This is a genomic window from Pseudomonas sp. MWU12-3088, assembly GCF_023242405.1.
GTDB classification, from domain to species: Bacteria; Pseudomonadota; Gammaproteobacteria; order Pseudomonadales; family Pseudomonadaceae; genus Aquipseudomonas; species Aquipseudomonas kribbensis.
In genome coordinates, this window is sequence record NZ_JALJEA010000008.1 from 53,699 (window position 1) to 110,899 (window position 57,201).

49 protein-coding genes (2 of these 49 only partly in view) are annotated in these 57,201 nt (G+C 61.8%); 28 read left to right on the forward strand and 21 right to left on the reverse strand.

Annotated elements, in window-relative coordinates; translation table 11 throughout:
- The 9 genes from ribBA to M5B98_RS19090 form a co-directional block, all read left to right on the forward strand.
- Positions 1–592 carry the 3' portion of a bifunctional 3,4-dihydroxy-2-butanone-4-phosphate synthase/GTP cyclohydrolase II gene (gene ribBA, locus M5B98_RS19050; protein ID WP_065259547.1) on the forward strand. It extends 500 nt beyond the left edge of the window, so only the last 592 of its 1,092 coding nucleotides appear in the window; its start codon lies beyond the left edge, outside the window; the stop codon is at positions 590–592.
- A 91-nt stretch (positions 593–683) separates the two neighbouring features.
- Positions 684–1,160, forward strand: a complete 477-nt coding sequence (ribE, locus tag M5B98_RS19055) for a 6,7-dimethyl-8-ribityllumazine synthase (protein ID WP_003228649.1) — start codon at positions 684–686, stop codon at positions 1,158–1,160.
- On the forward strand, positions 1,157–1,657 hold the full coding sequence (gene nusB, locus M5B98_RS19060) for a transcription antitermination factor NusB (protein WP_085712321.1): 501 nt from the start codon (positions 1,157–1,159) through the stop codon (positions 1,655–1,657). The genes ribE and nusB overlap by 4 nt, the downstream gene beginning before the upstream one ends.
- Before the next feature lie 17 nt (positions 1,658–1,674).
- Positions 1,675–2,640: a thiamine-phosphate kinase gene (thiL, locus tag M5B98_RS19065; protein ID WP_248743632.1), complete on the forward strand. Its 966-nt coding sequence runs from the start codon at positions 1,675–1,677 to the stop codon at positions 2,638–2,640.
- Positions 2,637–3,140: a phosphatidylglycerophosphatase A gene (locus M5B98_RS19070; RefSeq protein WP_065259550.1), complete on the forward strand. Its 504-nt coding sequence runs from the start codon at positions 2,637–2,639 to the stop codon at positions 3,138–3,140. The genes thiL and M5B98_RS19070 overlap by 4 nt, the downstream gene beginning before the upstream one ends.
- A 28-nt stretch (positions 3,141–3,168) precedes the next feature.
- Entirely contained in the window at positions 3,169–3,903 is a 735-nt protein-coding gene (locus M5B98_RS19075) for a substrate-binding periplasmic protein (protein ID WP_248743633.1), read from the forward strand.
- A 123-nt stretch (positions 3,904–4,026) separates the two neighbouring features.
- Positions 4,027–4,644, forward strand: a complete 618-nt coding sequence (gene ribA / locus M5B98_RS19080; protein WP_248743634.1) for a GTP cyclohydrolase II — start codon at positions 4,027–4,029, stop codon at positions 4,642–4,644.
- Entirely contained in the window at positions 4,641–5,060 is a 420-nt protein-coding gene (locus M5B98_RS19085) for an MFS transporter (protein ID WP_114885795.1), read from the forward strand. Before ribA ends, M5B98_RS19085 begins: the two co-directional genes overlap by 4 nt.
- Positions 5,060–5,860 carry a cobalamin-binding protein gene (locus M5B98_RS19090; RefSeq protein WP_248743635.1) on the forward strand — a complete coding sequence of 267 codons (801 nt, stop codon included), beginning with the start codon at positions 5,060–5,062 and terminating at the stop codon, positions 5,858–5,860. Before M5B98_RS19085 ends, M5B98_RS19090 begins: the two co-directional genes overlap by 1 nt.
- A gap of 3 nt (positions 5,861–5,863) precedes the next feature.
- Here the strand turns inward: M5B98_RS19090 and M5B98_RS19095 are convergent, their stop codons facing one another.
- From M5B98_RS19095 to M5B98_RS19110, 4 genes are all read right to left on the reverse strand, one after another.
- Complete coding sequence (locus M5B98_RS19095; RefSeq protein ID WP_248743636.1) at positions 5,864–7,747, reverse strand: TonB-dependent receptor domain-containing protein; 1,884 nt, start codon at positions 7,745–7,747, stop codon at positions 5,864–5,866.
- 140 nt (positions 7,748–7,887) lie between these two features.
- Entirely contained in the window at positions 7,888–9,786 is a 1,899-nt protein-coding gene (dxs, locus tag M5B98_RS19100) for a 1-deoxy-D-xylulose-5-phosphate synthase (protein WP_248743637.1), read from the reverse strand.
- A gap of 91 nt (positions 9,787–9,877) precedes the next feature.
- A complete protein-coding gene (ispA, locus tag M5B98_RS19105) occupies positions 9,878–10,765 on the reverse strand; it encodes a (2E,6E)-farnesyl diphosphate synthase (protein WP_096820759.1) in 888 nt (295 codons plus the stop codon).
- Positions 10,762–11,004 carry an exodeoxyribonuclease VII small subunit gene (locus M5B98_RS19110; RefSeq protein ID WP_007894317.1) on the reverse strand — a complete coding sequence of 81 codons (243 nt, stop codon included), beginning with the start codon at positions 11,002–11,004 and terminating at the stop codon, positions 10,762–10,764. The genes ispA and M5B98_RS19110 overlap by 4 nt, the downstream gene beginning before the upstream one ends.
- Positions 11,005–11,368: 364 nt before the next feature.
- Here M5B98_RS19110 and M5B98_RS19115 point away from each other — a divergent pair, with 364 nt between their 5' ends.
- From M5B98_RS19115 to M5B98_RS19140, 6 genes are read left to right on the forward strand one after another with little or no spacing between them, the layout of a single operon-like run.
- Positions 11,369–12,172 (forward strand): YfaP family protein, encoded by an 804-nt coding sequence (locus M5B98_RS19115; RefSeq protein ID WP_248743638.1) that lies wholly within the window; start codon positions 11,369–11,371, stop codon positions 12,170–12,172.
- A gap of 51 nt (positions 12,173–12,223) precedes the next feature.
- Entirely contained in the window at positions 12,224–13,936 is a 1,713-nt protein-coding gene (locus M5B98_RS19120) for a DUF2138 domain-containing protein (protein WP_248743639.1), read from the forward strand.
- Entirely contained in the window at positions 13,906–14,571 is a 666-nt protein-coding gene (locus M5B98_RS19125) for a DUF1175 domain-containing protein (RefSeq protein WP_170931650.1), read from the forward strand. Before M5B98_RS19120 ends, M5B98_RS19125 begins: the two co-directional genes overlap by 31 nt.
- Positions 14,568–19,133 (forward strand): alpha-2-macroglobulin family protein, encoded by a 4,566-nt coding sequence (locus tag M5B98_RS19130; RefSeq protein ID WP_248743640.1) that lies wholly within the window; start codon positions 14,568–14,570, stop codon positions 19,131–19,133. Before M5B98_RS19125 ends, M5B98_RS19130 begins: the two co-directional genes overlap by 4 nt.
- A 1-nt stretch (position 19,134) precedes the next feature.
- On the forward strand, positions 19,135–20,754 hold the full coding sequence (locus M5B98_RS19135) for a DUF2300 domain-containing protein (RefSeq protein ID WP_248743641.1): 1,620 nt from the start codon (positions 19,135–19,137) through the stop codon (positions 20,752–20,754).
- A 3-nt stretch (positions 20,755–20,757) separates the two neighbouring features.
- The gene (locus M5B98_RS19140; protein WP_248743642.1) at positions 20,758–21,570 is read left to right on the forward strand and encodes a YfaP family protein; all 813 of its coding nucleotides are present in this window, start codon (positions 20,758–20,760) and stop codon (positions 21,568–21,570) included.
- A gap of 659 nt (positions 21,571–22,229) precedes the next feature.
- Here M5B98_RS19140 and M5B98_RS19145 read toward each other — a convergent pair.
- From M5B98_RS19145 to M5B98_RS19185, 9 genes are all read right to left on the reverse strand, one after another.
- Positions 22,230–22,967, reverse strand: a complete 738-nt coding sequence (locus M5B98_RS19145; RefSeq protein ID WP_248743643.1) for a helix-turn-helix transcriptional regulator — start codon at positions 22,965–22,967, stop codon at positions 22,230–22,232.
- 221 nt (positions 22,968–23,188) lie between these two features.
- Complete coding sequence (ppa, locus tag M5B98_RS19150) at positions 23,189–23,716, reverse strand: inorganic diphosphatase (RefSeq protein ID WP_007933577.1); 528 nt, start codon at positions 23,714–23,716, stop codon at positions 23,189–23,191.
- 112 nt (positions 23,717–23,828) lie between these two features.
- Positions 23,829–24,641: a zinc-dependent peptidase gene (locus M5B98_RS19155; RefSeq protein WP_248743644.1), complete on the reverse strand. Its 813-nt coding sequence runs from the start codon at positions 24,639–24,641 to the stop codon at positions 23,829–23,831.
- A gap of 4 nt (positions 24,642–24,645) precedes the next feature.
- Complete coding sequence (locus M5B98_RS19160; RefSeq protein WP_085712304.1) at positions 24,646–25,302, reverse strand: DedA family protein; 657 nt, start codon at positions 25,300–25,302, stop codon at positions 24,646–24,648.
- 238 nt (positions 25,303–25,540) lie between these two features.
- Positions 25,541–26,002 (reverse strand): GNAT family N-acetyltransferase, encoded by a 462-nt coding sequence (locus M5B98_RS19165; RefSeq protein ID WP_085712303.1) that lies wholly within the window; start codon positions 26,000–26,002, stop codon positions 25,541–25,543.
- A gap of 115 nt (positions 26,003–26,117) precedes the next feature.
- Entirely contained in the window at positions 26,118–26,951 is an 834-nt protein-coding gene (gene eutC / locus M5B98_RS19170) for an ethanolamine ammonia-lyase subunit EutC (protein ID WP_412548546.1), read from the reverse strand.
- Positions 26,948–28,342: an ethanolamine ammonia-lyase subunit EutB gene (locus M5B98_RS19175; protein ID WP_248743646.1), complete on the reverse strand. Its 1,395-nt coding sequence runs from the start codon at positions 28,340–28,342 to the stop codon at positions 26,948–26,950. Before M5B98_RS19175 ends, eutC begins: the two co-directional genes overlap by 4 nt.
- 71 nt (positions 28,343–28,413) lie before the next feature.
- Positions 28,414–29,784 (reverse strand): ethanolamine permease, encoded by a 1,371-nt coding sequence (gene eat / locus M5B98_RS19180; RefSeq protein ID WP_085732968.1) that lies wholly within the window; start codon positions 29,782–29,784, stop codon positions 28,414–28,416.
- Between the two features lie 201 nt (positions 29,785–29,985).
- A complete protein-coding gene (locus tag M5B98_RS19185) occupies positions 29,986–31,506 on the reverse strand; it encodes an aldehyde dehydrogenase family protein (protein ID WP_248743647.1) in 1,521 nt (506 codons plus the stop codon).
- A 301-nt stretch (positions 31,507–31,807) separates the two neighbouring features.
- Here M5B98_RS19185 and M5B98_RS19190 point away from each other — a divergent pair, with 301 nt between their 5' ends.
- The 4 genes from M5B98_RS19190 to M5B98_RS19205 all read left to right on the forward strand — a co-directional run bounded on the left by M5B98_RS19190 (position 31,808) and on the right by M5B98_RS19205 (position 36,064).
- On the forward strand, positions 31,808–33,724 hold the full coding sequence (locus M5B98_RS19190; RefSeq protein WP_248743648.1) for a sigma-54-dependent Fis family transcriptional regulator: 1,917 nt from the start codon (positions 31,808–31,810) through the stop codon (positions 33,722–33,724).
- 69 nt (positions 33,725–33,793) lie between these two features.
- Positions 33,794–35,143 (forward strand): UDP-N-acetylmuramate:L-alanyl-gamma-D-glutamyl-meso-diaminopimelate ligase, encoded by a 1,350-nt coding sequence (gene mpl, locus M5B98_RS19195; RefSeq protein ID WP_248743649.1) that lies wholly within the window; start codon positions 33,794–33,796, stop codon positions 35,141–35,143.
- On the forward strand, positions 35,140–35,787 hold the full coding sequence (ubiX, locus tag M5B98_RS19200; RefSeq protein ID WP_085712297.1) for a flavin prenyltransferase UbiX: 648 nt from the start codon (positions 35,140–35,142) through the stop codon (positions 35,785–35,787). The genes mpl and ubiX overlap by 4 nt, the downstream gene beginning before the upstream one ends.
- The gene (locus M5B98_RS19205) at positions 35,780–36,064 is read left to right on the forward strand and encodes a YceK/YidQ family lipoprotein (RefSeq protein WP_248743650.1); all 285 of its coding nucleotides are present in this window, start codon (positions 35,780–35,782) and stop codon (positions 36,062–36,064) included. Before ubiX ends, M5B98_RS19205 begins: the two co-directional genes overlap by 8 nt.
- A 41-nt stretch (positions 36,065–36,105) precedes the next feature.
- On the opposite strand, the gene M5B98_RS19210 is transcribed toward M5B98_RS19205, so the two are convergent.
- The 4 genes from M5B98_RS19210 to M5B98_RS19225 all read right to left on the reverse strand — a co-directional run bounded on the left by M5B98_RS19210 (position 36,106) and on the right by M5B98_RS19225 (position 41,936).
- A complete protein-coding gene (locus M5B98_RS19210; RefSeq protein WP_248743651.1) occupies positions 36,106–38,727 on the reverse strand; it encodes a hypothetical protein in 2,622 nt (873 codons plus the stop codon).
- Positions 38,728–38,973: 246 nt separating this feature from the next.
- Entirely contained in the window at positions 38,974–39,615 is a 642-nt protein-coding gene (locus tag M5B98_RS19215) for an oxidoreductase (protein WP_085712294.1), read from the reverse strand.
- 27 nt (positions 39,616–39,642) lie between these two features.
- Positions 39,643–41,370 (reverse strand): C13 family peptidase, encoded by a 1,728-nt coding sequence (locus M5B98_RS19220; protein ID WP_248743652.1) that lies wholly within the window; start codon positions 41,368–41,370, stop codon positions 39,643–39,645.
- Between the two features lie 110 nt (positions 41,371–41,480).
- Entirely contained in the window at positions 41,481–41,936 is a 456-nt protein-coding gene (locus M5B98_RS19225; protein WP_007909575.1) for a MaoC family dehydratase, read from the reverse strand.
- Positions 41,937–42,129: 193 nt separating this feature from the next.
- Here M5B98_RS19225 and M5B98_RS19230 point away from each other — a divergent pair, with 193 nt between their 5' ends.
- The 3 genes from M5B98_RS19230 to M5B98_RS19240 are packed head-to-tail and all read left to right on the forward strand — an operon-like array spanning position 42,130 to position 43,809.
- Positions 42,130–42,492, forward strand: coding sequence for a CidA/LrgA family protein (locus M5B98_RS19230; RefSeq protein WP_248743653.1), 363 nt, complete (start codon positions 42,130–42,132; stop codon positions 42,490–42,492).
- Entirely contained in the window at positions 42,492–43,208 is a 717-nt protein-coding gene (locus M5B98_RS19235) for an LrgB family protein (protein WP_096820777.1), read from the forward strand. Before M5B98_RS19230 ends, M5B98_RS19235 begins: the two co-directional genes overlap by 1 nt.
- Before the next feature lie 10 nt (positions 43,209–43,218).
- Positions 43,219–43,809 (forward strand): LON peptidase substrate-binding domain-containing protein, encoded by a 591-nt coding sequence (locus tag M5B98_RS19240; protein ID WP_119428899.1) that lies wholly within the window; start codon positions 43,219–43,221, stop codon positions 43,807–43,809.
- A gap of 6 nt (positions 43,810–43,815) precedes the next feature.
- Here M5B98_RS19240 and M5B98_RS19245 read toward each other — a convergent pair whose 3' ends face one another.
- The 4 genes from M5B98_RS19245 to M5B98_RS19260 form a co-directional block, all read right to left on the reverse strand.
- The gene (locus tag M5B98_RS19245) at positions 43,816–45,345 is read right to left on the reverse strand and encodes a hypothetical protein (RefSeq protein ID WP_248743654.1); all 1,530 of its coding nucleotides are present in this window, start codon (positions 45,343–45,345) and stop codon (positions 43,816–43,818) included.
- A 157-nt stretch (positions 45,346–45,502) separates the two neighbouring features.
- On the reverse strand, positions 45,503–48,934 hold the full coding sequence (locus M5B98_RS19250) for a TcdA/TcdB pore-forming domain-containing protein (RefSeq protein ID WP_248743655.1): 3,432 nt from the start codon (positions 48,932–48,934) through the stop codon (positions 45,503–45,505).
- Positions 48,935–49,082: 148 nt separating this feature from the next.
- Positions 49,083–50,399, reverse strand: coding sequence for a bifunctional DedA family/phosphatase PAP2 family protein (locus M5B98_RS19255; protein WP_248743656.1), 1,317 nt, complete (start codon positions 50,397–50,399; stop codon positions 49,083–49,085).
- 54 nt (positions 50,400–50,453) lie between these two features.
- Positions 50,454–51,149, reverse strand: coding sequence for a DNA-3-methyladenine glycosylase (locus tag M5B98_RS19260; protein ID WP_248743657.1), 696 nt, complete (start codon positions 51,147–51,149; stop codon positions 50,454–50,456).
- A 177-nt stretch (positions 51,150–51,326) separates the two neighbouring features.
- On the opposite strand from M5B98_RS19260, the gene M5B98_RS19265 reads away from it, so the two are divergent.
- The 6 genes from M5B98_RS19265 to rodA all read left to right on the forward strand — a co-directional run.
- A complete protein-coding gene (locus M5B98_RS19265; protein ID WP_248743658.1) occupies positions 51,327–52,598 on the forward strand; it encodes a glutamate-5-semialdehyde dehydrogenase in 1,272 nt (423 codons plus the stop codon).
- Positions 52,567–53,289, forward strand: coding sequence for a nicotinate-nucleotide adenylyltransferase (gene nadD, locus M5B98_RS19270; RefSeq protein ID WP_248743659.1), 723 nt, complete (start codon positions 52,567–52,569; stop codon positions 53,287–53,289). Before M5B98_RS19265 ends, nadD begins: the two co-directional genes overlap by 32 nt.
- A 70-nt stretch (positions 53,290–53,359) precedes the next feature.
- Complete coding sequence (rsfS, locus tag M5B98_RS19275; RefSeq protein WP_085712284.1) at positions 53,360–53,854, forward strand: ribosome silencing factor; 495 nt, start codon at positions 53,360–53,362, stop codon at positions 53,852–53,854.
- A 10-nt stretch (positions 53,855–53,864) separates the two neighbouring features.
- The gene (gene rlmH / locus M5B98_RS19280) at positions 53,865–54,332 is read left to right on the forward strand and encodes a 23S rRNA (pseudouridine(1915)-N(3))-methyltransferase RlmH (protein WP_011063671.1); all 468 of its coding nucleotides are present in this window, start codon (positions 53,865–53,867) and stop codon (positions 54,330–54,332) included.
- A 10-nt stretch (positions 54,333–54,342) separates the two neighbouring features.
- Positions 54,343–56,238, forward strand: a complete 1,896-nt coding sequence (mrdA, locus tag M5B98_RS19285) for a penicillin-binding protein 2 (protein ID WP_248743660.1) — start codon at positions 54,343–54,345, stop codon at positions 56,236–56,238.
- Positions 56,239–56,269: 31 nt separating this feature from the next.
- Positions 56,270–57,201 carry the 5' portion of a rod shape-determining protein RodA gene (gene rodA, locus M5B98_RS19290; RefSeq protein ID WP_085712360.1) on the forward strand. Its footprint extends 172 nt past the window's final position, so 932 of the gene's 1,104 nt are visible here — the first part of the coding sequence; the start codon lies at positions 56,270–56,272; its stop codon lies beyond the right edge, outside the window.

Here is a 57,201-nt window from a genome sequence, read left to right on the forward strand (position 1 = left end):
CGACGACGGCACCATGTCCCGTCGCGCCGAACTGGAAGCTTTCGCGGCTGAGCACAACATCAAGATCGGCACCATCGCCGACCTGATTCACTACCGGATGATCCACGAACGTACCGTTCAGCGGATTGCCGAGCAGCCGCTGGACAGCGAACTGGGCCAATTCAACCTGGTGACCTATCGTGATTCCGTGGAAGGCGACGTGCACATGGCACTGACCCTGGGCACCGTTTGCGCCGAAGAGCCGACCCTGGTTCGCGTGCACAACATGGACCCGCTGCGCGACCTGCTGATGGTCAAGCAGCCGGGCCGCTGGAGCCTGCGTGCCGCCATGGCTGCGGTTGCCGAGGCCGGCAGCGGTGTGGTGCTGTTGCTCGGTCACCCGCTCGACGGCGACGTGTTGCTGGCGCATATCCGCGAAACCGGCGATCAGGCAGCGGTGAAAAAACCGACCACCTACAGCATCGTCGGTGCCGGTTCGCAGATCCTGCGTGACCTCGGTGTACGCAAAATGCGCTTGATGTCGGCACCGATGAAGTTCAATGCGATATCCGGTTTCGATCTGGAAGTTGTAGAATACGTGCCCTCCGAATAATGACCGGTTGTTTCCGGACCCGAATTCGCGGCAAATAAATCACTGAGGGACGCGAAACAGACGCGTCCCGGCTCTTTAAGAGATCTGACGAATGACCCTGAAGACCATCGAAGGTACCTTCATCGCCCCTAAAGGCCGCTACGCTTTGGTAGTGGGCCGTTTCAACAGCTTCGTGGTTGAAAGCCTGGTCAGCGGTGCAGTTGATGCCCTGGTTCGCCACGGCGTGAGCGAAAGCGACATCACCATCATCCGCGCACCTGGCGCCTTCGAAATCCCGCTGGTTGCGCAAAAAGTCGCCCAGAAAGGCGAGTTCGCAGCAATCATCGCCCTGGGCGCGGTCATTCGTGGCGGCACTCCGCACTTCGAATACGTGGCTGGCGAATGCACCAAGGGCCTGGCCCAGGTGTCCATGGAATTCGGCGTACCGGTCGCTTTCGGCGTCCTGACCGTCGATTCCATCGAGCAAGCCATCGAACGTTCCGGCACCAAGGCCGGCAACAAAGGTGCTGAAGCTGCCCTGTCCGCTCTGGAAATGGTCAGCCTGCTGGCGCAGTTGGAGGCCAAGTGATTAGCGACGATAGCGATCGTTTCAACCCGCGCGATCCGAAACCTGCGGATGCCGGCAAGCCATCGAAGAGCGCCAAGCGCCGCGAAGCCCGTCAGCTCGCGACTCAGGCCCTGTATCAATGGCACATGGCCAAGGCTTCGCTGAACGAGATCGAAGCGCAGTTCCGGGTCGATAACGATTTCACCGATGTCGATGGTGCGTACTTCCGCGAAATCCTCCACGGGGTTCCGGCCAACCGCACCGAAATCGACACCGCGCTCAAGCCTTGCCTGGACCTGGCGATCGAAGAGCTGGACCCGGTTGAACTGGCGGTTCTGCGCCTGTCCACCTGGGAACTGCTCAAGCGCGTCGACGTGCCGTACCGCGTTGTGATCAACGAAGGTATCGAACTGGCCAAAGTGTTCGGTTCGACCGACGGCCACAAGTTCGTCAACGGCGTGCTCGACAAGCTGGCCCCACGCCTGCGTGAAGCTGAAGTGAAGGCGTTCAAGCGCTAAAACGCGCTTGAGACCTCATGGGCGAGTTTGAGCTGATCCGCAATTTCTTCGCCGCCGCGCCTTGTGCGCAGGGCGGCGAGGGCGTTGCACTGGGGATCGGCGACGACTGCGCCCTGCTGGCGGTTCCTTCCGGGGAACAGCTGGCGATCTCCACGGATACGCTGGTGGCCGGCGTGCATTTCGCCGATCCCTGCGATCCGTTTCTGCTCGGTCAGCGCTCGTTGGCCGTGGCGGTCAGCGACCTCGCTGCCATGGGCGCCACGCCCGTCGCCTTTACCCTTGCCCTGACCTTGCCGACGGTGACCGCCGATTGGCTGCAAGCCTATGCCCGTGGTTTGAACCGCATGGCGCAAAGCTGCAGTGTGGCGCTGGTCGGCGGTGACACGACGCGCGGGCCGTTGAGCCTCACCGTCACCGTGTTTGGTCGTGTCCCGGCCGGCCTGGCCCTGACCCGTAGCGGCGCGCAGTCCGGCGACTTGCTGTGTGTCGGCGGTGAATTGGGCAATGCCGCTGGCGCCTTGCCGCTGGTGCTTGGCCAGCGTGACGCCGAGCCGCACATCGGCCAGCCGCTGCTCGATCACTATTGGTCGCCGCAACCGCAACTGGCTCTCGGTCAAGCCCTGCGCGGCAAGGCCACCTCGGCGCTGGATATCTCCGATGGCCTGCTCGCCGATTGCGGCCATATCGCTCTGGCTTCGAAGGTTCGCCTCGAAGTCGAGCGCGAGCGTCTCCCGCTGTCGGATGCGCTGGTGGCGTTTCTTGGTCAGCGCGGTGCCGAGCGCGCGGCGTTGAGCGGTGGCGATGATTACGTGCTGGCCTTTACCTTGCCGTCCGTCGAATTGCCGGCGCTGCTGGCCGATGGCTGGCCGATCCATGTGATCGGGCGTGTGGCAGAGGGGCAGGGCGTGCTGCTGCTGGACCGCGAAGGGCATGACATCACCCCGCAAATCCGGGGTTATCAACATTTTCAGGAGTCACCGTGACAGATCACCCGAAACAGGTTCCCGGCGAATTCGTTCCGCCGTCGGTCTGGCGCAACCCCTGGCATTTCATCGCGTTCGGCTTCGGTTCCGGCACCTTGCCGAAAGCACCGGGCACGTGGGGCTCGTTAGTTGCGCTACCCTTTATTCCGTTGTGGCAGATGTTGCCCGACTGGGGCTACTGGCTGATGCTTGGAATCACCATGCTGTTCGGCTTCTGGCTGTGCGGCAAGGTGGCCGACGATCTGCGGGTGCACGACCACGAGGGCATCGTCTGGGACGAGATGGTCGGGATGTGGATCACCCTGTGGCTGGTGCCGGAAGGCTGGTACTGGCTGCTCGCCGGGTTCCTGATGTTCCGCTTCTTCGACATTCTCAAGCCATGGCCGATCCGTTGGATCGACCGGCATGTGCATGGCGGCGTCGGCATCATGCTCGACGACGTGCTGGCGGGCGTGTTCGCCTGGCTGGCAATGCAGGGTCTGGTGTGGATTTTCGCCTGATTTCAAGGCGTGGATGAGGGACACAGGGATGGCTCGACGCGGGTTGGCGATACTGTTTTTTATCCTGCTGGGTGCGGTTGCCCATGCACAGGATGCGCCGCCGTCGGTCATTCACCTGGCCAGCGAAGACTGGGAAGATTACACCGCCGCCGATGGCCACGGCCTGGGCTGGGACGTCCTGCGCAAGGTGTTCGAACCGGCCGGCGTGACCCTGGACATCCGCACCGTGCCGTACACCCGTTCGGTGGGCCTGGTGCAGTTGAAGGAAGTCGACGCGCTGGTCGGCTCCTATCGCGGCGAGGCCGAGCAGGTTCTGTATCCAAAATGGAACTTCGATTCCGACCACATCTACGCACTGGGCCTTGCCAGCAATCCGGCACCGACCGAGGCCACCCTCGGCAAATACCGGCTGGCCTGGGTGCGGGGTTATCGTTATGAGACCTACCTGCCGAACATCAAGCGTTACAACCAGATCGAACGCCGCACCGGGATCCTGTCGATGCTCAAACAGGGGCGGGCGGATTACTACATCGACGCGCTGACGGAAATCGAAGCGGTTGTGAGAAATGCCTCCGACCCTTCGCAATACCGTTACTCGCATCTGGCTGAGTTGCCGCTGTACCTCGGCTTTGCCGACACACCTCAGGCCCGTGCGCTGATGTCGATCTACGACCAGCGCATGGATCAACTGGTGAAAAGCGGCGAATTGAAGCCCATCTTCGAACGCTGGAAACAGCCGTATCCGTTCGACCGGGGGCAATGAAGGCAGGCCAGTCATCAAACTTTTTGATCGTTATGGCCGATAATTCAGCCTAAGCGTCTGCCGGAACCTGCTGTTACAATGCCGCCCAGCGAATCTCGGACTTTTTAGATCAGGAGCACACCGGTGCCTGTCGTTTTTGTCGCCGCTTCCAAGCTGCCAACGCCTTTTGCGCAATTCACCATGCACGGTTTTCTCGATGAAGCCACCGGCCGCGAGCACGTCGTGCTGAGCCTGGGTGAGATTGCCGACGGTGCCCCGGTACTCGGCCGGTTGCACTCCGAATGCCTGACTGGCGATGCCTTGTTCAGCCAGCGTTGCGACTGCGGCTCGCAACTGGAGGCCGCCCTCAAGGCGATCGCCCGTGAAGGCCGTGGCGTGTTGCTGTATCTGCGTCAGGAAGGTCGTGGCATTGGCCTGCTGAACAAGATCCGTGCCTACGAATTGCAGGACGGCGGCGCCGATACCGTTGAAGCCAACGAGCGTCTGGGCTTTGCCGCCGACCAGCGTGACTACGCCATGTGCCTGCCGATGCTCGAGCATCTGGGCGTGAAATCCCTGCGCCTGATGACCAACAACCCGCGCAAGGTCAAAGCCCTGGCCGACATGAACATCGTCGTCGCCGAGCGCGTGCCGCTGCACACCGGCCACAACCCGCACAACAAACTCTACCTGGCGACCAAGGCCAGCAAGCTCGACCATATGATGGGCAACGAACATCAGGGCGAGGTAGACCGGGCGTGACCCGGGGTCAGGTGCGCCGCCGCCTGTCGGTCGCCTGGTGGAAATACCTGGCGCTGGCACTGGTGCCGCTGTTCGTGCTCAACGCCGTATTCGGCGAGAGCGAAGCGATCATGCCGGTGCTGGCGATGCCGTTGTTCATTGCCGGTGTGGCCTCGATGTTTGTCAGCCTGAAGTTCTTCGGCCGCTACAAGCATGCGCTGATCGCCACGCAAAAGGCCCTCGATACCCCGGATGAACCCGCTGCCTGGATTGCCCTCGCGGCTCGTCGTCGCACTGCGTTTCTGGCGGCGGGATTACCGGCGTGGATTGGCGCACTGGCGGTGTTCGTCGGCCTCGAAGCGGTGCCGTTGATGCTGCTGGCGTTGTCCACGGCGGTGCTGTTCTACCTCTACCGTATCCCGCGTCAACTCGGTTGATGCGTCGTCTCTGGCTGGCGGTTCTGCTGCTGGCCGTCAGCAGCGAAACCCTGGCCGCCCTGCGGGTGGTCAGTCTCGCGCCATCCCTGTCTGAAATTGTCGTGGAGCTGAATTCGGCCGATCTGCTGGTGGGCGTGCTGGATGCCGGTGACCGGCCGTCCGCGATCAAGGATGTGCCTTCGGTGGGCCGTTACGGCCAGCTCGACATGGAGCGGCTGCTCAGCCTCAAGCCTGATTTGTTGCTGCTGTGGCCCGGCAGTGTCGGCCCGGCTCAGCGCGATCAGCTCAAGCGCCTGAACATCCCGACCTTCGTTGCCGAACCCCACAGTTTCGAGCAGTTGACCACGCAGATCGAAGCCATCGCGACACAGCTCGGTCGTCCTGAACGCGGGGTTGAGCGGGCGGCCGAGCTGCGACTGAAACTCGATGAGCTGCGCCAGCGCTATCGACGGGAAGCGCCGCTGCGGGTGTTCTATCAAGTCTGGGACAAGCCGCTGTACACCATCGGCGGCGGGCAGATCATCAGCGATGCGCTTGAAGTGTGCGGCACACGCAATGTGTTTGCCGACCTGACGCTGCCGGCGCCGCAGGTGAGCATCGAAGCCGTTTTACAGCGTGATCCCGAAGTGATTCTGGCCGGCGACCAGCCACAACTGAATGCGTGGAATGCCTGGCCGCAGGTGGCGGCGGTGAAGCACAGGCAACTGCTGTTGGTCACCGATAAAGGTCTGGAGCGTCCGAGCGGGCAGATGATCGAGGCGACGGCCAAGCTCTGCCAACTGATCGCGCCAGACCGCTGAGCGCTAGAGCTGTGGTGTCCAGGTCACCCCGAACATGAACGCTCGGCCTTCCTCACGATAGCCATACTGACTGTCGTCATGGCTGTACAGCGCCCGGCTGTAACCCTTGTCCAGCAGGTTATCCACCTTGAAATCCAGTTTGATCTCACGGTCCAGCGCCCAGCTGCTGCGCAGTCCCAGTAACGCATAACCACCCAAAGGCTGCTGATTTTTCAGGTCGTCATAACTGCTGCTGACGGCCTGCCAACTGGCGCCGAGGCCGAGGCGATCGAATTGCCGATCCAGATCCCAGCTCATGGTGCGACGGGCACGGCGCGCCAGGGTGTGGCCGGTGTCGCGGTCGCGAGGATCGATGATTGCCACGCCGAGGTTGCTCTGCCAGCCGAACAGGTCCTGTTTCAGCGCTGCTTCGAAGCCGTTGATCCGTGCCGAGGCGACGTTTTCCGGGCGTGAGTTGCTGCCGAAGATGATCGCGTCTTCCAGATCGGTCCGATACAGCGACGCTTCGAGGCGGCTGCTGTCGCTCAACTGGCTGCGCCATTGCAGCTCGTAGCTTTTCGAAGTTTCCGGTTTCAGGTTCGGGTTGCTGAAATCCGGGTAATACAGGTCATTGAAGGTCGGCGCGCGGAAGCCTTCGCTGTAGCTGAGCAACAGATCGTTGTCCGGGTTGACCGGCAACGTCAGCGTGCCGCTCCAGCTGTTCTGGCCGCCGAACTGCTGGTTGTCGTCACGGCGCAGGCCCAGTTCAGTGGAGAAACTGTCGGCCTGGAAGCGATGCTGGATGAACGCGGCGCGGTTCCAGCGGCTGTCCTCGTCGAACGCGGTGCTGCTGTTGACCCGGTCTTCGTACCAGTCGCCGCCGAGGATCAGGCTGTTGCGTGCATCGAGGGTCAGGTCGTTCTGCCAGGTCACCGAGTCGCGGTAGGTGTTGAATACCGAGCGTTCGTCGCTGAGCTTGTCGAAGGTTTTTTCACGGTTTTCGCTGTGGCCGAGTTCCAGGCGCGATTTCCAGCGCTCGTTGATCCGCGCATCGATGTAGCTGCTGAAACTGCTGACAGCAAAATCGCTGTAGGGCTGTTGCTGGACGGAGTCGAAGGTGACCGGGTCAAAGCGCCCGAACGGGTTGTCGAACTCGCTTTTGCCACGGTTATCCAGCAGGTTGGCGCCGACTTCGATGTCATCGGTCAGCGCATGGCTGAGGCTCAGGCTGATGGATTTGTTGCGGTAGGCATCGTGATCGCTGTCGCTGGGGTACGACTCGTGGGTGCGGTCGATCCCCGCGGTTTCATCGAGGCTGGCGCCGAGGTTGAAGCGGGTTTTCTCATCGCCACCGGACAGGCCGACACTGCGCTCCCAGGTCTGGTTGCTGCCGAAACCGACATGCATTCGCGGCTGCAAGCCTTGCTCAGCGCCGCGCCGGGTGAAGATCTGAATCACTCCGCCAATCGCATCGCTGCCGTAAATCACCGAACGCGAACCGCGCAGCACTTCGACGCGTTCGATCTGCTCGATGTTGAGGTGCTGCAGGTTGCTGTCGCCGGACGTCGAGTTGCCGATGCGCTGGCCATCGACCAGCACCAGGCTCTGCGCCGATTGTGTGCCACGGATGTAGACCCCCGGCAGACTGCCGCGCCCGCCGGTTTGCGCCACTTGCACGCCGGGTACCCGTTGCAGCAGGTCGGTGACGCTGCTTGGTTGCAGGCGCTCGATGTCTTCGCGGGTGAATACAGTGTTGGCGGCGCTGCTGTCGTTGCGCGCTTCCACCTGGCGGTTGGCGCTGATCAGCACGTCCGGCAGCTTCAGGGCCTGATCGCGCTCGAAGGTGTCGGCGAGGGCGTTGGTGGTTGGCAGCAGGAGAAGGGGCAGGGCGAGGCGCGAGAGGTTCATCGGCAGTCCATTGATCTTTCAGGTGTACACAAATCAAATGTGGGAGCGGGCTTGCTCGCGAAGACGGTGTGTCAGTCAACTCGTTATCGACTGATCCGATGCCTTCGCGAGCAAGCCCGCTCCCACATGGGCATTGCGTTTTACTTGTTGAGCAGCTCCAGGCGCTCACGCACCGCCGCTTCGATCCCGGCCTCGTCCAGCCCACACTCGGCCAGCATCTGCGCCGGTTTGGCGTGCTCGACGTAAATGTCCGGCAAGCCCAGGTGCAGCACCGACTTGAGAATGTTCTCGCGGGCGAGGAATTCGCTGACCGCACCACCGGCGCCGCCCATGATCGCGTTCTCTTCGATGGTCACCAGCAGGTCGTGGCTGTTGGCGATTTCACGCACCAGCGCTTCGTCCATCGGTTTGACGAAGCGCATGTCGACCACGGTGGCGTCCAGGGTTTCAGCGACGTTCAGCGCTTCGGCCAGTTGCACGCCGAAGACCAGCAGGGCGACCTTGCTGCCCTGACGTCGAACCACGCCTTTGCCGATCTCGATCGGTTCGAGGTTCTTCTCGATGGTCGCGTTCGGGCCAGTGCCACGTGGGTATCGCACCGCCGCCGGACCGTTGTACAGGTGACCGGTGGTGAGCATCTTGCGCAGTTCGTTTTCATCGCTCGGGGTCATGATCACCATGCCCGGAATGCAACGCAGGAACGACAGATCGAAACTGCCGGCGTGGGTCGGGCCGTCTTCGCCCACCAGACCGGCGCGGTCGATGGCGAACAGCACATCGAGGTTCTGCACCGCAACGTCATGCACCAACTGGTCGTAACCGCGTTGCAGGAACGTCGAGTAGATCGCCACCACCGGTTTCGCGCCTTCGCAGGCCATGCCGGCCGCGAGGGTCACGGCGTGCTGCTCGGCAATTGCCACGTCGAAGTAGCGCAGCGGGAAGCGTTCGCTGAACGCCACCAGGTCCGAGCCTTCCTTCATCGCCGGGGTGATGCCCACCAGACGCGGGTCGGCAGCGGCCATGTCGCACAGCCACTCGCCGAACACACCGGAATACTTCGGCCCGCCGGCCTTCTTCGGCGCAGCGGCCGGGGCGTCCAGCGGTTCGAGCTTGGTGATGGCGTGGTAACCGATCGGATCGACTTCCGCCGGGGCGAAGCCTTTGCCTTTCTTGGTGACGATGTGCAGGAACTGCGGGCCCTTCAGATCGCGCATGTTGCGCAGGGTGGCGATCAGGGTCGGCAGGTCGTGGCCGTCGATCGGGCCGATGTAGTTCCAGCCCAGCTCTTCGAACAGGGTGCCGGGAACCAGCATGCCTTTTGCGTATTCTTCGGTGCGACGGGCGATTTCCCAGGCGCCGGGCAGGCGCGACAGCACTTTCTTGCTGCCTTCACGCATGCTTGCGTAGGTGCGGCTGGAAAGGATCTTCGCCAGATAGTTCGACAGACCGCCGACGTTGCGCGAGATCGACATGTCGTTGTCGTTGAGGATCACCAGCATGTTGGCGTTCACTTCCGGCGCATGGTTCAGCGCCTCGAAGGCCATGCCGGCGGTCAGCGCGCCGTCGCCGATCACGGCAATCGCCTTGCGATCGCTGTTCTGCAGGCGGGCGGCGATGGCCATGCCCAGCGCGGCACTGATCGAGGTGCTGGAGTGGCCGACGCCAAAGGTGTCGTACTCGCTCTCGGAGCGGCGCGGGAAGGCGGCGATGCCGTCCTTCTGGCGCAGGGTTTCCATGCGCTCGCGACGACCGGTGAGGATCTTGTGCGGATAGGCCTGATGACCAACGTCCCACACCAGCCGGTCGTCCGGGGTGTCGAAGACGTAATGCAACGCGATGGTCAGCTCGATGACACCCAGGCCGGCACCGAAATGCCCACCGGTCTGGCCGACCGTGTAGAGCAATTCCAGGCGCAACTCATCAGCCAGGGTTTCCAGCTCGGCTTCGCCTAACCGGCGCAGGCCGTCCGGCGTGTTCGCGCGGTCGAGCAGGGGCGTGGTCGGGCGCTTGCGGGGAATCTCATGGAACGTCGTGGGCATCAGGCGAATCGTTATAGGTATAAAAGATGCGGCAGTTTACCTGATGCATCGTCCCCTGCCCACGCGTTGGTCTTTTTTGGCTGATTAGCCTTTAGTTGCGTCGGTCGACGATATACCGGGCCAGATCGCGCAACGGCTCGGCAGCCGCGTCAAACGGTCGCAGCGCGTGCAGGGCCTGATCGCGCAGTTCCAGGGCATAGGCCTTGGCGGCGTCGAGGCCGAGCAGGGCCGGGTAGGTCGGCTTGTCGCGGGCAATGTCCGCACCCTGGCGCTTGCCGAGGGTTTCGGTATCGCTTTCGACGTCGAGGATGTCGTCCTGCACCTGGAACGCCAGGCCGATGGCCTGTGCATAACTTTGCAGGGCCTTGAGTTCATCCTTCTCGGCGCGGCCGCTGGCCAGGGCGCCGAGCTTGACGCTGACTTCGATCAGCGCGCCGGTCTTGTGCCGGTGCATCTGTTCGAGGGCTTTCTGATCGAGCTTCAGACCAACCGAGCCGAGGTCGATGGCCTGGCCGCCGACCATGCCGGCCGGGCCTGCCGCGTGCGCCAGTGCTGTGACTTGTTGCAGGCGGATATCCGCGCTCAGGTCGCTCAGACGCGGGTCGAGCAGGGCGCTGAACGCCAGGCTTTGCAAACCGTCGCCGGCGAGGATCGCGCAGGCTTCATCGAATTTCTTGTGAGTGGTCGGCTGGCCGCGACGCAGATCGTCGTCGTCCATCGCCGGCAAATCGTCGTGTACCAGCGAGTAGGCGTGGATCAGCTCCACTGCACTCGCCGCGCCGTTGGCCTGCTCGGCCTTGCCGCCAAGGGCTTCGCACGCGGCGTAGGCCAGCAGCGGGCGCACGCGTTTGCCGCCGTTCATCACGCTGTAGCGCATCGCTTCGTAAAGCCGCGCCAGTTCCGGCAGCGGTGCATTGAACAGGGTTTCCAGTGCCGCATTGACCCGCGCCTGACTGGTCGCCGAATACGCCGCGATCATTCTGGCTGATCCGCGTCGAAGGGTTCCTCGGCCAGCTCGCCATCGCGTTCCAGCAACACCTGGACCTTCTGCTCGGCCTGGGCCAGCGCTGCCTGGCAGTCACGGGTCAGACCAATGCCCTGCTCGAAAGCGGTCAGCGAGTCTTCCAGCGACAATTCACCGTTCTCCAGACGCTCGACCAGTGTTTGCAGGTCGGCGAGGGACTGTTCGAAATCCAGTGCAGCTTTTTTGCGGGCCATGGCGGCTAATTCCGGTTGACGTTAAACCGGCGCGACACTAGCAGATAGGGGGTTTATGGGCAAATGAGCGGCGGTTTCACGGCCATCCCGGGCGGATGGGAAACGGGTTTTGAACGTGATGGAAATTATTCGGCTCATTTCGTGAGCCGAATAAGTCCGCTATTCGGCTCACGCCTCGTAAATCTGCGTGATTCCTACCGCATTTCAAGACGTATCCGATTGTTAAAAAACTGCCGAATCGCTAACCTTCGCGCCTTCTACGACCCGACAGTCACGGGTCTTTCAGACGAAACGCAGTTTTCACCGCTGTGAAGTACCGAGGATCGGGTGCAAGGTTTCGTTCAGGCATGGCAGGAGGCATTACATGCGTTCACTTCTTTTGCTGCTGATCGGCCTGGCCTGCGCGCCGGCGCTGTGGGCTGCGCAGACCAACCCGATCAGCGCCGAGATGTCGGAACCGGTGGGCGGCTGGCGCTACAACGGCTTGCTCGACCGCAGTGAAAATCCGCAAGTCGCCTATCCCACGCCGCCCATCGATCGCGGCATCCAGCGCAATCGCACGATGATCCAGGGCCAGCTCAAGGCCATCGGCAATCAGCGTGGGCCGCACACCCTGGCGGTCAACGGCAATCCGCTGAACCTGTACACCGACGACGATGGGCGTTTTGCTCGGCCTTATGCGTTCGGCGCAGGCTCCAACAGCGTCGAAGTGCGCAGTGCCGAAGGCCAGTCGCTCAAGCGCGTTCAATTCTATGAGGCGAACAACCTGCGCACACCGGCGCGAATTCGCGTGGTGCTGGGCTGGGACGATCCCAAGGCCGAACTCGACCTGCACATCATTACCCCGGACGGCCAGCATGCGTTTTTCGCCCACACGGCGTTGACCAACGGCGGCGGTCTGGACCCGGACGGCGTCGACGGCCCCGGTCCGGAAATGTTCACCATGACTGCGCCGCTGCATGGCACCTATCTGGTTTACGTCAACTATTGGGGCAACTTCGGCGACGGCGGCTATAACTTCGAGGAGGCCAGCAACCAGAACGAGGTCATCACCTCGCAGATCACGCTGGTGCTCAACGAAAACACCGTCGACGAAAAACGCGAAACGTTCATCGTGCCCCTGCGGGCCATCGGTGATCTGCTGCTGGTCAAGACTTTCAACTATTAAGCATCCCGCACCACGGATGAACTGCCGAGCTTTGGGAACATGAGCGAGAAGATGAGCGAAAACACTGAGACCCCGGCGACCGCCGCACCCACCGCCAAACCTTCCCGGCGCTGGCCGTTGCTGGTGGCCGGGCTGTGCCTGGTGGCCGGCGTGGCGGGCGGGCTCGGCTGGTTGATGCACAAGCCCAAGCTGCCGGCGGCGGCACTGGCCAGCGACAAGCTCGGCCTGAGCCGCCCGGATGCGTTGCTGGAAACCCGCTCCCTGAGCCAGTTGCCCAAGGACCTGCTGACGGTGCCGTTCCTCAAGGCGACGCTCACCGAGGATTTCGTCTTCTATTACGAAACCCACGCCGACCGTCTCGGGTTGATCGGCAGTCTGCGGCGGATCATCTACGAACATGACCTGAAGCTGCAGGACAGCCTGATCGAGCAACTCTTCGATCAACCGGCAGACGTCGCGCTGTGGCGCGGCGCCGATGGTCGCTTGAAGGATTTTCTGCTGGTGATGGATCGCGGCGGGCTGGCCAAGCTGCTGGAGCCGCTGGCGAAAGTGGCGCTGGATGATTCGCAACTGAGCGTGTTCAGCACCCTGAAAGTCGGTGGCGATGAGGTGTCGCTGTATCAACTGACCTACAACGCGAGCAAATCCCTGTTGTTCGCTTCCCGTGGCGACAAGCTGGTGGTGCTGTCGAATCCGGCCAAGTTCTACGACCCCGAAAGTGGCGCTTCCGAAGAGTCCGGCCACGTCTCGCCGCAAGCATTGGCGGCGCTGCTCAATGGCGAGAAACTGTTCCCCGAAGCGTTCGGGCTGCCGGCCAAGACACCTGAAACCAAGCAGCGTCTGTCGGTCAATTCCAGCGTCCTGGCCATGGGTTATCAGCGTTTCATCCCGAATTTCGCCGGCCTGCGTTTCGACATGGACGACAAGGGCTGGCACAGCTTCCTGGCCATGGATGAGCTGGACAACCAGCCGGACTTCGATTTCAAACCGGTCTGGCAAGCCATGCCGCTGGGCGCCAGTGCCTGCGTGACCTTGCCGGTGGCGGCCGAGCCGCAGAAACCGTTGCTGGTGAAACTCGGCGCCGAAGAAGCGGTAGCGCAAAAACTCATCGAGCACGTGGCCGGCGCGGCAGGCCTGTGCTGGTACGCCGATTCGCGGCTGTACACGCCGTTGCTGGTGGCCAGTCTGAAGGACGAGGACAGCGGCAAGCTCGACGCTGATATCGGCACGCTGTTCGATTCGATGGTCGGCGCCTACGAAAGCAAGGTCGACGACCACGCGTTCCTGGTGGTCGAGAAGCAGGAAGGCCAGAGCCACCTCTGGCAGCGTCAGGTCAGCTCCAACTTCGGCCCGTACGCGGCCAAGGATGCCGAGAATCCGGACGCGATCACCGGCCGTGCCTTCATGAAAGTCAGCCTCGCGCGTCACGGTTCGACGCTGCTGTTTTCCCTCGACGACAAACTGGTCGACAAGGCCCTCGGCACCCTCGACAAGCGCTTCCCGCCAATGGCCGATGTGCTGCCGAAAGACGTGCTGATGCCGATCTACTTCGGCCCGGATTCCATGGCGCAACTGATGCAACAGGAAACCCTCGACAGCCTGCCGCAAGACATGGAGCCGGTGTTCTACAACGCCGCGCAAACCTACCTGATTCCGAAACTGCGCACCCTTGGCGGCATGGGCAAATACGCCCTGACCTTGCCGGAAGGCAGTGAGCCCGACGGCCACTGGCAATGGCTGCCGCTGGAGTGGAAAGCGCTGTGACGGCACTGATCCGCAGCCTCGGCCTGCTCGCGCTGTTACTGAGCGCGGGTGCTCGAGCGGTCGAAGCGCCGGCGCTCGATCCTGCGCAGTCCCAGGTGTTTCGCGCCTGGTTTGTGCGCATCGCCCAGGAGCAGTTGAGCAAGGGCCCGAGCCCGCGCTGGTATCAGCAGGACTGCGCCGGGCTGGTGCGGTTTGCCGCCAATGAAGCGCTGAAAGTCCATGATGACAAATGGCTGCGCAGCAATGGCGTGTCCAACCGCTACCTGCCGCCGGAGCTGGCGCTGAGCGACGAGCAACGCAAGTTCGCCCAGCAATGGCAGCAGGGCGGCGGCAAGGTCGGGCCCTACGTCAACGCGATCAAACTGATTCAGTTCAACAGCCATCTGATCGGCCGCGACGTGTCTCAGGCACGGCCCGGCGATCTGATGTTTTTCGATCAGGGCGACGACCAGCACCTGATGATCTGGATGGGCCGCTACATCGCCTATCACACCGGCACGACTACCCCAACCGACAACGGCATGCGTTCGGCAAGCCTGCAGCAACTCATGACATGGAAGGACACCCGATGGATACCCGACGCAGCCAACCCCAACTTCATCGGCGTCTATCGACTGAACTTTCTCTCCCAATGACCGGTGCCCGCATGTTGCGTTTACTGCCTTTTCTGTTGCTCTTGACCCTGCCGTTTTCGGCGGTGAATGCCGAAGACTCCGTGGAGCCAAGCGGCTACACGCCGGTGTCCGGTGAAAGCTTTTTCCTGCTGGCCGACAGCAGTTTCGCCAGCGACGAGCAGGCGGTGGTACGTCTCGAAGCACCGGGCCGCGACTACCGTCGTTTCCGCATGGAACCGTACGGCGGCGCCGACATCCGTGTGTACAAGATCGACAAGCCGCTGGACTTCCTCAAGCGCCAGAAGAACCTGCACCGTGTGGTCAGCGACGGCCAGTTCAAGGGCGAAGGGCTGTCGAACACCCTCGCGTACCTGTGGGACAACTGGTATCGCAAATCCCGTCGGGTGATGCAGCGTGCGTTCTCCTACGAGTCTCGCCAGCAAGTCACCGAGGAAGTGCCGGAGCTGAAGATGGGCAATGCCATCGCTGCGCCGACGCCTTACGACGCGCAGCCGCAATTCGCTCTGATTCCGGGTCTGCCGGTGGTCAGCCAGTTCCGCTATCCGCTGTGGCAGGCCAAGCCGATCCAGCCGCCGGCCGGGGTCAATCTGGCCGGGTCTTCCAGCGAGTTCGTCAGCGTTGCGCCGGGTAACGTGTACATCCCGTTGGGCAATCTGAAACCGGGCCTGTATCTGGTCGAAGCGCTGATCGGCAAGTACCGCGCGACCACCATGGTTTTCGTTTCCAACACCGTGGCGGTGAGCAAGATTGCCGGTGATGAATTGCTGGTGTGGGCCGCGCGCAAACACGAAGGCAGCTCGGTGCCGAAGGTCAATGTGCTGTGGACCGACGGCCTCGGCGTAATGAGCAGCGGTGCTACCGACACTGATGGTCTGCTGCGCCTGAAACACGTCAGCCCGGAGCGTTCGTTCGTCATTGGCGAGGACGAAGAGGGCGGCGTATTTGTCTCGGAAAACTTCTATTACGACAGCGAAATCTACGACACCAAACTCTACGCCTTCACCGACCGGCCGCTGTATCGCCCGGGTGATTGGGTGTCGCTGAAAATCGTCGGCCGTGAATTCAAGAACGCGCGGGATTCGGTATTGCCGGGAGCGGCGGACGTCAATGTCAGCGTGCTTGATGCGACCGGCACCGAGTTGCAGCGGCTCGATCTGAAACTCGATTCGAAGGCCGGCACCCAGGGCCGTTTCCAGTTGCCGGACAACGCGGTGGCCGGTGGTTACGAGCTGCGTTTCAACTACAAGGATCAGGCCTACAGCAGCGCGTTCCGTGTGGCGGAGTACATCAAGCCGCACTTCGAAATCTCGCTGAACCTGGCCAAGCAGGATTACCGCACTGGCGATCCGGTGAAGGGCAGCCTGGTGCTGCTGTACCCGGACGGCAAACCGGTGGCCAATGCCAAACTGACCCTGAGCCTGCGCGCCCAGCAACTGTCGATGGTCGACAACGAGCTGCAATACCTCGGGCAATTCCCGGTGGAGCTGACCAGCACTGAACTGACCACCGACAGCAAAGGCAACGCGACCCTCGACCTGCCGGCCGCCGACAAGCCGAGCCGCTACATGCTCACCGTGTTCGCCAGCGATGGTGCGGCGTTTCGGGTCAAGACCACCAAGGAAATCCTCATTGATCGCGGCGCCGCAAGCTTCCGCCTGACTGCGCCGCAGCGCTTCAGCGCAGTCGGTGACAAGGTCGCGTTCAGCTACGTCAACGAGGGCGGCAGCGAACAGGCCCAGGCCGTGGTGCCGAGCGGCTACAGCTGGGTGCGTCTGGAAGACCAGACCACCGGCGAAGGCAAACTGGCGGCGAAAGACAAAGGCTTCAGCGTGACGTTCGATCGTCCGGGGACCTACAACCTGTCGCTGAAGGATCAGTTTGGCCGGGTGCTCGGTGGTACCGGTCATTCGGTCACTGGTGACGGCGTCAAGGCTGTGCCGGGCACCGTGGAAATCGTCCTCGATAAACCGGAGTACAAGGCCGGCGACGAAGCTCTGGCGCTGATCACCTTCCCCGAGCCGGTCAGCGATGCACTACTGTCACTGGAGCGCGACAAGGTCGAAGCCACTGCGCTGCTGGCCAAGGGCGGCGACTGGCTGAAATTGGAGAAACTCAGCGACACCCAATACCGCGCACGCATTCCGGTGAAGGACAATTTCGCACCGAACCTGACGTTCTCGGTGCTGTACACCAAGGGCGGTCAGTACAGCTTCCAGAACGCCGGGATCAAGGTCGTCGCGCCGCAGATCGACGTGGCGATCAAGACTGACAAAGAGACGTATCAGCCGGGCGATACCGTGACAGTCGACCTGACCACGCAGTTCGCCGGCAAGGCTGTGCCGGCGCACCTGACGGTCAGCGTGGTTGACGAAATGGTCTACGCGCTGCAACCGGAAGTCGCACCGACCATCGACCAGTTCTTCTATCACCCGCGCCGCAATAACGTGCGCACCAGCGCGAGCCTGTCGTTCATCAGTTATGACGTGGCATTGCCGGGCAGCCCCGGCGCGCCGGGCAAGGCCAATCGCAGCGAGCGAGGGGTGAAAGTGCTGGAGCGGCCGCGTCGCGAAGACGTAGACACCGCTGCGTGGCAGCCGGAGCTGCTGACCGACGCCGACGGCAAGACTCGCTTCACTTTCAAGATGCCGGACTCGCTGACCCGCTGGCGCATCACCGCGCGGGCGATTGCCGATGACGGTCAGGTCGGGCAGAAGAAGCAGTTCGTCCGCTCGGAAAAACCGCTGTACCTGAAGTGGAGCGGGCCGAGTAAATTCCGTAAGGGCGATCAGCCGCAACTCGGCGTGTTCGCCTTCAGCCAGGCCGAGAAACCGGTCAAGGCTGAGCTGGTGACGCACTACGCCGGCGCTGAACAGCGCCTGCCGGTGACCCTCAACAACGGCATCAACTACCTGCCGCTGCCTGCGTTTGCATTGGCTACCGGCGAGTGGACAGCCGAGCTGGTGCAGGATGGCAAGACCGCGGATGCCCTCGCTGTGCGCCTGACCGCCACCGGCGAGGGCTGGCAAGTGACGCAGACCCAGAGCATTGAGGTAGCCAGCGGCGACACGCCGCTGAGCCTGCCGGCGGACGCCACCGACATTCGCCTGCGTCTGGATGACAGCCCGCAAGCGCTTTTCCGTTCGGCCCTCGACGATCTGTTGAGCTATCCGTACGGCGGCGTCGAGCAGACCGCCAGCCGCTTGCTGCCGCTGAGCATCGCTTATCCGTCGCTGGCGTCGAGCCCGCAGATTCGCGATCGCCTGCGCCTGATCATGCAGAACGGCCGTCTGCGTCTGGTGCAAATGGCCGGGCCGTCGGCGAGCTTCACCTGGTGGGGTTTCGACGGCGAGCCGGATGCGTTCCTCACCGCTTACGCCTATTACGCCGACTGGAACGCCAGCCAGGTTCTGGAACTGACCCTGCCGCCGGAACACTGGCAGCGGGTACTGGAGGTCTACGCCAAGCAGGCGCCGAACACCCCATTGCTGCAACGGGCGCTGATCCTGTCGTTCGCCAAACAGATGCATCTGCCGGTCAACACGCTGCTCAGCGGTTTGATGGAGGATCTGGCCAAGGCCGGGGAAGGCAATGCCGCGAACCTGATGGACGACGGTGAAGACAGTCTGGTGATGAGCGATCCGGATTCGGCGCTCGGTCTGGCGGCGGCGCGGGTTCTGACCGCATCGCTGGCAACCCAGTCGAAAGTCGCTCTGCCGGACGCGTTCAACCGTCAGTTGGGCGCTGCGCAACAGCGTCTGGCCGTCAGCTCTCAACCGTTTGTCGAAGCGCTGAACCTGTCTCTGCAACCGTTCGATCAGGCCCGTGCGACAGCGTTGCTGCAACGCCTGTTGCCGCAGCAATCGACCCTCGAACGCGCGCTGGCGCTGACCTGGCTGCAACGCAGCATCGCTCAGGCGTCGCCGACCATCGCGCTGGCACCGGGCGAAGGCTGGAAGAAAAACTACGGCGCGACCGGCGAGATGTACTGGACGTGGCAAGGTGCTGCGCCGGTGCCGAGCGTGTTGTCGGTGTCGGGCACTCAGGAGCGTCCGTTGCGTGCCGCGCTGAGCTTCCAGACCCAACAACCGGCGGTCGATCCGATGGCCGTGACCATCACGCGTCGCCTGTCGCGTCTGGTGCCGGGTGACGAAGCGTTCACCTTCAAACTGGAGCCGGTCGGTACCAAACCGCTGTCCAGCGACAGCCTGTACCTGGACGAAGTGATCCTCACCAGCAAGGCACCGAAACCGCTGCGCTACGGCATGCTCGAAGTGCCACTGCCGCCGGGCGCGGATGTCGAGCGCACCACGTGGGGCATCAAATTGCAGGGCAAGGACGGCACCGAGCCGACTGCGCTGGAAAAAGCACGGTTCGAACAGGGTCAGCTGGCCTACGCGGTGCCTGTAGATGCATTGAGCGGTGAATTGCGTCTGCGGCATCTGGTGCGCTTCTCGCAGAAGGGCCAGTTCAACATGCCGCCGGTGCGCTTCACTCAGGTCTACGCGCCGCAGCATCAGGCCCAGGAAGCGAAAGCCGCCCTCGGTCAGGTCACGGTCAACTGACATGAACCGGCCGCTGCTGTGGCTGCTGATGTGTGTGATTCCTGCGCTGGCGACGGCGCAGGATGAGCCGTTGCGCGTGGCGTACAAGGGCGAGTTGTTGTCACTGAACACCACTCAACTGACCGCTCGCGAGCCGTTGCCGTCGTCGCTGGATACGCCGCTGGGCAGTCTGTGGAAGATGTTCGTTTACGCGTGGCTGGTGGATACCGGCGCGCGGGAACCGGCGTATGAGTGTCGCGGGCAGTCGAAGGAAGAGGTTTATTGCTGCAGTGCGGGCGGGAAGGTCGAGCGTGATCAGGCGCTGGCGAAATCCTGCGGGCTGTATTTCGAGCCGGCGCGGTTGGGCATAACCGCTGGCGACTGGAAAACCTATTGGCAGGCACGACAGGCACCGTCGTGGTTGCTGGACCTGCCATCGGTGCAGCCGGCTACCCGGGTTTCCGTGGCTGACCTGCTGAAGGTTTTGTCTTTGTTGCCGGCTCAGGATCAGCTGCGCCGTGTGCTGCTCGACGTGGTGCTGAACGCGGCGGACGGCAATGTCGTGGGTGAACTGGGCGGCCGCTTGCGGGTGAAAACCTGGAGCTGGCTCGGCGATCAGGACTCTAAGTCACGCCAGGGCGGATTCGCCGGCTGGACGGCGGACGGTTCGCCGATCTGGGCCGGTGGCCGGGGCACCAGTCAGATGGTTCTGCGGCATTACGGTCCGGCGTTGGCGACGGTGTTACCTTCTTCCTGGCCGGCGGAGGCAGGGCGATGTGTCGAGGTCGGTCTGTTTTCGCGTTATCCCGTTACCCGGGTTCTGGCCGGTGATCGGGTGGCGGGTTCGGGCCCGTTGCAGGGCGATTACCGCGTCGAATTCGCCAATGGCAATGCGCTGGATATCCACAGCGACGGCGAACTGTTTCTGCTCAACGACAAGCTTGTGGCGCGGCTGGATCGTGAAGAGTACGTCGCTCGAGTTCTTGAGCGTGAAGCCAAACCGGAACCTGCCGAAGCCGCCAAAGCATTGGCCGTGGCGATCCGCACCTATCTGCTGCAAAACGCCACGCGCAACGGCGAATGCCTGAGCATCGATGACAGCAGCACCCGCCAACGGGTCGCACCGCGTCCAGCCTCTGTCGAGTCGCGCAACATCGCGGCGTGGACGGCGGATCTGGTGTTGGCCGGCAGCACCGTCACCTATCACTCCGATCAACCCGGCCCCGACAAACTGGCCTGGCAACAAGCCGTCGAACAAGCCAACGCCGGCCAGCGCTACGACGCGATCCTGCTGCACGCCTATCCGCGTGCCAGCCTTAGCCGTTGGGACAACCCGGTGGCGTCCTGCGAAGCGCTGCCCGCTGCGCTGGACTGGCTGCAGAAGCAGCGGCGTGGCTGGCGTCCGAAGCTGGAAAGCGAAACCGGCTACAACGAAGTCAGCACTTTCGCCGTCTGCAAACTCGCCTTCGGACGCCCCTTCGTCGACCGCGAACGTAAGCGCATCTACGTGCGCGGCGTGCTGTCGTTGCAGGATCGCCTCGACCTGACTCACGAATACCTGCACCTGGCCTTTGAAGCACACCCCAACGGCCAGGATGAAACCTACATCGAAGGGCTCGCCCGTCACCTTTTGCTGGAATAGACCATGACACTCCGTTATCCACAGGTCTTGCTGTTGCTCTGCGCGTTCAATGCATGGCCGATGGCGATGGCCGCCGACAGCGTCAAACTCGACACCCCGGTCGGCGGCTGGCGCAGCGGCGCGCCCGAGGGTGAAGGCGAAAACTTCCGCCAGACCGTCAACTACCCGGCCTCTTCGGTGAACACCCCGGTCGGCCAGGCCAACACCGCGCGCATCAGCGGTGAAATCAAGGCCACACCGAAAAGCAAAGAGCCCGGCCGGCTGATCGTCAACGGCGTCAGCATGCCGCTGAAAATCGACGACAGCGGCCGTTTCGACCGCCCGTTCTCCTTCCCCAAAGGCAGCAACAGCGTCGAAGTCCGCAGCCCCGACGGCCAGCAACGCCACCGCACCCAGTTCCTCAACGCCAGCGGCGGCGCCACCCCGGCCAAACTGCGCGTGCTGCTGTCCTGGGACAGCGATGGCACCGACCTCGACCTGCACCTCATTACGCCTGACGGCGCGCACATCTGGTACGGCGACCGCGTCGCCCCCAACGGCGCCGCCCTGGACGTCGACGTGACCACCGGTTACGGCCCGGAAATCTTCGCCATGCCGGCGCCGATCAAGGGGCAGTATCTGGTGTATGTGAATTATTTTGGTGGTGGTTATCGCGGGGATGACGAGGGCGGGGAAGAGGCGGTGCAGCCGTTGACCACCGCGCAGGTGACGGTGATTACTGAAGAAGGGACGCCGAGCGAGAAGATGGAGACGTTTGTGGTGCCGATGCGGGCGGTGGGGGAGTTGACGTTGGTGAAGGCGTTTAGTTATCCGTGAGGAGATTGTGCAACGGGCTGTTGCACAATTGAATTGGGCAGCAGCCTGTTGCCCGATTGCGGGATCACTTCTCGCGAAACTACGGCTTGACTGGATTCGCCGTTACAAGTCATCCAGTCTTATCTTGACTCGCTGAGGAGTGACAAGACGTTCGTGGACTGCGGCGATAAGCGCCACATCCTCCTTGTAGCGTAACTGGGCTTTGACCAGTAACTGATCCCGATCAGAGAGTTGCGGCTTCTGACCGTCATCATTATGGATTTTTGAGGAGTCCATGATGGAGCACCGTAATGAGTTTTGCCGTTACGGTAACAAGGAAGATATTGGGACGGTAGATTTGGTTTTCTTGCGGGCATTAAAAAGCCGGCTTGTGGCCGGCTTCTCGGGGACTGGCTTGGTTTATTTTTGGTAAACCGCGCCAGCCTTCAAAACGTACACCCGGATCTTGCGTCCGGCTGTGGGACTTGGTCAGACAGTGGTCTGCCGCGTCAGGCGTCATCTGGGCCGCTGGGCGGGTCGATGCGCGAATGTGGGGCGCAGGATACTGAGTTTTGCTTCTGATTCCCAGCTTGAAGTGCGGTTTAGAGCGATCAAACTGGAGAAAATCCGGGATTTGTACCGACTTTCAGGGCCTCATCGCCAGCAGGCTGGCTCCCGCTTCAGAGAAACGGCACCACCGGCCGCCGTTTGCCCAGCGTCGACCACCAGAATACCCACCCCAATACATGAATCCTCTGCTCCTCGATCTGCGCGGCCCGGAAGATCTCGTCCGGGTATTCGGCGCTGTTGTGGCTGCGCAGGCGCAGGGCGTTGCCGGGCATGCGGTGCAGGTATTTGATGCGCAACATGCCGTCGTGTTCGATGGCGTAGATTTCGCCGTCCACCACTTGGGTGAGGCCGCGGTCGATGGCGAGGGTGGAACCGTCTTCGATCTTCTCGGCCATGCTGTTGCCGATCATATGCGTGCAGATGGCGTCGGTATGGCGGATTTCCAGGGCTTCGAGGTGGCTGCGGGGCAGGCGGATGGTTTGCTCCGGGTCCTTGATGACATGGGTCTTGTCGGAGCCGGGGGAAGTCGGGGCTTCCTTGTAGAGCGGCAGTTCGATGTCGCTGGATTCGAGCACCGTATAGACGCCCTGAATCGCCTGGGCATCCAGCGTGTCGCCGGCGGTGTAGAGGTGCGGTGCTTCTTTCGGGCCTTCGCCGGTCTTCAGCCACTGGCTGTTGACGGAGAGCAGGCGCGCGACTTCTTCCATGCGGTACGCGGGTACGCCCCGGGTGTACCAGTTATGAACGTTTTGGGCTTCCGTGCCCCAGAACTTTGCGAATCCCGTGGTGGTGATGTTCGCAGCTTCCAGGAGTGCCTTGAATCTTGGACCGCTAGTGTTCTTTCTCATAAACACGAGTCTACGGCCGGCCCAGAGCGGTTTGAATAAACCATGCGTTCAAAATCGAGGCAAATTTTGCGACGGGATGTAAGACGTACTTGTGGGAAATTACACACAGCAAAACTTTTCTGTAGGCAGCCATAAACAAGCCGTTTAAGCCTCTGCCAGCCAGGCATAAAAAACCCCGGATCAACCGGGGTTTTCTTCAAGCGGATCGCAGGTCGCGAGGCTTAGCCTTTGTAGGCAGCAACCGACTTGGTGATCGCGGCGCGGGCAGCGTCAGCGCCGTCCCAGCCTTCGATTTTCACCCATTTGCCTTTTTCGAGATCCTTGTAGTTCGCGAAGAAGTGCTCGATCTGCTGGATCAGCAGGGCTGGCAGGTCGGTGTATTCCTTCACGTCCACGTACAGCTGGGACAGCTTGTCGTGCGGGACTGCGATGACTTTGGCATCGCCGCCGCCGTCGTCGGTCATGTTCAGGATGCCGACCGGACGCGCGCGGATCACCGAACCTGGAGCAACCGGGTAAGGGGTTACGACCAGCACGTCCAGGGGATCACCGTCGTCAGCCAGGGTGTTCGGGATGTAACCGTAGTTGGCCGGGTAGAACATCGGGGTGGCCATGAAACGGTCAACGAACAGGCAATCGCTGTCTTTGTCGATTTCGTATTTGATCGGCGCGTGGTTGGCCGGGATCTCGATCGCGACGTAGATGTCGTTCGGCAGGTCTTTGCCAGCCGGAATCTTGCTGTAGCTCATTGGGCGTTGCCCCCGTTAGTAGACCAAAACACTTGGCCGGATTGACCAAAAAGTGGCGGCGATTATAGGCATATTCCACCCGCGATGCCATGCACCGAAGGTCGTCCAGGCCTTACTCGTGTGCCTGATAGACCGGGTCCGTGGCCTGAAGTTGCTTCAGTCGTGCCAGCGGATCCTGTCGGTAGAAAAGCTGCAGCTGCGCATACACCTGTGGATAAGCCTCGTGCAGCAGATCCGGGGCGCTGAAAAAGTACTCGCTGGTGACGGCAAAGAACTCGGCCGGGTTCTCGGCGGCATACGGGTCGATGGCGGTTTCGGCGTCCGGATGGCGGTCGAGCTGGCGGTTGAGGTCGTCATAAGCCTTTTGCATGACCTCGGCCCAGTCGCTGACCCGCATGTCAGCGTGCAGGGGCGGCAGGCCGTTGGCGTTGCCGTTGAGCATGTCGAGTTTGTGTGCCAGCTCGTGGATCACCAGGTTGTAGCCTTCCCAGCCACCACTGGCCATCACTCCGGGCCAGGCGAGGATGATCGGCCCCTGCTGCCAGGCCTCACCGCTGTGTTCACCGTCCCATTCATGCTCGACGCCGCTGGCATCACGATGGCGCTGCGGGCTGAGGAAGTCGTCGGGGTACAGAATGATTTCGTGGAAGCCCTGATACCAGTTCAGATCGCCAAGGTGCAAAAGCGGCAACTGTGCCTGGGCGGCGAGCAGCAGGCGTTGTTCCTGATGCAGTTCGACGCCGGGCAGGGCGGTCAGGTGCTTGTCTACGAGGAACAGGACGCAGGCTTCCCGCAGCCACTGATCTTCCGTGGCGCTGATACCGTCGAGGAAGCTCAAGTGGTGACGCACCCGCTGCCACATGTCATCGGCAATCGGGTGCTTCGCCAGAGTGCGCCGGCGTCGCCAGGCGCTCAGTGACCACATCGGTTCAGCGCGATTCGGCTTTGGAACCGGCGCCACCGAGGCGGCTGCGCAGCATGCCGATGATCATCGGCACCAGCGACAGCAGGATGATGCCCACCACCAGCAGCGACAGGTTCTTCTTGATGAACGGTACGTTGCCGAAGAAGTAGCCCAGGGTCACCAGGCCGCCGACCCAAAGAATCGTGCCGAACACGCTGAAACCGAAGAAACGCGGATAAGGCATTTTGGCGACACCGGCGACGAACGGCGCAAACGTACGAATGATCGGCAGGAAGCGCGCCAGGGTCACGGTTTTGCCGCCGTGCTTGTCATAGAAGTCATGGGTCTGTTGCAGATAATCCCGGCGGAAAATCTTCGAGTTCGGATTGCTGAACAGTTTTTCCCCTGCCGTTCGTCCGATCACGTAGTTGGTACTGTCGCCGAGAATCGCCGCCAGCATCAGCAGGCCCGCCAGCAGCACCGGGTCCATACCGCCGCCTGCGGCCACTGCGCCGGCGATGAACAGCAACGAGTCGCCCGGCAGGAACGGTGTGACCACCAGGCCGGTTTCGCAAAAGATGACCAGAAACAGGATGGCGTAGATCCAGGTCCCATAGTTGTTCACCAGCATGTCGAGGTAGACGTCGAGATGCAGAATGATGTCGATCGGGTTGAAATCCATGTGGGCACCTGTGGTGATGGCCCGACTCGGCAGGCCTGTGCGGATGATTCGGTGTAAGCCTACAAGCGGGTGTAGTTTTTCTTACAAGCCGGAAAGCACAGGATTATACGATCTGATAGGTGAAAAGCGCGTTGGTTTTGTAGCGGGGCATTTCGAGGGGGGTGCGAGGTGCAGGCCTTTGTGGCGAGGGAGTTTGTACCTTCGCCACAAAGGCCTGCATCCGCATTGTTAGAAAAAATCAGAGTTCGTCGCTGATCGGCAAAATGTAGTTCTTGAACTCGGTGTCTTCCTTGAATCCGATGGATTCGTAGGTTTTCTGCGCCACTTCGTTGTCGCTGCTGGTGGACACGCGCATGCGCACGGCCTGGGTTTCCTTGGCCATGCGCTTGGCGGTGCGGATCAGGTTGTCGGCGACCAGTTGGCGGCGGGCATCTTCGGCGACATAGATGTCGTTGAGGATCCACACGCGCTTGAGCGACAGCGAGGAAAAGCTCGGGTAGAGCTGGCAGAAGCCCATGAGCTTCTTGTCATCATCATCGGCCAGGGCCAGATAGATGACCGATTCCTTGCGCCGCAGACGCTTTTCGAGGAAGGCCCGGGAGGAGTCCGGATAAGGCAGTGCGCCGTAGAACTCACGATATTTGACGAACAGCGGGGCCAGCAGGTCCAGGTGTTCGAGGGTCGCTTGAATAATCCGCATGATAGGTCTCGTCTTCAAGTGGCTGTCTTCAACTGCTCTGACGGCGATGGGAAACCCGGGCGGCCGTGCGTCGATCCTGCCTGAAACCGGCGCAGTAAGGCAATGCGGAAACGGTTCAGGCCGGGGGCGGATCGAGTAGGAAATTACTCTTCATATCTGCACCGGCTTCCGATTCCAGCGTCTGAACCTGCGCCTCGTCCTTCAGATTGACCCCCGACAGCTGCCGCCGACACGCTTCGCGCATCAGATACAGCAGGCGATGGGCCGCCATGCCGTAGCTCAAGCCTTCAAGCCGCACATTGGAGATGCAATTGCGGTAGGCATCGGTGAGGCCGACCTTTGGATTGTAGGTGAAATATAAACCGAGGCTGTCCGGTGAGCTGAGGCCGGGACGCTCTCCGATCAGCATCACGACCATTTTTGCGCCCAGCAACTGGCCGATTTCATCGCCAACTGCCACCCGACCTTGCTCAACCAGCACCACCGGTGCGATTGACCATTCGTCGGCGGTCATCTGTTCTTCCAGTCGGGAGATGAACGGCAAGGTGTGGCGATGCACCGCCAGCGCCGAGAGGCCATCAGCCACGACCATGACCAGATCCACCCCGCCCGGATGTGCCAGCGCATATTCGCGCAGGGCTTGCGCCGATTGATCGCTCAACTTGCGCCCCAGATCCGGGCGTTGCAGGTAGCTGTTGCGATCCGTCGCCGCGCTGTGCAGCAGCAGGCTGTCGCGCTGGCGGTCGGCCAGTTGGGCACTGAGCCCGGCGTGATCGAACGGTAGATGCACGGCATCCCGGGCCTGCGCGTGGGCGAACTGGAAATCCAGCTGCGCCCGGGTCGGCAGGCTGGTGCCGGTGCGGCCGAGGGCGATCCGCGCCGGGGTCAGGCGACGCAGCTCAAGCCAGGGGTTCTGTGGATCGACGGGCGGTTTTTCCATCTGACTCATCCCAGTTGCGCCAACGCCTGGCGAAACGCCGGCGGCAGATTGTTGCCGAAGCGGACCTTGCCGTCCGCCTGGGTGAAGATGCCCATGTTCGCCAGCCACTGCTCGAACTCCGGCGCCGGTTTCAGGCCCAGAGTCTGGCGCGCATAGAGCGCGTCGTGGAACGAGGTGGTCTGGTAGTTGAGCATGATGTCGTCGGAGCCGGGGATGCCCATGATGAAGTTGATCCCGGCCACGCCCAGCAGGGTCAGCAGGGTGTCCATGTCGTCCTGATCGGCTTCGGCGTGGTTGGTGTAGCAGATGTCGCAGCCCATTGGCACGCCGAGCAGCTTGCCGCAGAAGTGGTCTTCGAGGCCGGCGCGGATGATCTGTTTGCCGTTGTAGAGATATTCCGGGCCGATGAAGCCTACGACGGTGTTCACCAGAAACGGTTTGAAATGGCGTGCCACGGCGTAGGCCCGGGTTTCGCAGGTCTGTTGATCGACGCCGTGGTGGGCGTTGGCCGACAACGCGCTGCCCTGACCGGTTTCGAAATACATCAGGTTCTGCCCGAGCGTGCCGCGATTGAGGCTCAGGCCCGCTTCATAACCTTCCTGCAACACGTTCAGATTGATGCCGAAACTGGCATTGGCCGCTTCGGTGCCGGCAATCGACTGGAACACCAGATCCAGCGGCACACCACGGTTGATCGCTTCTATAGAAGTGGTGACGTGGGTCAGCACACAGGCCTGGGTCGGAATGTCGTAGCGCTGGATGATCGCGTCGAGCATTTCCAGCATCGCGCAGATCGAGGCGATGCTGTCGGTGGCCGGGTTGATGCCGATCATGGCGTCGCCATTGCCGTACAGCAGACCGTCGAGAATGCTCGCGGCGATGCCGGACGGTTCGTCGGTCGGGTGATTGGGTTGCAGCCTTGTGGATAACCGTCCGCGCAGGCCGAGGGTGCCACGGAATTTCGTCACGACGCGGATCTTCTGCGCCACCAGCACCAGATCCTGCACACGCATGATCTTCGACACGGCGGCGACCATTTCCGGTGTCAGGCCGGGGGCGAGGGCACGCAGGCTGGACTCGTCGGCCGCTTCGCTCAGCAACCAGTCGCGAAAGCCGCCAACCGTGAGATGGCTGACAACCGCAAAGGCCTGTTTGTCATGGCTGTCGATGATCAGTCGGGTGACTTCATCGGTTTCGTAGGGAATCAGTGCTTCCTGCAGGAAATGGCTCAGCGGGATGTCGGCCAGCGCCATTTGCGCGGCCACCCGCTCGCCATCGTTGAGCGCGGCGACGCCGGCCAGGAAGTCCCCGGAACGCGCCGGGCTGGCCTTGGCCATCACATCCTTGAGGCTGTCGAAGCGGTAGGTCTGGGCGCCGACGGTATGGGCAAATGCGGCCATGGGGCGCGTTCCTCCTGAATGAATGCTTTTAGTGCAGGCACCGAGCCTGAGGCCCGGTGCGGGTGCAACTTCTAGATACCTTCGAGCATAGCGTCTGCCGGTGCTTCGGAGCGTTGCTTGGCGGTCAGCTGGAAGTACAGGTAACCGGCAGCCATGAACCCGAGGAACACGCAACCGATCAGGGTGTTGAACCAGGCCATCGCCACCAGGCACACCACCGCCAGAAACAGCGCGATTCCCGGCACGATCGGATAGCCCGGCGCGCGGAAGGTACGCTCAAGATTCGGCTCGGTTTTACGCAGTTTGAACAGGCTGAGCATGCTGATGATGTACATCACGATGGCGCCGAACACCGACATGGTGATCATCGCGGCAGTGAGGCTCATGCCTTGCAGATTGACCAGTCCGTCGCTGTAGATCGCTGCGATGCCGATCACGCCGCCGGCCAGAATCGCCCGGTGCGGGGTCTGGAAACGCGATAGTTTGGCCAGGCTTTTCGGCAGATAACCGGCCCGGGCCAGGGCAAAGAACTGCCGCGAGTAGCCGAGGATGATCCCGTGGAAACTCGCCACCAGCCCGAACAGGCCGATCCACACCAGCATGTGCATCCACGTCGAGTTGTTGCCGACCACCGCTTTCATCGCCTGGGGCAGCGGGTCGTTGATGTTCGCCAGTTGACGCCAGTCGCCGACGCCGCCGGCCATCACCATCACGCCGATGGCCAGGAACACCAGGGTCAGGATGCCGCTGACATAGGCCTTGGGAATCGTGCGTTTCGGGTCCTTGGCTTCCTCGGCCGCCATGGCCGCGCCCTCGATGGCGAGGAAAAACCAGATCGCGAAAGGAATGGCGGCGAAGATCCCGGGAATCGAGCCGAGGCTGAACTCACTGGAACCCGACCAGCCGTTGAGCACGAAGTTGCTGAAGCTGAAGCCCGGCGCAACCACGCCCATGAACACCAGCAGTTCAGCGACGGCCAGCACGGTGACCACCAGTTCAAAGGTTGCGGCGATGCTGACGCCGAGGATGTTCAGGGTCATGAACACGAAATACGCGCCGACCGCCGCGACTTTCGGATCAAGTTCCGGATATTGCACGTTGAGATAGGCACCGATGGCCATGGCGATGGCCGGCGGGGCAAACACGAATTCGATCAGGGTAGCGATCCCGGCGATCAGTCCGCCTTTCTCGCCGAACGCCCGACGGCTGTAGGCAAACGGCCCGCCCGCATGGGGAATCGCGGTGGTCAGTTCGGTGAAACTGAAGATGAAGCAGGTGTACATGGTCGCGACCATCAGGGCCGTGACCAGAAAACCCAGGGTTCCTGCGGTGCCCCAGCCGTAACTCCAGCCGAAGTATTCGCCGGAAATCACCAGGCCGACGGCAATGCCCCAGAGGTGCAGGGTGCCGAGTGTGGGTTTGAGCTGTGTGGTGGAAGTCATAAGTCCTCTCTGTCTTTTTTATTGTTCGATCTGTTGGACTTTCGGGTGCAGCGGTTGAGTGGGTGGATGCTGTTCACGCAGCGGCGGTATTCATGCAAATCCTGAATGACGGGTACGCAAGGCCCGTGCCAGAGCGGCCAGGCCAAGGATTGTCATCGGGATGAAAAGGGCGACACCGATATTTCGGTGCCGCCCGGTTTTTTAGAAGAAGCCCAGCGGGTTGATGTCGTAGCTCACCAGCAGGTTTTTGGTCTGCTGGTAGTGATCGAGCATCATCTTGTGGGTTTCACGGCCGACGCCGGACTTCTTGTACCCGCCGAACGCGGCGTGCGCCGGGTACAGGTGGTAGCAGTTGGTCCACACACGACCGGCCTTGATGGCGCGGCCCATGCGATAGGCGCGGTTGATGTCGCGGGTCCAGAGGCCGGCGCCCAGGCCGAACTCGGTGTCGTTGGCAATCGCCAGGGCTTCGGCTTCGTCCTTGAAGGTGGTGATGCTCACCACCGGGCCGAAAATTTCTTCCTGGAACACACGCATCTTGTTGGTGCCCTTGAGCAGGGTCGGCTGGATGTAATAACCGGAGGCCAGGTTGCCTTCGAGTTTTTCCACCTTGCCGCCGGTCAGCAGCTCGGCACCTTCGCCCTTGGCGATTTCCAGGTACGAAAGGATCTTGTCGAATTGCTGCTCGGATGCCTGGGCGCCGACCATGGTGTCGGTGTCCAGCGGGTCGCCACGTTTGATCTGGCTGACTTTCTTCATCACCGCCTGCATGAATTCGTCGTAGATCGACTCCTGAACCAGCGCACGGGAAGGGCAGGTGCAAACTTCGCCCTGGTTGAAGAACGCCAGCACCAGACCTTCGGCAGCCTTTTCAATGAAGCTTGGCTCGGCCTGCATGATGTCTTCGAAGAAGATGTTCGGCGACTTGCCGCCCAGTTCTACGGTGGACGGAATGATGTTCTCGGCGGCGCATTTCATGATGTGCGAGCCGACCGGGGTCGAGCCGGTGAACGCGATCTTGGCGATGCGCTTGCTGGTGGCCAGGGCTTCGCCGGCCTCTTTGCCGAACCCTTGCACCACGTTGAGTACGCCCGGCGGCAGCAGGTCGCCGATCAGTTCCAGCAGTACGCTGATGCCCAGCGGGGTTTGCTCGGCAGGTTTGAGCACCACGCAGTTGCCGGCGGCCAGGGCCGGGGCGAGTTTCCACGCGGCCATCAGGATCGGGAAGTTCCACGGGATGATCTGGCCGACCACGCCCAGCGGTTCATGGATGTGATAGGCCACGGTGTTGCCGTCGATCTCGGCGGCGCTGCCTTCCTGGGCGCGCAGGCACCCGGCGAAATAGCGGAAGTGGTCGGCGGCCAGCGGGATGTCGGCGTTGAGGGTTTCGCGGATGGCTTTGCCGTTGTCCCAGGTTTCGGTGATTGCCAGGGTTTCGAGGTTCTGTTCGATGCGGTCGGCGATTTTCAGCAGGATCAGCGAGCGGGCCTGGGCGGAGGTCGAGCCCCAGGCATCGGCTGCGGCGTGGGCGGCGTCCAGCGCTTTTTCGACATCTTCGGCAGTGGAACGCGGGAATTCGGCAATCGGCTGGCCATTCACTGGCGAGGTGTTGGTGAAGTACTGACCTTTGACAGGCGCGACGAACTCGCCGCCGATGTAGTTACCGTACTTGCTCTTGAACGAGACCTTGGCGCCTTCAGTACCGGGGTGAGCGTAACGCATGATGATGTTCTCCTTGGCTTTGTACTTATTAGAGAAACGCGCATGTGCGCTTGCTATAAGCGTAGAGCAAAGGTCGGGCCACTGCCGTGCAGGTCAGGCAAATCAAGGCCTTGCGTGATTTTTGTCGGACAAATGGCAAGCGTCTGTGACGGTATCGGTACAGCTCGGATGACAGTTTGTACCGCTTCTGGCGCAACCTGTGACCGGGTGGTCTTGCCAGCATTGCAAAGACCGGTTGGCTGGAGGATGCTGGGCACCACTTCACGCATGGGCCGATGAGCCTCGGGGAGAATAATAAGAAATGCACGACAACCATTTGAGTCGCCATGCCCGACAGGTTCTCACCGTTACCCAGGGCAAGCCGCACCTGCATGGCCCCGGTGCCGACCCGTCGATCGCCCGCTCGTGGCTGCGTTGTCTTGAGGATTATCACCTCGACCCGGCCCTGACCATGGCGCCGACCGTGCTCGAACACGGTCGTGTCCTCGAAAGCCGCGAACGGTTACAACAGGTGTTGCAGATTGCCGGCAATGAAATGAGCAGCCTGCATCAACAACTCTCCGGCGCCGGCCACGCGGTGCTGCTGACCGACGCGCGCGGTGTGATCCTCAACTGCGTCACTGCCCCTTCCGAGCGCAAGATCTTCGAACGCGCCGGCCTGTGGCTGGGCTCCGACTGGAGCGAAGCCTGCGAAGGCACCAACGGTATCGGCACCTGCCTGGTGGAACGTCAGGCCCTGACCATCCATCAGGACGAACATTTCCGTGGTCGCCACACCGGGCTGACCTGCTCGGCGAGCCCGGTGTTCGACCCTCACGGCGAGCTTCTGGCGGTACTCGACGTCTCTTCGGCGCGGCCGGACGTTTCGCGCCAGAGCCAGTTTCACACCATGGCGCTGGTCAATCTGTCGGCGAAGATGATCGAGAGCTGCTATTTCCTGCGCTGTTTCGATAACCAATGGCTGCTGCGTTTTCATCTCCAGGCCGAATCCGTCGGGCTGTTCAGCGAAGGGTTGCTGGCGTTTGACGGGGAAGGGCGAATCAGTGCAGTCAATCAGAGCGCATTGAATCTGCTCGGGCACATTCGTGGCGGCTTGCTCGGCAAACCGGTGGAGGCGTTTTTCGATTGTTCGCTGGATGAGTTGCTCGGGCGCGCCAGTGCCCACGCCAGCGCAAGCTGGCCGTTGCGTACTCGCGATGGTCGACATCTGTTTGCAGTTTTGCGCGGAGAGGCGCGCAAGCCGTCTCCCGTCCTGCAGAAACCGCCGGTTCCCGAGGCGCCACGGCTGGCCGGGATTTGCCTGGGAGATGCCGGGCTGCAAGCGGATTTCCGCAAGGCCCTGCGCGTGTTCGAGCGCGACGTGCCGCTGCTGATCAACGGCGAAACAGGCTCGGGCAAGGAAGCATTCGCCAAGGCTGTGCACAACGCCAGTCAACGCGCCGGCGAAGCCTTCGTCGCGCTCAACTGCGCGGCAATTCCCGAAAGCCTGATCGAGAGCGAACTGTTCGGCTATCGCGGCGGCAGCTTCACCGGCGCGCGCAAGGACGGCATGCGCGGCAAGTTGCAGCAGGCCGACGGCGGCACGCTGTTCCTCGATGAAATCGGCGACATGCCGCTGGCTTTGCAGACCCGTCTGCTGCGAGTGCTGGAAGACCGGCAAGTGGTGCCGATCGGTGGCGAGCCGGAAGCGGTCAACGTGCGGATCATCAGTGCCACGCACCGAAATCTGCTGGAGCGAGTGGCGGACGGCAGTTTTCGTGAGGATCTGTATTACCGGCTCAACGGACTGGAAGTGGCGCTGCCACCCTTGCGCGAGCGCAGTGACAAATCCCAATTGCTGGATTTCCTGCTGGCCGAAGAGGCGGGTGGGGAAACGATCCTGATCGAAGAGCCGGCGCGCCGGGCGTTGCTCGGGTTCAACTGGCCGGGCAATGTGCGGCAGATGCGCAATGTGCTGCGCACGCTGGCGGCGTTGTGCGATGAGGGGCGGATCGGGCTGGATGATCTGCCTGCGATGTTCCGGCAGGTGCAGCCGCTGCTGGTCAAAGCCGATGAGGCGTCGTCCGCACAGCCGCTGGAGGATGCCGAACGGCTGGCGCTGCTCAATGCGCTGGAGCACACGCGCTGGCACATGACCCATACGGCCGAGCAGCTTGGCGTCAGTCGCAACACTCTTTATAGAAAGCTGCGCAAACACGGGATCGCCCGTAGCGCCTGACCCCTGAAAACGAGGATGCGGTTTTCCCCTGCCTGGGCTACCCTGCGGCCATGTTTTACGAGGTCGACTATGCACATTCATATTCTGGGTATCTGCGGGACTTTCATGGGCTCGATGGCGGTTCTGGCCAAAGAGCTGGGCCATCACGTGACCGGCTCCGATGCCAACGTCTATCCGCCGATGAGCACCCAGCTCGAAGCCCAGGGCATTGAACTGACCCAGGGTTACGACCCGGCGCAGCTTGATCCGGCACCGGATCTGGTGGTGATCGGCAACGCTATGTCGCGCGGCAATCCGGCGGTGGAGTATGTGCTGAACAAAGGCCTGCCGTACGTGTCCGGCCCGCAATGGCTGGCCGACCATGTGCTGCAAGGTCGCTGGGTGCTGGCGGTTGCCGGTACACACGGCAAGACCACCACCAGCAGCATGCTCGCCTGGGTGCTGGAGCATGCCGGGATGAGCCCGGGTTTCCTGATCGGCGGGGTGCCGCAGAACTTCTCGGTGTCGGCGCGTCTGGGCGGCACGCCGTTCTTCGTGATCGAGGCCGACGAGTACGACAGCGCGTTCTTCGACAAGCGTTCGAAGTTCGTCCACTACCGTCCGCGCACCGCGATCCTCAACAACCTCGAGTTCGATCACGCCGACATCTTCCCTGATCTGCCGGCCATTGAACGCCAGTTCCACCACTTGGTGCGCACCATTCCGAGCGAAGGTCTGGTGATCCATCCGACCACCGAACCGGCCTTGCAGCGCGTGATCGAGATGGGCTGCTGGACCCCGGTGCAGACCACCGGTGCCGGCGGTCAGTGGCAGGTCAAGTTGCTGAAAGAAGATGGTTCGGCGTTCGAAGTGATGTTCGAAGGCGTCTCCCAAGGCGTGGTCGAGTGGGAGCTGACCGGCCAGCACAACGTCGCCAACGCCTTGGCGACTCTGGCCGCCGCGCGTCACGTCGGTGTCGTGCCGTCCATGGGCATTGCCGGGTTGAGTGCGTTCAAGAGCGTCAAACGCCGGATGGAAAAAGTCGCGGAAGTACGCGGCATCACCATCTACGACGATTTCGCCCACCACCCGACCGCGATTGCCACCACCCTCGACGGCCTGCGCAAACGTATCGGCGATGCGCCGCTGATCGCGATCATCGAGCCGCGCTCCAACTCGATGAAGCTTGGCGCCCACCGTGACGGTCTGCCGGACAGCGTGGTCGATGCCGATCAGGTGATCTGGTACGCCCCGGCCAACCTCGGTTGGGATCTGGCGGGCACCGCTGCGTTGTGCACCGTGCCGTCGATTGTCAGTGATTCGCTGGAAGGCATCATCGAACGCGTGAAGAGCCAGGCCCAGCCCGGCACCCACGTGGTGATCATGAGCAACGGCGGCTTCGGCGGCCTGCACGGCAAACTCGCCGAGGCGCTGAAATGAACACTCGCTTTCAGGACGGCGGCCCGGAACGCATCACACTGGCGATGACCGGTGCGTCCGGCGCCCAGTACGGCTTGCGCCTGCTGGATTGCCTGGTGCGCGAGGATCGCGAGGTGCACTTCCTGATCTCCAAGGCTGCGCAACTGGTGATGGCCACCGAGACGGATGTGTCGCTGCCGGCCAAGCCGCAGTTGATGCAGGCGTTCCTCACCGAATACACCGGCGCGGCGGCCGGGCAGATCCGCGTGTATGGCAAGGAAGACTGGATGTCGCCGGTGGCCTCGGGCTCCGGGGCACCGGCGGCGATGGTGGTGGTGCCATGTTCGACGGGAACGCTCTCGGCCATCGCCACCGGCGCCTGCAACAACCTGATCGAACGGGCGGCGGACGTGACCTTGAAGGAGCGTCGCCAGTTGATTCTGGTGCCGCGCGAAGCGCCGTATTCGAGCATTCACCTGGAGCACATGCTCAAGTTGTCGAACATGGGCGTAACCATCCTGCCAGCCTCGCCGGGCTTCTATCACCAGCCGCAGACCATCGATGACCTGATCGATTTCGTGGTGGCGCGGATTCTCAATCTGCTGGGCATTCCCCAGGACATGCTGCCGCGCTGGGGCGAGCACCATCTGAGCAGCGATGAATAAGCTGCTGGCGATCCTGCTGATGTTGCAACTGACTGGCTGCGCCACCGCGCGCACGCTGGATGCCGCCAAACCCGGCGCGCCGGTGGTGTACGCCGGCACGCGGCTGGATCTGTATGCGATGAATGGCGGATGTTGTGCGATGGATCGGTTCGGCGCCGAGGCGCCGAGCTATCCCGGCGTGGATCTGCCGGCCAGCGCATTGCTCGATACCCTGTTGTTGCCGCTGTCCGTGCTGACGGTGCTGGGCGTCGGATTTCAGGCGACCGGAGGGTTATGAAACACCGGCTCGATCAGGCAAGGTCGAGCCGGTAACCGTTCTCAGGAGAGACTGATCAGTTCGGGCGGGAAGCTGATATCGGTGGAGAAAAGGTCTTTTCCCTGCGGCAACTCGAGAACACGCTTTCCGGCTTTCGCCACCTCATCGATCAGGGCGTCATATTCGTCCCGATTCAGGTCTCCCGCCCTTGTGCGGCCTTCGATTGCATTGTCATGGCTCTGGCTTGAGCCGGTGACGCGGTCGCGCGCCTGTGTGTGTATGTCGTCCACGGTAGCCGCGCGAGTCATGGTCGAGTTGACCAGCCAGATGCGCCTCGAAGTGAAACCGATCGCAGACATCGAAACGTGACCCTCGAGCTTCATACTCGGGAACAGCCTGCTGTCGTCTGCCGGTTTCGGGGTGATCCGCGTGGTGTTGTAGGCGCGGTTATCCTGCCCGGAAACGACCTCGACGCCACGGGTATCAAGCAAATAGCAGAACATGATGCGCTGGGAGCGGGACCTGGAGGCGGCGTCAGTCGTCTGTTTCGATTCGTGGGTGGTCTGTGGCGCGTTCGGATGGCCGCCGGGAGAGGCAGGCAACCCTCTGGCTTCATTGGCGAAACCCATGGCCGTTCTGAGGCTGAACAACGCGCTGACAGCCGTCCCGCTGGTGGAACCCTCGGCCGCTATGGGCCTTGGCTGCATGGAACCGGGCCGGGCAAATTCGAAGGGCGTCCGGTCGTCCACTTTGAACACGGCGGGAATGTCGTCCCGATACAGGAAGTTGTGTTTGTTGCGTTTGAAGCCGCAACGTTGCAGCAACTCCCGGAAAAAGGGGGCGGTCAGGCTGGCCTTCAGCAGACTTGTGCCCCCTCCCTGATTTCTCAATCGAATGATTTCGGCTTTGATCTCCGGCAGGTACGGATCGAACTGTTCGAAGCTGGTCACGACGAGTGTACGAGCCTGATGGGTTTTGACCCAGGTCGGTACTTCATCATTGATCAGGTTGTTGAACTGCCCGGTGGGTGAGATTTCGTTGCACAGTCGCGTCAGTTGTTCAGTGGACAGATTGTAGGGCCGGAACCGTGCAATGATCTGATCCCGGGACTTGAGTGGAGAATCCGGATTGGTCCACAGCCGCAGGTAGTCGATCAGTTGTTCGCGCCGCGAAGGGTAATCCCGTTGCCTGACCCAGGCCGGCGGTTTCAGGTGCAGCGCGACGTCCTGACGAAAGCGCAGGATATCTGCGCCTTCGATCCGGTACAGATTCCAGATATCGATGTCCCGCCAGTAAGGGCGAAACGCTCGCTGATTGGGGGAATACCTGATGGGGCTGACGATGGTCAGTTCGAGGCCTTCGGGGAACGCTATTTGGGTAAGAGGGCCGTGGCTGTCGTCCAGGCCTGGCTTGCGTCGCATTTCTACATAACCATGAAAGTTCTGGTTGTCGATGTCCCAGGTGTAGTGACTCTGATGGCCATACCCCGGCGTGGTGTCCGCTGTCTCGGGAGTGTCGGGTGTTGGCGGGCGCGGCGAAGGCGTTTGCAGGTCGGGTATTTCGGGTGTCGGCATACGTGGCAATGGAGATTGCGGGGCTGGTGTGCTGCGATGCAGGGTGACCGACTCAAGGTATTTCACCCACTCGGCGGGAGTGCGCTTTTGAAGCTCCAAGAGTCGATTGAACATGTCGCGGTCCATCTCCCGACCTGACCAGCGGTGCAGTTCGTCAAACAGATGGGTGTTTTCCATTCGCTGGGCCCGGACTCTGGCCCACTGAGGTTTCTTGCCGGTGCGCTCGGCTTCGGTGCGAAAACGGGTGATATCCGCGCCCTGCAGGCCATAGAGATCCCAGATGTCGCGGTCAGTCCATGCAGGCAGCAATTCTGCTGGCCGATCGATGGGGTGAGTAGGGGCCTCAACAATGACATACGAGCCGTTTTCGTCCATGAAAGCATGATGCGACGGGGGGCCGACCGAGTCGCCCCGTCGCATTTTCCGGTGCATGACCACATAGCCATGGTGGTTGGTTATGTCGTTATTCCAGACGTAGTTCCGGGTGTCGATATAAACCGCTGTCATGTCCGACTGCGCCTGGGGCGCAAGTCCCTGAGCCTGGATATCTTCCGGGTTGTCTGTCTGCCGATGCACCACAGGCTCGATCAGAACGCTGGTATGTGCTGGCTCGCCGACTCGCCAGGTAGTGCTTTGCGGGTCGAAACGCAGGGCAGGACCAGAGGGATGCATTTCCTGTGGAAGCTTGGCCCGGTAGGTTCCTGCGCTTTCGTCCCAGTCCACCATGACCGTAGTGGTCGCGGTGTACTGCACTTCGGCATAAATACGTCCCCTGTGGACGCGCAACCCTTCGGTGTTGGCGTCAGGCAACAGTGTTCGCATCTGTGGCGGCAGCTCGTAGTGGCGGATTGAATCGCTCGGGCGCGGATTGCTGGATGTAATGTGCTCACCTTCCCCAGGCGTGGGGATCAGGTCCTGAACCCGTACCGAAGGCAGCGTGTCGCTTGTCGGCGGTAGTGTCGGCAACCGTGGCTCGGGCTGATGGGCGCGCGGTGCGTCGGGTCGAAGCCCTCCCGGAAGTTCAAGGCGCGGTGTGGATAAAAGCGGTGACGTATCAAGGGTGCTGTGAGGTGCACCGGTATTTTTCGGTGATGGATTTTTGGGTCTCATCAAGGCGTCCTTTCATTGATGGCCTGCCGTCGGGAATTGCCATTCGATGACGGGATGGCAGACGCAGGCGTGCCGGAGGACACGTTATCCATGAAAGGGAAGGGATGTGTGGTAGATAGTTAGGGCACGGTTGTTGAGTCGATTCGGCCCATATCAGGGTGCGGGCGAGCAGCCCAACACAAGATCCTCGGGCGTCATTGGAAGGTGACTGTCCGGATCCGCGTTGAACCACTGTGACAAGTAAGCTTATTTACCGAGTTTTCTCAGTTCATCCGACTCGACGATCCGCACCCCGTCCTGCTCCTCAAGCGCCAGCCGCCACATGGCCCGGGCCAGCTGGCAGGCTTCGATGCCACGGTACTTGCCGGGAATCAATTTTGAAAACGGTGCGGCAAGCTGTTCGCCCAGACGTGGCTCGCTGCGGTCACCCAGCAGCAGCGAAGGCCGGCAGATGGTGAGCTGCGGCCAGTCCTGCGCGCGCAGTGCGTGTTCCATCTCGCCTTTGACCCGGTTGTAGAAAATCGAGGATCGGCGGTCGGCCCCCAGGGCACTGATCACGATCAGGTGCCGTGCACCCATTTCCCGGGCGCGCTTGGCGAACGCCACCACCATGTCCAGATCCACGGCGCGAAACGCCTCTTCGGAGCCGGCCTGCTTGATGGTGGTGCCGAGGCAGCAGTAGGCAATGTCGACCCGGCCGGCCAATTGCGGCAGGAACGTCTGTGGGTCGCCGACCGGGTTTTCCAGATGTGGATGTTCGGCCAGTGGCCGGCGTGAAGGGGCCAGGACACGGGTGATCGTCGGCTCGTTGAGCAAACGGTCGAGCAGGTGCTCACCGGTCAGCCCGGTGGCGCCGGCAAGCAAGACATGCTGAGGCGTCAAGTACATAGTGTCTCTCCCTTGATACTGTTCAGCTTAGTTGCTGTTTGTCGCTCCGTCGTTCAACGCAGCACTTTGCAACGCTTTTCTCGCTTGTTGTTTGCGCAGCAGTTGCCAATGTGCGAGCACGGTTTTCGGCGCCCAGATCTGCGGTTCGGAGGCTTCGAAGTTGTCCGCCAGCTCGCGCTCGGCAACGGTGGCCTTGGCCAGTTTGAAGGCTTGCTCCAGATCGTCGGTCTGGTTCAGCGCCTGGGCAAACAGGGCATCGCCGAAATAGGTGAAGTTGGCCTCCTCGGAGCAGCCGAACGATACGCGGTCGGCGCGCGAGGCGGTCATGATCAGCGTGCGTTCGTCCTTCAGCGCCGGAATGAAACCACCCGAATAACACGAGGAGATGACGATGATCTTGTCGCGGTTCTTCAGCGGTGCGAGCACGGCGGCGAGTTCGTCGGCGGGCAGGTCGGCCAGTTCCATGCGTGGCTGATCGAGGACCAGTTCGTGTTCGGCGGTGCCGTGGCTGGTCAGATAGATGAACACCAGGTCTTCCGGGCCAGTGCGTTCGGCCAGGGTCAGGGCGGCGCGGCGCAGGTTTTCGCGAGTGGCCATCGGCCGGTCGCCGAGGTGGTCACGGTGATTGACCAGACGAATCTGGCCATAGGCACCGAAACGGCTGGCGAGCATGTTCGCCACATAATCGGATTCGCGCAGGAACACGCTTTGCTTGCCGTCGCCGCCGAGGGTCAGGGTGTACAGCTCCACCGCTGGGGTCGAGGCCGGCACATTGGCCAGCGCCTCATCGAGCAGACGGCCCTGAGCGAGCAGGCCGAGTTCGAGGGTGTCGGGCAGCAATTTACCGTCGGCATCACGCACGCGCTGGCCGTTGATCCAGGTGCCGCTGAGCACGGTGCCGTCGGTCAGCACCAGGGTGCCCCGGCCCGCGTAGCTGTCGCTGTCGAACCCGCCGATATAGAAACTGCCGTCGGACAGGTTCAAGCGGCCCTGGCCACTGAAACGCCAGTCGTTGAAAAAGCCGATGTAATGGCTGCCGTCGGCGCCGATCAGTTCGCCTTTGCCGGTCAGCGCGCCTTCCTTGAACTGGCCGAGCCAGACGTCGCCGTCGGCGTTTTCGTAGCGGCCCTTGCCGTGCAGTTGATTGTTCTTGAAGCCGCCGACATAGATATCGCCGTCGGCGCTGTTGAAGGTGCCGTTGCCTTCGAGCTGGCCGTTGATGAAATGGCCGCTGAATTGATTGCCGCTGGCGTCGCCGCGCTGGCCTTCACCGTTGGGTTTGCCGTGGGCGAACTGGCCCTGATAGGAACTGCCGTCGTCGAGTTCCAGACGGCCGAGGCCGGAATACTGGTCGTCCTTGAATTCGCCGCGATAGGTCATCGCGTTTTCCTTGAGGGTGCCTTCGCCCTCGCGCCGGCCGAGCTTGAAGCCGCCGGTGTAGCTGCCGCCGTGGGTGGTCAGCGTGCCCTGGCCGTCGAACAGGCCTTGCTGGAAGTTGCCGCGATAGACCTCGCCGTTGCTGCCGTGCCATTCGCCCTGGCCATGCCACTGGCCCTTGTCGAACTCGCCCGCGTACCAACTGCCGTTCGGGTAGTCGACCCGACCCTGGCCTTGCAGCAGGCCGTTGACCAGTTCGCCGCGATAGCGGCCGCCATCGGGCAGACGTGCGTCCGGGGGCAGCAGCGATTCACCGTCGCCGCAAGCGGTGAGCATCAGGGTCAGGGCAAGCGGTGCAAGAGCAGCAAGTTGGCGCATAGCGGGATCCGGGCAATTAGGCGACCGAGTATGCCGTAGCTATGTGACCTTATACAGCCGGCAGAGAGGAGTGGATGCGAAACCGCGTGAGCCGTTTCGCATCCCGGCACTCAGACGAAGCAGAGTGACAGCGGTTCGGCGATGTAGGCCGGTTTGTCCGAGCCTTCGATCTCCAGGGTGGCGGTGGCCTTGAGCAGCCACTGGCCGGGTTTTTTCTCGGTCACTTCACCGAGGTCGACCTTGAGCCGGACCTTGGAATTGACCTTGACCGGCTGGATGAAACGCACGCTGTCCAGACCGTAGTTGACCACCATCTTCACGCCTTGCGGCAGGATCAGGATGTCTTCCATCAGTTTGGGGATCAGCGACAACGACAGGAAACCGTGTGCAATGGTGCTGCCAAATGGCGTTTGCGCGGCTTTGACCGGGTCGACATGGATGAACTGATAATCCCCGGTGGCTTCGGCGAACAGGTTGATGCGCTCCTGATCGATAGTGAGCCATTCGGAACGTCCGAGTTCCTTGCCGACATAATCTTTGAGCTCTGCAACTGGAACATAGGGCATTGAGACTCTCCTTGGGTTCATCGGTTTTATAGTTTTTCAGGTGGGGGATTTGACCGCCCTGCGAACCACTGTAGATCATCATGACGATTTGCTCAGGTCAACCGACCATGCTTTTGGCGAATGCCGATCCATAGCGCAGGCGTGCTTATAATGCCGGGCCCGTGCTTGGCGGGATGTCGGACGGAGATGACGGATGTTGCTACGCGGCCTGACCATGCTGGTGCTGTTTCAATTGCTCGGCACGGCCCTGAATCATTTGCTGTTGCCGGTGCTGCCGGGGCCGATCATCGGCCTTTTGCTGTTGCTGGTATTCCTGATCGTACGTGGTGAAGTCGGCGAGCCGCTGAACCTCGCTGCCGGCAGTCTGTTGCGCTATTTGCCGTTGTTGCTGGTGCCGCCGGCGGTGGGTGTGATGGTTTACGCCACGGCGATTGCCGCCGATTTCTGGGCCATCGTCGGGGCGCTGGTGGTGTCGCTGATCCTGTCCATGGCCTTCGCCGGCGTGCTGATGCAACGCTTGGTCAAGCGTCACACGCCGCATTCGGAGGAGTCCTGATGCTGTTCGACTGGCAAGGTGCCTGGGCTTCGGTGATTCACCATCCGTTGTTCGGCATAGGCATTACCCTGGGCGCCTATCAACTGGTGCTGGCGGCGTTCGAGAAAACCCGCTGGATCTTCCTGCAACCGGTGCTGGTCTCGATGTTGCTGGTGATCGGCGTGCTGGTCGGCTGCGGCCTGACTTACGTCGAGTACCGCAAGAGCACCGAGATCCTCAGCATTCTGCTGGGCCCGGCGACCGTCGCGCTGGCGGTGCCGCTGTATCTGAACCTGCGGCGCATCCGCCAATTGTTCTGGCCGATTTTTACTACGCTGGTGATAGGCGGGGTGGTCGCCACGGGCATGGGCGTGGCGCTGGGCTGGTGGTTCGGAGCCGATCACATGATCCTGATGACCATGGCACCGAAGTCGGTGACATCACCGATTGCCATGCTGGTGGCCGAGCAGATCGGTGGCGTCGCGGCGCTGGCGGCCGTGTTCGTGTTGATCACCGGGGTGATCGGCGCAATCTTCGGCCCGGCGTTGTTGACCCGCCTCGGTGTGCACAGTCCCGAGGCGCGCGGGATGGCGCTGGGCATGACGGCGCATGCGGTCGGTACGTCGGTGGCGTTGCAGGAAAGTGACGAGTGCGGCGCCTTCGCGGCACTGGCGATGAGTCTGATGGGCGTGGCCACGGCGGTGTTCCTGCCGTTGGCGGTGTCGATGGTGGTGTAAGGAAATGTCTATGAGTCTGCCGCTTTTTCCGCTGAACACGGTGCTGTTTCCCGGCTGCAATCTGGATTTGCAGATCTTCGAGGCGCGCTACCTGGACATGATCGGCCGCTGCATGAAACAGGGCGGCGGCTTTGGCGTGGTGTGCATCCTCGAAGGCCATGAAGTCGGCGCTGCCCCCGAAGGGTTCGCCATGGTCGGTTGCGAAGCGCGGATCACTGATTTCCAGCAGCAGGACAACGGGTTGCTGGGCATTCGGGTGCAGGGCGGGCGCCGGTTCATCGTGCAGCGCACTGAAGTGCAACGTGATCAGTTGATCGTGGCCGAGGTCGAGTGGCTGGACGAAGAACCCGAGCAACCCTTGCAGGATGAAGACGCCGACCTGGTGGCCTTGCTCAAGGCCCTCGCCGAACATCCGATGGTCGAGGCGCTGAACATGGGCATCGAGGCGGCAGGGCAGCAGTCGCTGGCCAATCAACTGGCGTACCTGTTGCCGTTCGCCGAGGAAGACAAGATCGACCTGCTGCAACTCGACGATCCACAGCAGCGACTGGATGCGATCCAGGCGCTGCTCGACGAGTTGCAGGGCGAGCTGTTCGCCTAGAGCGGCTTACTCTGGCCAGACGATATCGTTGGCGAACCACTCCCTGTCTTTGTCCAGCGTCAGGATCGGCTTGCCTGCCTTTTCTGCCTTGTCGATCAGGGCGTCATATTCGTGCTGATTGAAGGCGCCGCTGTGGGTGCGTTCTTCGATGGAGCTGTCGAGGTAACTGTCCCGGGCCAGTTCGCCAAGGTCATCGACCCTCGCCGCGCGCGTGCGCGTTGAGTCGAACAGCCAGATTCGCTGGGACTCGATGCCGCGTCGAGAGGTCGATATCAGTGCTTCGAGTTCGTCGTCGGGAAACCAGGTACCTTTCTGGGTGGCCGCGCCATTGAGGAAGTAGTTTTCCTCACGCAGCACGACTTCCATGTTCCGAGTGTCGATGGCGTAGGTGAATATGAACTGCTGATTGTGCCGGATGGTGTCGTAATTGCGCTCGTCATCCAGTTCCACATCGGAAACCTCGGTCCATTCGTTGTCGGACTCACCTGATTCGACGTCCTCCTCGCCGGGCTTTCTGCCGGGGTATTTGTTTTTCTGATTGTTGTAGCGCAGGTATTCCGGATCGGGGGATTCCATACCGCGGCCCGCGTAATTCCTGACCAGCTCGAAGCTGACGGTGGCACTGATCGGTTTCTCCGTCGTCGCGCCTCTGGGGTGCTTCAAGCGTGGCAACATCCGGCCGTCGTTGTAGAACTCGAAAGGCGTGCGCTCATCCGCGCGGAACAGGGCGGGAATGTCCGTGCGGTACAGGCTGTCATTGCTGTTGCGCAGGTAACCCAGTTTCTTCAGGAACCCATCGAGAAAACCACGGCTGACACTTTCCTCGAAATCACCAAGTCCATCGTCATCCAGCTTGCCGGTTCGCATGGGCAACAACAGGGGTTCTATTTCCTGATGGAGTGCGTCGAAGCGAGTCGGGTCGTTGATATCCAGCGAACGTAACCGGTGACTGTCCGCCCAGGCAGGAAGCGCCTGGGGATGGGCGATCAGATCGTTGCGCAACTGCACATGCTGGCGGGGCGACAGGTTGTAGGAACGCAGCTGCATGACCCGTTCACCGTGGGTCATCTGCGGATAAAGTCGCTGAAAGTGGTTGCCCAGCAACTCAGCGGTGGCGGCTTTCAATTGCGCCGGCAGCGGTTCGGGCGAAGGTTGTTTGTTCGGCATCGCCGTCTCGCCGTCAGTGTCCGCCGAATGGGGGCGTTTCAGTGGGTTGGCGGTGCTCCACGTTGTCTCCCCGGCGTTCCTGTAGAGGGCCGGACCGGGTGCGCGTTTCTTGTACAAATCCATTGCCCGATAAGTGTTCAGTCCCGTATCGAACTCCACATACACGGTACCGCCGCCTTTCACGTCGACGAACTTGCGACCGACGATATAGCGCAGGCCTTCTTCGTTGGGCGGCTGCATGTTGCGCAGCATTGCCGGGTTTAACAGGTAGCTGTGCAATCCGCTCGCCGCAGTGCGGGGCAAGTCCGGCAAATCAGAGATGCCGACCCCGGGCCGTTCGGGCAGCGCCGGACCCGGCGATGTGTGCATCGGGTTGGTATTTCGCAGAACGTTCGACCCTGACGATGAGTGTGGTGGTTGCAGGTCGGGTGCCGGTGTCCTCCAGCGAGGTGGCTGAGCACTCGGGTTGTCGGGGGTGTTGAGCCGTGGCGCAGTAGGCGATGAGGGTGGTTTGGGTCGCATGTTGTCATTCCTTGACGATGAGCAGTTGCTCGATCGGTATCGAGCGCGACGGAGTGCTTTCCGAGCTCCAGGTGCGGGTGTCGGTGTTGTAGAAGATCCTGCCGGGAGCCCCGTCGCGCAGACGAATATGGCGAACCTGCACGTGGCGGGTCTCGAGTTCGTCACGTTGTTGATGTTCAGCGATGTCCTGGATGATTGCCTGAACCGATGAATAGGCGCGGGCATCCACGGCGTAGAGACCGATCACCTCGAACAGGGCGTTGATCCTGTAACGGTTCCCCGATGTGACCACCACCTCGACGGTTTCCAGTGGCAACGCCGGGTCGTTGCTTTCCGGCAGATGAATCCGGATGCTGCCGATCTTCAGCAGGTTGTCCTTTATGGCAAGGTCGCGCGAGGTGATCTGTTCCTGCAGATGCTGTGTGTGAATGTGCCAGGTGGAGGAGCCTGAAATATGGGTGTCCGCTTCGGCAGTGGACAGTCGGATGGAGAGGTGGCTGGCGGGAAGCAGCTCGTAAGTCGATGATCGTCCTTCCAGCCAGTAGGTCGCATGGTGCTCGGCATCCTGAAAGTCGACCCGTTGCGGCGTTGCCTTCAAGGTGCGTTTTTCGATGAAAGGCCGGACGAAAATGTATTTGCCGGCCCGTTCACGCAATGACGCTGGGCTCTGGACCAGGGTATAGCCATTGCGCTTTGCATCCTCGAGATACGAGTTGCGAGGAGCGTCAAGTTGATAGGAAACGCCGTCACGCATGATCAGCGTCAAGGGATGAATCATTTGCCAGCCGGAGGCCATGATCCCGGCGCCCATGTCGCTTTTTTTGCCTGGATGCTCTCTGACCACGCCGTGCAATGAAAGCAGACCGCCACCCTCTTTGAACGTAAGGGTGAAGTGAACATTCGAGTAGTGGAGAAAGGTGAACGCACCGGACTCTGTTCCTGTAACGGAATAGATGGCCCGGACTTCGTTGATTTCCGTGCTGTCGCGGTCAATATAAAGGGTGCTGCGGGCGGGCGTGCCGTCCTGTCTGGCCGTCAGGATCGTGTGATAGATATCGCGGGAAATGAAGTAGTCAGAGTGGGCCTTCTCCGACAGTTTATAAGGACGATCATTGACTGGCACTGGCGAAGCCTTGGCGAGGCCGGCTGTCAGAATGCTGACACTTACCGACAGATCGTTCAGGTGCGTGATTTCGGCAGGCCATTGCGGTTGCAGGTGGTAACCGTCCTGGGTGATGAACGTCCATTTGTCATTATGCAACGAGCGCTTGTCGTCGATGGTCCGGTACACCGCTTCGAGAGTCAGTTCCCGTCGTGGCGAGCGCACGTCGTCGTCGCGCAGTGATTCGATGACCAGTGCGTCATTGCGGATGTACCAGCGCTGGATGGCTTCGAGCGGTACGCCCAGATAGACCTTGCTGGGCTCCTGGCCATCTTCGCTGATGGAAACATGGTGGCTCATCGGGTCGAGCTGATAGGTATCGCTGCCAGGGCCGCCATTGACCGTGACATGCAGGCCGCGCACGGAAATCTGGTCGTCCCCGGCCCCGGCATCGACGCGGTCCTTGCCATTGGCGGCGATGATGTCCGCCTGATCGGAGCCGGTCACGCGATTGGCCGCGCCGGCGAGCGTTTCGACCTTTTCGATGGATCTGAGTGTCGAGTGCAGCACCGGCTCGAGTTTCGGGTCCACGGGTCGCAACGACAACTTGCCGTTTTTCAGGTCGATGTCATAGCCGAGGTGACGCGGCGGGTCGGGGAGGTGATCCAGATGCCTGTGCGTGCCTTGGAGCCATAGCAGATCGATACCGTCTCCTCCCGACAGTTCGCTTGCCTTGATCGGATCGTATGAAAGAGCTTCGGACGCCGACTGAAAAATAAAGGAGTCACCCTTGTCGCCGCCATGTAGCACTTTTCTGCCGGTGCCATAGCTGAAAAAGTTGGCTTTATTCTGCACACCCTGCACAGCGTCCTGGCCGCCGCCGAGGTTCCAGAACACGCCCTTGGTCGAATCGCTTCTGGCTTTGGAAAGAATGGAGTCCGATGTCGGCAGGCCATCCCTCGCATCGTAGACGTCATTGGTATCAACGATGACCGGCAGGTTTTCGGTCTTGTACGGCGACTCGCCCTTGTTCCACTCGTAGTAATAGAGGCGAGTGGGCTGCAGCCGGACCTCGAACCGGCCATTGACGATTACGTCGACGCTTTCTTTGAATTCATTGTCGAGCCAGGCGAGGCTGCGGGTCTTCAAGGCTTTGGCATAGTCGGCGGTGGTCTTGGCAATCAGGTAGCGATCCATCAGCGCCTTGTCGTGATCCTGACCGGTGAATGCGAACCAACCGGCACGCCAGCGCTCGTTCACGGTCAGTTCGATGTAGTCGTCAATGTCGTCGACCGCCCGGACGGCGCCATAGATTTTCGCCCCGACAATCATGATTGCGGCGGCGGCAATACCCACCGGACCCGCCGCCTGGAATCCTGCCAGTGCTGCGCAGCCAAGGGCCAGGGACAACGCGCCACTGAATACGCTCAATCCGCCGGTGACGTACAGATCCTGAGCTTCCTTACCCTGAGCTTTGGCCGCATCGTTGAAGGACTTGATGGCGGTATAGATATCGAAGGGCAACGTCAGCACGCTGGCGATCAGCCCGGCTCCGCGACACAGCCACTTGCCCATGGAGGTCTTGCCGAATTGTTCGAAGGCCATGGAGCCCTGGCGGATCATATGTTCGCCGGACTTGCTCAGGGCGTATTCGACCCCCAGTGAAGTGATTTCCGAGAGTCCTCCGCCAACGTTGATCAGCGCTTCAGCCGTGTCACCTTTCTTCAGCGCGTCGATGGCGCCTATGTAAGCGCTGTAGAGTCCGTATGCCTGCATCCCGACGCCCATGCTGGTCATGGTCCGGCTTTTGGTTTTATCGACCCAGTCCGGCAAATGCACGGGCATCGGATTTCGACGAATGTCCAGGCGTTGGGTGGCGTTCAGCAGGTGGTTGATCTTGTTCATGGCCTCAGCGAATTCGCCCGTGGATTTCTCTCGCATGAGCGGTGGGGCGTCGGGGGAGCGCTGAGTGACGATTTCGTACAGCAGGGGCGGGATCTGAGCGTTTTCCGGTGAGGGGACGGATCTCATGCGCTGTTCGATCTGGGCCGTATCGAATTCCAGTGCATCGATGAACGCTTGGTCAGGCTCGGAAAAGTAGGTGTTGGCCGCCGAGAGGGGGCCCCCGTCGATTCGGCCGCCCAAGGCCTGGAGCGTCTGGCGGCTGACGCTGAATTCTCCGATGCGCAGAGGGCCGAACAGGGTGTCGAGATCTGCAAGCCCGGGTTTTTGGCCCGAGGGCTGAAGGGGCGGTTCCGGGTGGATGTTCAGGTCGGATATTTTGATCGGAGCTGACGGTCGGTCAGTCCGGGAAAGATCATTCGGTTGATTCATCAAAGTCATTGCTCTTTTCACAAGTCCGTTTGTGGTGCTGCAGCCGGAATGTGGCATGGGGCACGGACTTGTTCATGAGCATTTGCTTTGCCAAATGTTTGATGACGCTCATCGGCGCCGGATGCACCGATGAGCGTTGAGCGCGGGCTCAGTAGGCATATCGCAACAAGGTGTGTGGCAGATGCCGCAGTACAAAGAAACCGAACAAGGCGACCAGCGCCGGCAGCACCAGCCACCAGACTTTCTGCGGCATTGCTTCAAGGGGGGACTGGCGCTGAATCAGCCACAGGCTCGCTGCGCAGACACAGGCGGCGAGCATGGCGCCGGCCAGGACATCCGTCGGCCAGTGCGCCCCCAGATACACCCGCGACAGCGCGATCGCCAGCGCCGGAATGCAGCCGATCAACAGCCAGGTCAGGCGCAGTCTTGGCGGTTGCCCGCGTCCGGCCAGCACGGCGAGGGTCAGGAACAGCGCGAACGAACCGGACGCATGGCCGCTGGGCATGCTGTAACTGGTGATCGGGTCGGTCAGCACCTCCGGGCGCACTCGGGCGAAAAACAGTTTTGTGCCGGTGTTGGCCAGCGCGGTGACGAGCAGGGTACTGCCGGCGAAGATCGCCTGGCGCCACTGGCGGCACAGCAGCAACAGGCCGGTCAGCAAAATGCTGAACACCAACATGTTGCGGAATTCGCCGATCAGGGTGAAGACCACTGCAACCTCGTCGAGCAACGCGCTGCGGTGTTCCTGCACGAGGGTCATGACGCCCTGATCGAGCGCGGTCAGGTAGGGGTAACCGATGAACAGCGCGATCAGAATCAACAGGCTCATGCTGCTGATCCAGATCGTCGCCCGGCGATGACGGCGCAGGCTGCTGTTGGCGCTCAGGCCGACCATCACCGCAATGCTGGCGGCGACGATCCCGGCCTGCAGCCAGAAACCTTCCGGCAATGGCAGACGAATCGCGGCCCCGGTGGCCCAGCCTGGCAGCAGGTAGGCGATGCTCCAGCCTGCTGCGGCCAGCAGACTCACTGCAACGAAGCGCGGGAAGGGCATGTCGCACATCCCGGCGACCATCGGCAGCATCGGCCTCAGCGGACCAATGAAACGCCCGACCAGCAGACTGGCAATACCGTAGCGCTGGAAATAGGTCTCCGCGCCGGCCATCCATTCCGGGTGATGGCGCAGTCCGGGTAGGCGCCGGATGTTCTGGTGGAAGTGCCGACCAAGGAAATACGACACCAAGTCGCCGAGGATCCCGCCGAGAAAGCCCAGCAACAGGGTCTCGCTCAACGACAGCGCGCCGCTGCCGGCAAGTGCCGCCACGGCGAACAGCAACACCGTGCCGGGAACAATGATCCCGGCAATCGCCAGGCATTCGACAAAGGCCACGACGAACACCGCAGCAGCCAGCCATTGCGGATTGGCGGCCAGCCACCCGGTCACGCTATCGAGCCATGGGCCCATACAACACACTCCATTTCATTGATGTCCCTGTTCGGCGTAGCGCAGAGGGGAAGTTCACAGCAGAAAATAATCGCGTCCTTCGACCTGACCCCGGCGCAGCGGGTTCCGGGTGCACCACTGGGCGTAGGCCGCATCGACAAATCGATACATCAAGTGCTCGTCGCGCCCATGGGGGATGCCCAGGCGGGTGGTCTGGATGATGTGGCCCGGCGCGGGGGCGGTGTCTTCCACCAGCAGGATTTCGTGGTCAAATCGCTTGGCGTCCCACACCGGCACCTTCAGCCCCAGTGCTTTGCACAGCAGCGTTTGCCCGGCGCAGAGCTTTTGCGACGGTCGCGGGCGACCCTGTGCATCGGGATTGTTCAGCAGCATCTGCGCCAGACTGGCCGGGCCGCTGATCTCGTCGACCCACGGATAGGCCGATTTGATCAGCACCGCATTGCCAGGCCCTTGGGCGCTGAAGTTCAACGAATCGCCGCCACGGGCGTAGTACATATAGATGTGGCCGCCATCCAGAAACAAAGCCTTACGCTTTTCCGTGTAGCCGAGGGAGGCATGGCTGCCTTTTTCTTCGCAGTAATACGCTTCGGTTTCGATGATCCGGGCGCTGAGCCACAGGTCGCCGACCCGGTGACGGATGACTTTGCCCAGCAGATCGCGAGCCAGGACCTGGGCGTCACGGTCGAAAAAAGCGTCCGGAAGGCCCAGCGGCAGGCGCTCGGCGCGGGCGCGAACGGTCAGGTTGGACATGGCAAACGGTGTTTATCCAGGCGAAAGAGGTCGTGATGATAACAATCCGAGCCTTAATTACGGCTGAACATCGGCAAATCGCCGTCCATTTCGACCATCCGCCCGTCACCGCTGTTAGTCCCGGGACGCGACAGCTATAATCTGCCGCTTTCCTCTTTGCCAAGACCCCAGCAGACCATGACTGAGTCCGTTCTTGACTACATGACCCGATTGGGTCGCGCCGCCCGCGAAGCTTCCCGGGTCATCGGCCGTGCCAGCACCGCGCAGAAAAACCGCGCCCTGCTGGCTGCCGCCAATGCTCTGGACGCCGCCCGCGCCGAGCTTGCGGCAGCCAATGAACAAGATCTGGCCGCCGGCCGCGCCAACGGTCTGGAGCCTGCACTGCTGGAGCGCCTGGAACTGACCCCGGCCCGCATCGACGGGATGATCGTCGGTCTGCGGCAGGTGGCGGCCCTGCCGGACCCGGTCGGCGCGATCCGCGACATGAGCTTCCGTCCGTCGGGCATTCAGGTTGGCAAGATGCGCGTGCCGCTGGGCGTGATCGGGATCATCTACGAATCCCGTCCGAACGTGACCATCGACGCCGCGAGCCTGTGCCTGAAGTCCGGTAACGCGACCATCCTGCGTGGCGGTTCCGAGGCAATTCATTCCAACCGCGCGATTGCCGCCTGCATCCAGCGTGGCCTGGCCGAAGCCGAACTGCCGGCCGCCGTGGTGCAAGTGGTGGAAACTACCGACCGCGCCGCGGTTGGCGCCCTGATCGCCATGCCCGAGTACGTCGATGTGATCGTGCCGCGCGGTGGCCGTGGCCTGATCGAGCGCATCAGCCGTGACGCCCGGGTGCCGGTGATCAAGCACCTGGACGGCATCTGCCACGTCTATGTCAGCGAACACGCCGACCTGCCGAAGGCCCAGCGCATCGCCTTCAATGCCAAGACCTATCGTTATGGCATCTGCGGCGCGATGGAGACACTGCTGGTCGATCAAAGTGTTGCGAAGGATTTCCTGCCGTCGATGGCCAGACAGTTCCGCGAAAAAGGCGTCGAGCTGCGTGGTTGCGAGCGCACCCGGGCGATCATCGAGGTGGTCGCGGCGACTGAAGAAGACTGGAGCACCGAGTATCTGGCGCCGATCCTGTCGATCCGCGTGGTCGACGGCCTGGACCAGGCTATCGAGCACATCAACCATTTCGGTTCGCACCACACCGATTCGATCGTCAGCGAAAACCTCGCCGACACCCGGCAGTTCGTGGCTGAAGTCGACTCGGCATCGGTGATGATCAACACCCCGACCTGCTTCGCCGATGGATTCGAATACGGATTGGGTGCCGAGATCGGCATTTCTACTGATAAGCTGCACGCCCGTGGCCCGGTGGGCCTCGAAGGACTGACCTGCGAGAAATACGTCGTGGTCGGTGATGGCCAGTTGCGCGGCCAGGCGACGGTCTGACTTGTCCGACCTCGACTCGAAAGCGCCGAAATCCGGCAGGAAGTCTCGCCCCCGACGCATTGGCGTTCTGGGCGGAACCTTCGATCCGGTACATGTCGGCCATTTGCGCGGCGCGCTGGAAGTCGCCGATGCGCTGGCGCTCGATGAGCTGCGCATGATGCCCAGCGCCCGGCCGCCCCATCGCGATACCCCGCAGGTGTCGGCGCAGGATCGGCTGGCAATGGTTGAATGTGCGGTGGCCGGTGTGCCGCCGCTGGTGGTGGACGCCCGCGAATTGCAGCGGGACAAACCGTCCTGGACCATCGATACCCTGGAGTCGCTGCGAGCTGAACTGGCCGCCGAGACCCAGGTTTTTCTGCTTTTGGGCTGGGACGCATTTTGCGGCCTGCCCACTTGGCATCGCTGGGAAGAGTTGCTCCAGCATTGCCACATCCTGGTGCTACAGCGCCCGGACGCCGACAGCGAACCGCCGGATGCCTTGCGCAACCTGCTGGCAGCGCGTTCGGTGAGCGACCCGCTGGCCCTGAAAGGGCCGAGCGGACAGATTGCATTCGTCTGGCAGACACCGCTCGCGGTCTCTGCCACCCAGATCCGTCAACTGCTGGCCAGCGGTAAGTCGGTACGTTTCCTGGTGCCCGACGCGGTCCTGGCCTACATCGATGCGCACGGTCTGTACCGTGCGTCGAACTGAACAAGGCGTGCTCGAGTAACACGATCATCGTGGAACGAGCCGCCGAATACATGAGCAAAACGAGTTTTATATGACTGACAAAGACCAAACCAAAGTAAAGCGCAAAGGCACGTTCAAGAGCGCTCCGCTGCCGGAAGTCGCCAACACCAACGAGCCGCTGAAAGGCGACGAACTGGTCAAGGTGGCCGTGGCCGCCCTGGAAGACGTCAAGGCCCAGGACATCCAGATCATCGATGTGCGCGATAAGCAGAGCATCACTGACTACATGATCATCGCCACCGGTACTTCCAACCGTCAGATCAACGCGATGCTGGACAAGGTTCGCGAAGAAGTGAAAAAGCAGGGCGCCAAGCCGCTGGGCGAAGAAGGCAAGGGCGACAGCGACTGGGTGCTGCTGGACCTGGACCTGGTGATCGTGCACATGATGACCGCCTCGGCCCGTCAGTTCTACGACCTGGAGCGCCTGTGGGCCGGTGCCGAGCAAAGCCGTGCGGCAGACGCCAAGCACCACAGCCCGGAAAATACCCACGAGCACTTCACCAAGCTCAACAAAGACCAGCTGTAAGGGAAGCGCTGTGCGACTGCGACTGATCGCCGTCGGTTCACGCATGCCCAAGTGGGTGGAAGAGGGCTGGCATGAATATGCCAAGCGTCTTCCGTCCGAACTGGCGCTGGAACTGGTGGAAATTCCGCTCAATACCCGTGGCAAGAATGCCGACGTGGCCCGCTTCATCCGTCAGGAAGGCGAAGCCATGCTGGCCAAGGTCGGGCACAACGAGCGGATCGTCACCCTCGAAGTGCACGGCAAGCCCTGGAGCACCGAGCAGCTGGCGGTCGAACTCGACCGTTGGCGGCTGGACTCGCGCACGGTCAACTTCATGGTCGGCGGCCCGGAAGGGCTGGCGCCGGAAGTCTGTGCCCGCGCCGACCAGCGCTGGTCGTTGTCGCCGTTGACGCTGCCGCACCCGTTGGTGCGCATCCTCATCGGCGAGCAGTTGTATCGTGCCTGGACCGTGTTGTCCGGCCACCCTTACCACAAGTAATCCTGCCCTCATGTCCCAGCCGATCCGCATCAAGGACCACGAAAAAGACGCCCGCCTGGTGCGTAGCCGCGTCGTGTTCGGGGCCATTGCGGTGGTGCTGCTGATCTGTGTGCTGATTGCCCGGCTGTATTTCCTGCAGGTGATCCAGTACGAGTACCACTCGACCCTCTCGGAAAACAACCGCGTCCATGTCCAGCCGATCCCGCCGACTCGTGGCCTGATTTACGACCGCAACGGCGTGGTGGTGGCGGATAACCGTCCGAGCTTCAGCCTGAGCATGACCCGCGAGCGCTCCGGCGACTGGCAGCAGGTGCTCGACGTGATCGTCGAAGTGCTGGAGCTGACGCCGGAAGACCGGGTGATCTTCGAAAAGCGCATGCGTCAGGGGCGTCGGCCGTTCGAGCCGGTGCCGATTCTGTTCGAGCTGACCGAAGAGCAGATCGCCCGGATCGCGGTGAACCAGTTCCGCCTGCCGGGCGTGGAAGTGGTCGCGCAATTGGTGCGTCACTACCCGCAGGGCGCGCATTTTGCGCACTCGGTGGGGTACATGGGGCGGATCAACGAGAAAGAGCTGAAGACCCTCGATCCGGTCAACTACAGCGGCACCCACCACATCGGCAAGACCGGCATCGAGCGCTTCTACGAAGCCGAGTTGCACGGGCAGGTGGGTTACGAAGAGGTCGAGACCAACGCCCGGGGCCGGGTGCTGCGGGTACTCAAGCGTACCGATCCGGTACCGGGCAAGGACATCGTCCTGAGCCTCGACATCAAATTGCAGGAAGCCGCCGAAGCCGCACTGGGCGGGCGACGCGGTGCGGTGGTGGCGCTGAACCCGAGTACTGGTGAGGTGCTGGCGATGGTCAGTCAGCCGAGTTTCGACCCGAATCTGTTCGTCACCGGTATCAGCTTCAAGGCTTACGCCGAGCTGCGCGATTCCATCGACCGGCCGCTGTTCAACCGCGTGTTGCGAGGTCTGTACCCGCCGGGCTCGACGATCAAGCCGGCGGTGGCGATTGCCGGTCTGGACGCCGGTGTGGTGACGGCGTCGAGCCGGGTGTTCGACCCGGGTTACTACATGCTGCCCAACTATGACCACAAATATCGCAACTGGAACCGCACCGGGGACGGCTTCGTCGACCTCGACACGGCGATCATGCGGTCCAACGACACCTACTTCTATGACCTGGCGCACAAGCTCGGCATCGACCGGTTGTCGGCCTACATGAACAAGTTCGGCATCGGCCAGAAGGTCTCGCTGGACATGTTCGAAGAATCCCCCGGCCTGATGCCATCCCGCGAATGGAAACGTGCGACCCGCAAGCAGGCGTGGTTCCCGGGCGAGACCCTGATTCTCGGGATCGGCCAGGGCTACATGCAGTCGACCCCGCTGCAGCTGGCCCAGGCCACCGCGCTGGTGGCCAACAAAGGGGTGTGGAACCGTCCGCACCTGGCCAAGACCATCGAGGGCGAGAAACCCAAGGATGAGAACCCGATGCCGGACATCGTCCTGCGTGATCCGTCGGACTGGACCAAGGTCAACCACGGCATGCAGCAGGTGATGCACGGTGCCCGGGGTACGGCGCGCAAGGCATCGATCGGCGCGCAATACCGGATCGCCGGCAAGTCGGGTACGGCCCAGGTGGTCGCGATCAAGCAAGGCGAGAAATACGACCGCTCCAAGGTGCAGGAACGCCACCGCGACCACGCCCTGTTCGTCGGTTTTGCACCGGCCGACAACCCGAAAATCGTGGTGTCGGTGATGGTCGAGAACGGTGAGTCCGGTTCTGGCGTCGCTGCGCCCGTGGTGCGTCAGGTGATGGACGCCTGGCTGCTGGATCAGGACGGACGCTTGAAGGCCGAATACGCCAGCCCAATCAGTGCGGAGGCTACGGCCCGTGAAGAATAATTTCGATCGCATGCTCTCCAGCGAGGATGTGATGCGTCGCCGCGCGACGCTGTTGCAACGCCTGCATATCGACGGACCCTTGCTGGTCCTGCTGCTGATCCTCGCCGCCGGCAGCCTGTTCGTGCTGTATTCGGCCAGCGGCAAGAGCTGGGACCTGCTGGCCAAACAGGCCACGTCTTTCGGCATCGGTCTGGTGTCGATGATCGTCATCGCCCAGTTCGAGCCGAGGTTCATGGCCCGCTGGGTGCCGCTCGGTTACGTGGTCGGGGTGGTGCTGCTGATGGTGGTGGACATCATGGGCCACAACGCCATGGGCGCGACCCGCTGGATCAATATTCCCGGGGTGATCCGCTTCCAGCCGTCGGAATTCATGAAGATCCTGATGCCGGCGACCATCGCCTGGTACCTGTCCAAGCGCACGTTGCCGCCGCAGCTCAAGCATGTCGGGATCAGCCTGATGTTGATCGGCGTGCCGTTCATTCTGATCGTGCGTCAGCCGGATCTGGGCACGTCGCTGCTGATTCTGGCCGGCGGCGCGTTCGTGCTGTTCATGGGCGGATTGCGCTGGCGCTGGATCCTCAGCGTGCTGGCCGCCGCCGTACCCGTGGCGATCGCCATGTGGTTCTTCATCATGCACGACTACCAGAAGCAACGGATCCTGACCTTCCTCGACCCGGAAAGCGATCCGCTGGGCACGGGCTGGAACATCATTCAGTCGAAGGCCGCCATCGGTTCCGGCGGTGTGTTCGGCAAGGGCTGGCTGTTGGGCACCCAGTCGCACTTGGACTTCCTGCCGGAAAGCCACACCGACTTCATTATTGCGGTGCTGGGCGAAGAGTTCGGGCTGGTGGGCATTTGCGCGTTGTTGCTGATTTATCTGCTGCTGATCGGTCGCGGCCTGGTGATTACCGCCCAGGCGCAGACGCTGTTCGGCAAATTGCTCGCCGGCGCCTTGACCATGAC

Excerpts from the sequence above, each read along its gene's own strand:
- ribE (WP_003228649.1), top strand. The coding sequence starts at position 684 with ATGACCCTGAAGACCATCGAAGGTACCTTCATCGCCCCTAAAGGCCGC.
- thiL (WP_248743632.1), top strand. The coding sequence starts at position 1,675 with ATGGGCGAGTTTGAGCTGATCCGCAATTTCTTCGCCGCCGCGCCTTGT.
- M5B98_RS19075 (WP_248743633.1), top strand. The coding sequence starts at position 3,169 with ATGGCTCGACGCGGGTTGGCGATACTGTTTTTTATCCTGCTGGGTGCG.
- M5B98_RS19090 (WP_248743635.1), top strand. The coding sequence starts at position 5,060 with ATGCGTCGTCTCTGGCTGGCGGTTCTGCTGCTGGCCGTCAGCAGCGAA.
- M5B98_RS19095 (WP_248743636.1), bottom strand. The coding sequence starts at position 7,747 with ATGAACCTCTCGCGCCTCGCCCTGCCCCTTCTCCTGCTGCCAACCACC.
- dxs (WP_248743637.1), bottom strand. The coding sequence starts at position 9,786 with ATGCCCACGACGTTCCATGAGATTCCCCGCAAGCGCCCGACCACGCCC.
- ispA (WP_096820759.1), bottom strand. The coding sequence starts at position 10,765 with ATGATCGCGGCGTATTCGGCGACCAGTCAGGCGCGGGTCAATGCGGCA.
- M5B98_RS19110 (WP_007894317.1), bottom strand. The coding sequence starts at position 11,004 with ATGGCCCGCAAAAAAGCTGCACTGGATTTCGAACAGTCCCTCGCCGAC.
- M5B98_RS19115 (WP_248743638.1), top strand. The coding sequence starts at position 11,369 with ATGCGTTCACTTCTTTTGCTGCTGATCGGCCTGGCCTGCGCGCCGGCG.
- M5B98_RS19120 (WP_248743639.1), top strand. The coding sequence starts at position 12,224 with ATGAGCGAAAACACTGAGACCCCGGCGACCGCCGCACCCACCGCCAAA.
- M5B98_RS19125 (WP_170931650.1), top strand. The coding sequence starts at position 13,906 with ATGGCTGCCGCTGGAGTGGAAAGCGCTGTGACGGCACTGATCCGCAGC.
- M5B98_RS19130 (WP_248743640.1), top strand. The coding sequence starts at position 14,568 with ATGACCGGTGCCCGCATGTTGCGTTTACTGCCTTTTCTGTTGCTCTTG.
- M5B98_RS19135 (WP_248743641.1), top strand. The coding sequence starts at position 19,135 with ATGAACCGGCCGCTGCTGTGGCTGCTGATGTGTGTGATTCCTGCGCTG.
- M5B98_RS19140 (WP_248743642.1), top strand. The coding sequence starts at position 20,758 with ATGACACTCCGTTATCCACAGGTCTTGCTGTTGCTCTGCGCGTTCAAT.
- M5B98_RS19145 (WP_248743643.1), bottom strand. The coding sequence starts at position 22,967 with ATGAGAAAGAACACTAGCGGTCCAAGATTCAAGGCACTCCTGGAAGCT.
- ppa (WP_007933577.1), bottom strand. The coding sequence starts at position 23,716 with ATGAGCTACAGCAAGATTCCGGCTGGCAAAGACCTGCCGAACGACATC.
- M5B98_RS19155 (WP_248743644.1), bottom strand. The coding sequence starts at position 24,641 with ATGTGGTCACTGAGCGCCTGGCGACGCCGGCGCACTCTGGCGAAGCAC.
- M5B98_RS19160 (WP_085712304.1), bottom strand. The coding sequence starts at position 25,302 with ATGGATTTCAACCCGATCGACATCATTCTGCATCTCGACGTCTACCTC.
- M5B98_RS19165 (WP_085712303.1), bottom strand. The coding sequence starts at position 26,002 with ATGCGGATTATTCAAGCGACCCTCGAACACCTGGACCTGCTGGCCCCG.
- eutC (WP_412548546.1), bottom strand. The coding sequence starts at position 26,951 with ATGAGTCAGATGGAAAAACCGCCCGTCGATCCACAGAACCCCTGGCTT.
- M5B98_RS19175 (WP_248743646.1), bottom strand. The coding sequence starts at position 28,342 with ATGGCCGCATTTGCCCATACCGTCGGCGCCCAGACCTACCGCTTCGAC.
- eat (WP_085732968.1), bottom strand. The coding sequence starts at position 29,784 with ATGACTTCCACCACACAGCTCAAACCCACACTCGGCACCCTGCACCTC.
- M5B98_RS19185 (WP_248743647.1), bottom strand. The coding sequence starts at position 31,506 with ATGCGTTACGCTCACCCCGGTACTGAAGGCGCCAAGGTCTCGTTCAAG.
- M5B98_RS19190 (WP_248743648.1), top strand. The coding sequence starts at position 31,808 with ATGCACGACAACCATTTGAGTCGCCATGCCCGACAGGTTCTCACCGTT.
- mpl (WP_248743649.1), top strand. The coding sequence starts at position 33,794 with ATGCACATTCATATTCTGGGTATCTGCGGGACTTTCATGGGCTCGATG.
- ubiX (WP_085712297.1), top strand. The coding sequence starts at position 35,140 with ATGAACACTCGCTTTCAGGACGGCGGCCCGGAACGCATCACACTGGCG.
- M5B98_RS19205 (WP_248743650.1), top strand. The coding sequence starts at position 35,780 with ATGAATAAGCTGCTGGCGATCCTGCTGATGTTGCAACTGACTGGCTGC.
- M5B98_RS19210 (WP_248743651.1), bottom strand. The coding sequence starts at position 38,727 with ATGAGACCCAAAAATCCATCACCGAAAAATACCGGTGCACCTCACAGC.
- M5B98_RS19215 (WP_085712294.1), bottom strand. The coding sequence starts at position 39,615 with ATGTACTTGACGCCTCAGCATGTCTTGCTTGCCGGCGCCACCGGGCTG.
- M5B98_RS19220 (WP_248743652.1), bottom strand. The coding sequence starts at position 41,370 with ATGCGCCAACTTGCTGCTCTTGCACCGCTTGCCCTGACCCTGATGCTC.
- M5B98_RS19225 (WP_007909575.1), bottom strand. The coding sequence starts at position 41,936 with ATGCCCTATGTTCCAGTTGCAGAGCTCAAAGATTATGTCGGCAAGGAA.
- M5B98_RS19230 (WP_248743653.1), top strand. The coding sequence starts at position 42,130 with ATGTTGCTACGCGGCCTGACCATGCTGGTGCTGTTTCAATTGCTCGGC.
- M5B98_RS19235 (WP_096820777.1), top strand. The coding sequence starts at position 42,492 with ATGCTGTTCGACTGGCAAGGTGCCTGGGCTTCGGTGATTCACCATCCG.
- M5B98_RS19240 (WP_119428899.1), top strand. The coding sequence starts at position 43,219 with ATGAGTCTGCCGCTTTTTCCGCTGAACACGGTGCTGTTTCCCGGCTGC.
- M5B98_RS19245 (WP_248743654.1), bottom strand. The coding sequence starts at position 45,345 with ATGCACACATCGCCGGGTCCGGCGCTGCCCGAACGGCCCGGGGTCGGC.
- M5B98_RS19250 (WP_248743655.1), bottom strand. The coding sequence starts at position 48,934 with ATGAATCAACCGAATGATCTTTCCCGGACTGACCGACCGTCAGCTCCG.
- M5B98_RS19255 (WP_248743656.1), bottom strand. The coding sequence starts at position 50,399 with ATGGGCCCATGGCTCGATAGCGTGACCGGGTGGCTGGCCGCCAATCCG.
- M5B98_RS19260 (WP_248743657.1), bottom strand. The coding sequence starts at position 51,149 with ATGTCCAACCTGACCGTTCGCGCCCGCGCCGAGCGCCTGCCGCTGGGC.
- M5B98_RS19265 (WP_248743658.1), top strand. The coding sequence starts at position 51,327 with ATGACTGAGTCCGTTCTTGACTACATGACCCGATTGGGTCGCGCCGCC.
- nadD (WP_248743659.1), top strand. The coding sequence starts at position 52,567 with ATGGCCAGTTGCGCGGCCAGGCGACGGTCTGACTTGTCCGACCTCGAC.
- rsfS (WP_085712284.1), top strand. The coding sequence starts at position 53,360 with ATGACTGACAAAGACCAAACCAAAGTAAAGCGCAAAGGCACGTTCAAG.
- mrdA (WP_248743660.1), top strand. The coding sequence starts at position 54,343 with ATGTCCCAGCCGATCCGCATCAAGGACCACGAAAAAGACGCCCGCCTG.